General features: G+C 63.9%; 53 protein-coding genes and 1 tRNA gene (1 of these 54 only partly in view). 28 read left to right on the top strand and 26 right to left on the bottom strand.

All coding sequences use genetic code 11. The features are described 5' to 3' along the window. Positions 1-631 carry the final stretch of an AMP-binding protein gene (locus BKY27_RS01760; protein WP_233491758.1) on the top strand. The gene continues 983 nt to the left of window position 1, outside the view, so the window shows 631 of its 1,614 coding nt (coding positions 984-1,614); the start codon falls outside the window, past its left edge; its stop codon occupies positions 629-631. An 85-nt stretch (positions 632-716) separates the two neighbouring features. Here the strand turns inward: BKY27_RS01760 and BKY27_RS01755 are convergent, their stop codons facing one another. The 3 genes from BKY27_RS01755 to BKY27_RS01745 all read right to left on the bottom strand — a co-directional run bounded on the left by BKY27_RS01755 (position 717) and on the right by BKY27_RS01745 (position 3,075). After that, a complete protein-coding gene (locus BKY27_RS01755) occupies positions 717-1,928 on the bottom strand; it encodes a UbiH/UbiF family hydroxylase (protein ID WP_071672716.1) in 1,212 nt (403 codons plus the stop codon). A gap of 87 nt (positions 1,929-2,015) precedes the next feature. Next, complete coding sequence (locus BKY27_RS01750; RefSeq protein WP_071672715.1) at positions 2,016-2,255, bottom strand: hypothetical protein; 240 nt, start codon at positions 2,253-2,255, stop codon at positions 2,016-2,018. A 172-nt stretch (positions 2,256-2,427) separates the two neighbouring features. Then, the gene (locus BKY27_RS01745; protein WP_071672714.1) at positions 2,428-3,075 is read right to left on the bottom strand and encodes a pyrimidine 5'-nucleotidase; all 648 of its coding nucleotides are present in this window, start codon (positions 3,073-3,075) and stop codon (positions 2,428-2,430) included. A gap of 89 nt (positions 3,076-3,164) precedes the next feature. Here BKY27_RS01745 and BKY27_RS01740 point away from each other — a divergent pair, with 89 nt between their 5' ends. Then, positions 3,165-3,806: a GntR family transcriptional regulator gene (locus BKY27_RS01740; RefSeq protein ID WP_071672713.1), complete on the top strand. Its 642-nt coding sequence runs from the start codon at positions 3,165-3,167 to the stop codon at positions 3,804-3,806. Here the strand turns inward: BKY27_RS01740 and BKY27_RS01735 are convergent. Together BKY27_RS01735 and carA are read right to left on the bottom strand one after the other, a co-directional pair. Further along, entirely contained in the window at positions 3,752-5,680 is a 1,929-nt protein-coding gene (locus BKY27_RS01735; protein WP_071672712.1) for a glycosyltransferase family 2 protein, read from the bottom strand. The genes BKY27_RS01740 and BKY27_RS01735 overlap by 55 nt on opposite strands. A gap of 124 nt (positions 5,681-5,804) precedes the next feature. After that, positions 5,805-6,962: a glutamine-hydrolyzing carbamoyl-phosphate synthase small subunit gene (gene carA, locus BKY27_RS01730; RefSeq protein ID WP_071672711.1), complete on the bottom strand. Its 1,158-nt coding sequence runs from the start codon at positions 6,960-6,962 to the stop codon at positions 5,805-5,807. A 150-nt stretch (positions 6,963-7,112) separates the two neighbouring features. Between carA and BKY27_RS01725 the strand changes: the two genes are divergently transcribed. Then, positions 7,113-7,571: a GatB/YqeY domain-containing protein gene (locus BKY27_RS01725; RefSeq protein ID WP_071672710.1), complete on the top strand. Its 459-nt coding sequence runs from the start codon at positions 7,113-7,115 to the stop codon at positions 7,569-7,571. 447 nt (positions 7,572-8,018) lie between these two features. Here BKY27_RS01725 and BKY27_RS01720 read toward each other — a convergent pair whose 3' ends face one another. The 6 genes from BKY27_RS01720 to BKY27_RS20085 form a co-directional block, all read right to left on the bottom strand. Further along, a complete protein-coding gene (locus BKY27_RS01720; RefSeq protein ID WP_233491757.1) occupies positions 8,019-8,459 on the bottom strand; it encodes a DUF2244 domain-containing protein in 441 nt (146 codons plus the stop codon). A 94-nt stretch (positions 8,460-8,553) separates the two neighbouring features. After that, positions 8,554-10,227: a cytochrome c oxidase subunit I gene (locus BKY27_RS01715; RefSeq protein WP_071672708.1), complete on the bottom strand. Its 1,674-nt coding sequence runs from the start codon at positions 10,225-10,227 to the stop codon at positions 8,554-8,556. A 216-nt stretch (positions 10,228-10,443) separates the two neighbouring features. Next, positions 10,444-10,632 (bottom strand): hypothetical protein, encoded by a 189-nt coding sequence (locus tag BKY27_RS01710; protein ID WP_071672707.1) that lies wholly within the window; start codon positions 10,630-10,632, stop codon positions 10,444-10,446. Positions 10,633-10,778: 146 nt separating this feature from the next. Beyond that, positions 10,779-11,480: a carbohydrate binding domain-containing protein gene (locus BKY27_RS01705; RefSeq protein ID WP_146636144.1), complete on the bottom strand. Its 702-nt coding sequence runs from the start codon at positions 11,478-11,480 to the stop codon at positions 10,779-10,781. A gap of 76 nt (positions 11,481-11,556) precedes the next feature. Further along, positions 11,557-12,240, bottom strand: coding sequence for a lipoyl(octanoyl) transferase LipB (gene lipB / locus BKY27_RS01700; RefSeq protein ID WP_071672705.1), 684 nt, complete (start codon positions 12,238-12,240; stop codon positions 11,557-11,559). Between the two features lie 3 nt (positions 12,241-12,243). Continuing rightward, on the bottom strand, positions 12,244-13,032 hold the full coding sequence (locus BKY27_RS20085) for a LytTR family DNA-binding domain-containing protein (RefSeq protein ID WP_071672704.1): 789 nt from the start codon (positions 13,030-13,032) through the stop codon (positions 12,244-12,246). A gap of 105 nt (positions 13,033-13,137) precedes the next feature. On the opposite strand from BKY27_RS20085, the gene BKY27_RS20080 reads away from it, so the two are divergent. The 3 genes from BKY27_RS20080 (at position 13,138) to BKY27_RS01680 (ending at position 14,640) form a co-directional block, all read left to right on the top strand. Continuing rightward, the gene (locus BKY27_RS20080) at positions 13,138-13,632 is read left to right on the top strand and encodes a DUF2306 domain-containing protein (protein ID WP_071672703.1); all 495 of its coding nucleotides are present in this window, start codon (positions 13,138-13,140) and stop codon (positions 13,630-13,632) included. A gap of 150 nt (positions 13,633-13,782) precedes the next feature. Beyond that, on the top strand, positions 13,783-14,391 hold the full coding sequence (locus BKY27_RS01685) for a peptidoglycan-binding domain-containing protein (RefSeq protein WP_071672702.1): 609 nt from the start codon (positions 13,783-13,785) through the stop codon (positions 14,389-14,391). 162 nt (positions 14,392-14,553) lie between these two features. Next, positions 14,554-14,640, top strand: a tRNA-Leu gene (locus tag BKY27_RS01680). Between the two features lie 298 nt (positions 14,641-14,938). Here BKY27_RS01680 and BKY27_RS01675 read toward each other — a convergent pair. The 7 genes from BKY27_RS01675 to BKY27_RS01645 form a co-directional block, all read right to left on the bottom strand. Further along, positions 14,939-15,547 carry a hypothetical protein gene (locus tag BKY27_RS01675; protein WP_071672701.1) on the bottom strand — a complete coding sequence of 203 codons (609 nt, stop codon included), beginning with the start codon at positions 15,545-15,547 and terminating at the stop codon, positions 14,939-14,941. A gap of 145 nt (positions 15,548-15,692) precedes the next feature. Next, on the bottom strand, positions 15,693-16,532 hold the full coding sequence (locus BKY27_RS01670) for a hypothetical protein (protein WP_158514950.1): 840 nt from the start codon (positions 16,530-16,532) through the stop codon (positions 15,693-15,695). Between the two features lie 373 nt (positions 16,533-16,905). After that, positions 16,906-17,409, bottom strand: coding sequence for a hypothetical protein (locus tag BKY27_RS01665; RefSeq protein WP_071672699.1), 504 nt, complete (start codon positions 17,407-17,409; stop codon positions 16,906-16,908). 260 nt (positions 17,410-17,669) lie between these two features. Beyond that, positions 17,670-17,957 (bottom strand): hypothetical protein, encoded by a 288-nt coding sequence (locus BKY27_RS01660; protein WP_071672698.1) that lies wholly within the window; start codon positions 17,955-17,957, stop codon positions 17,670-17,672. 114 nt (positions 17,958-18,071) lie between these two features. Further along, positions 18,072-18,242, bottom strand: a complete 171-nt coding sequence (locus BKY27_RS01655; RefSeq protein WP_071672931.1) for a helix-turn-helix transcriptional regulator — start codon at positions 18,240-18,242, stop codon at positions 18,072-18,074. Between the two features lie 93 nt (positions 18,243-18,335). Continuing rightward, entirely contained in the window at positions 18,336-19,064 is a 729-nt protein-coding gene (locus BKY27_RS01650) for a hypothetical protein (protein ID WP_071672697.1), read from the bottom strand. After that, the gene (locus BKY27_RS01645; RefSeq protein WP_071672696.1) at positions 19,057-20,250 is read right to left on the bottom strand and encodes a tyrosine-type recombinase/integrase; all 1,194 of its coding nucleotides are present in this window, start codon (positions 20,248-20,250) and stop codon (positions 19,057-19,059) included. The genes BKY27_RS01650 and BKY27_RS01645 overlap by 8 nt, the downstream gene beginning before the upstream one ends. A 300-nt stretch (positions 20,251-20,550) precedes the next feature. Here BKY27_RS01645 and BKY27_RS01640 point away from each other — a divergent pair, with 300 nt between their 5' ends. After that, a complete protein-coding gene (locus tag BKY27_RS01640) occupies positions 20,551-21,021 on the top strand; it encodes a host attachment protein (protein WP_071672695.1) in 471 nt (156 codons plus the stop codon). A gap of 118 nt (positions 21,022-21,139) precedes the next feature. Further along, entirely contained in the window at positions 21,140-21,859 is a 720-nt protein-coding gene (locus BKY27_RS01635; protein WP_071672694.1) for a response regulator transcription factor, read from the top strand. On the opposite strand, the gene BKY27_RS01630 is transcribed toward BKY27_RS01635, so the two are convergent. Further along, on the bottom strand, positions 21,831-23,831 hold the full coding sequence (locus BKY27_RS01630; RefSeq protein ID WP_084667811.1) for a hybrid sensor histidine kinase/response regulator: 2,001 nt from the start codon (positions 23,829-23,831) through the stop codon (positions 21,831-21,833). The genes BKY27_RS01635 and BKY27_RS01630 overlap by 29 nt on opposite strands. Before the next feature lie 195 nt (positions 23,832-24,026). On the opposite strand from BKY27_RS01630, the gene BKY27_RS01625 reads away from it, so the two are divergent. From BKY27_RS01625 to hpaR, 3 genes are all read left to right on the top strand, one after another. Then, the gene (locus BKY27_RS01625; RefSeq protein ID WP_158514949.1) at positions 24,027-24,791 is read left to right on the top strand and encodes a Crp/Fnr family transcriptional regulator; all 765 of its coding nucleotides are present in this window, start codon (positions 24,027-24,029) and stop codon (positions 24,789-24,791) included. A gap of 95 nt (positions 24,792-24,886) precedes the next feature. After that, the gene (locus BKY27_RS01620; protein WP_071672691.1) at positions 24,887-25,822 is read left to right on the top strand and encodes an aminotransferase class IV; all 936 of its coding nucleotides are present in this window, start codon (positions 24,887-24,889) and stop codon (positions 25,820-25,822) included. Positions 25,823-25,868: 46 nt separating this feature from the next. After that, positions 25,869-26,324: a homoprotocatechuate degradation operon regulator HpaR gene (gene hpaR / locus BKY27_RS01615; protein WP_071672690.1), complete on the top strand. Its 456-nt coding sequence runs from the start codon at positions 25,869-25,871 to the stop codon at positions 26,322-26,324. Positions 26,325-26,489: 165 nt separating this feature from the next. Here the strand turns inward: hpaR and BKY27_RS01610 are convergent, their stop codons facing one another. Both BKY27_RS01610 and BKY27_RS01605 read right to left on the bottom strand, forming a co-directional pair. After that, the gene (locus tag BKY27_RS01610) at positions 26,490-27,839 is read right to left on the bottom strand and encodes an aspartate aminotransferase family protein (protein ID WP_071672689.1); all 1,350 of its coding nucleotides are present in this window, start codon (positions 27,837-27,839) and stop codon (positions 26,490-26,492) included. Next, complete coding sequence (locus BKY27_RS01605) at positions 27,836-28,660, bottom strand: IclR family transcriptional regulator (RefSeq protein ID WP_071672688.1); 825 nt, start codon at positions 28,658-28,660, stop codon at positions 27,836-27,838. The genes BKY27_RS01610 and BKY27_RS01605 overlap by 4 nt, the downstream gene beginning before the upstream one ends. Before the next feature lie 120 nt (positions 28,661-28,780). On the opposite strand from BKY27_RS01605, the gene BKY27_RS01600 reads away from it, so the two are divergent. The 11 genes from BKY27_RS01600 (at position 28,781) to hpaH (ending at position 40,273) form a co-directional block, all read left to right on the top strand. Next, positions 28,781-29,722, top strand: a complete 942-nt coding sequence (locus BKY27_RS01600; RefSeq protein ID WP_071672687.1) for a tripartite tricarboxylate transporter substrate-binding protein — start codon at positions 28,781-28,783, stop codon at positions 29,720-29,722. A gap of 63 nt (positions 29,723-29,785) precedes the next feature. Next, positions 29,786-30,325 (top strand): tripartite tricarboxylate transporter TctB family protein, encoded by a 540-nt coding sequence (locus BKY27_RS01595; RefSeq protein ID WP_071672686.1) that lies wholly within the window; start codon positions 29,786-29,788, stop codon positions 30,323-30,325. A 10-nt stretch (positions 30,326-30,335) separates the two neighbouring features. Beyond that, positions 30,336-31,853 (top strand): tripartite tricarboxylate transporter permease, encoded by a 1,518-nt coding sequence (locus BKY27_RS01590; protein WP_071672685.1) that lies wholly within the window; start codon positions 30,336-30,338, stop codon positions 31,851-31,853. 8 nt (positions 31,854-31,861) lie between these two features. Then, positions 31,862-33,349: an aldehyde dehydrogenase family protein gene (locus BKY27_RS01585; RefSeq protein ID WP_071672684.1), complete on the top strand. Its 1,488-nt coding sequence runs from the start codon at positions 31,862-31,864 to the stop codon at positions 33,347-33,349. 11 nt (positions 33,350-33,360) lie between these two features. Then, positions 33,361-34,596 carry a Tm-1-like ATP-binding domain-containing protein gene (locus BKY27_RS01580; RefSeq protein ID WP_071672930.1) on the top strand — a complete coding sequence of 412 codons (1,236 nt, stop codon included), beginning with the start codon at positions 33,361-33,363 and terminating at the stop codon, positions 34,594-34,596. A 106-nt stretch (positions 34,597-34,702) separates the two neighbouring features. Then, the gene (locus tag BKY27_RS01575) at positions 34,703-35,080 is read left to right on the top strand and encodes a 5-carboxymethyl-2-hydroxymuconate Delta-isomerase (RefSeq protein WP_071672929.1); all 378 of its coding nucleotides are present in this window, start codon (positions 34,703-34,705) and stop codon (positions 35,078-35,080) included. Positions 35,081-35,090: 10 nt separating this feature from the next. Then, complete coding sequence (gene hpaE / locus BKY27_RS01570; RefSeq protein ID WP_071672683.1) at positions 35,091-36,602, top strand: 5-carboxymethyl-2-hydroxymuconate semialdehyde dehydrogenase; 1,512 nt, start codon at positions 35,091-35,093, stop codon at positions 36,600-36,602. 37 nt (positions 36,603-36,639) lie between these two features. Next, the gene (gene hpaD, locus BKY27_RS01565) at positions 36,640-37,491 is read left to right on the top strand and encodes a 3,4-dihydroxyphenylacetate 2,3-dioxygenase (RefSeq protein ID WP_071672682.1); all 852 of its coding nucleotides are present in this window, start codon (positions 36,640-36,642) and stop codon (positions 37,489-37,491) included. 107 nt (positions 37,492-37,598) lie between these two features. Then, positions 37,599-38,579 carry a 3,4-dihydroxyphenylacetate 2,3-dioxygenase gene (hpaD, locus tag BKY27_RS01560; RefSeq protein ID WP_071672681.1) on the top strand — a complete coding sequence of 327 codons (981 nt, stop codon included), beginning with the start codon at positions 37,599-37,601 and terminating at the stop codon, positions 38,577-38,579. 45 nt (positions 38,580-38,624) lie between these two features. Further along, entirely contained in the window at positions 38,625-39,476 is an 852-nt protein-coding gene (locus tag BKY27_RS01555) for a fumarylacetoacetate hydrolase family protein (protein WP_071672680.1), read from the top strand. Continuing rightward, positions 39,473-40,273, top strand: coding sequence for a 2-oxo-hept-4-ene-1,7-dioate hydratase (gene hpaH / locus BKY27_RS01550; protein ID WP_071672679.1), 801 nt, complete (start codon positions 39,473-39,475; stop codon positions 40,271-40,273). Before BKY27_RS01555 ends, hpaH begins: the two co-directional genes overlap by 4 nt. A 3-nt stretch (positions 40,274-40,276) precedes the next feature. On the opposite strand, the gene BKY27_RS01545 is transcribed toward hpaH, so the two are convergent. The 3 genes from BKY27_RS01545 to BKY27_RS01535 all read right to left on the bottom strand — a co-directional run bounded on the left by BKY27_RS01545 (position 40,277) and on the right by BKY27_RS01535 (position 43,552). Beyond that, positions 40,277-41,287, bottom strand: a complete 1,011-nt coding sequence (locus BKY27_RS01545; RefSeq protein ID WP_071672678.1) for an Ldh family oxidoreductase — start codon at positions 41,285-41,287, stop codon at positions 40,277-40,279. A gap of 199 nt (positions 41,288-41,486) precedes the next feature. After that, positions 41,487-42,194 (bottom strand): GntR family transcriptional regulator, encoded by a 708-nt coding sequence (locus BKY27_RS01540; protein ID WP_071672677.1) that lies wholly within the window; start codon positions 42,192-42,194, stop codon positions 41,487-41,489. Next, entirely contained in the window at positions 42,191-43,552 is a 1,362-nt protein-coding gene (locus BKY27_RS01535) for a formimidoylglutamate deiminase (RefSeq protein ID WP_071672676.1), read from the bottom strand. Before BKY27_RS01535 ends, BKY27_RS01540 begins: the two co-directional genes overlap by 4 nt. Positions 43,553-43,633: 81 nt before the next feature. Here BKY27_RS01535 and hutI point away from each other — a divergent pair, with 81 nt between their 5' ends. The 4 genes from hutI to hutU are packed head-to-tail and all read left to right on the top strand — an operon-like array spanning position 43,634 to position 48,803. Continuing rightward, the gene (gene hutI / locus BKY27_RS01530) at positions 43,634-44,821 is read left to right on the top strand and encodes an imidazolonepropionase (protein ID WP_071672675.1); all 1,188 of its coding nucleotides are present in this window, start codon (positions 43,634-43,636) and stop codon (positions 44,819-44,821) included. Next, complete coding sequence (hutH, locus tag BKY27_RS01525; protein WP_071672674.1) at positions 44,818-46,344, top strand: histidine ammonia-lyase; 1,527 nt, start codon at positions 44,818-44,820, stop codon at positions 46,342-46,344. Before hutI ends, hutH begins: the two co-directional genes overlap by 4 nt. After that, a complete protein-coding gene (gene hutG, locus BKY27_RS01520; RefSeq protein WP_071672673.1) occupies positions 46,341-47,135 on the top strand; it encodes an N-formylglutamate deformylase in 795 nt (264 codons plus the stop codon). Before hutH ends, hutG begins: the two co-directional genes overlap by 4 nt. A 3-nt stretch (positions 47,136-47,138) precedes the next feature. After that, positions 47,139-48,803: a urocanate hydratase gene (hutU, locus tag BKY27_RS01515; protein ID WP_071672672.1), complete on the top strand. Its 1,665-nt coding sequence runs from the start codon at positions 47,139-47,141 to the stop codon at positions 48,801-48,803. A 52-nt stretch (positions 48,804-48,855) separates the two neighbouring features. Here hutU and BKY27_RS01510 read toward each other — a convergent pair whose 3' ends face one another. Together BKY27_RS01510 and BKY27_RS01505 are read right to left on the bottom strand one after the other, a co-directional pair. Next, positions 48,856-52,068, bottom strand: a complete 3,213-nt coding sequence (locus BKY27_RS01510) for an efflux RND transporter permease subunit (protein WP_071672671.1) — start codon at positions 52,066-52,068, stop codon at positions 48,856-48,858. After that, entirely contained in the window at positions 52,065-53,072 is a 1,008-nt protein-coding gene (locus BKY27_RS01505; RefSeq protein ID WP_071672670.1) for an efflux RND transporter periplasmic adaptor subunit, read from the bottom strand. Before BKY27_RS01505 ends, BKY27_RS01510 begins: the two co-directional genes overlap by 4 nt. Before the next feature lie 667 nt (positions 53,073-53,739). Here BKY27_RS01505 and BKY27_RS01500 point away from each other — a divergent pair. Together BKY27_RS01500 and BKY27_RS01495 are read left to right on the top strand one after the other, a co-directional pair. Next, complete coding sequence (locus BKY27_RS01500) at positions 53,740-55,071, top strand: hypothetical protein (RefSeq protein WP_146636142.1); 1,332 nt, start codon at positions 53,740-53,742, stop codon at positions 55,069-55,071. 124 nt (positions 55,072-55,195) lie between these two features. After that, complete coding sequence (locus BKY27_RS01495) at positions 55,196-56,320, top strand: DNA methyltransferase (RefSeq protein WP_071672668.1); 1,125 nt, start codon at positions 55,196-55,198, stop codon at positions 56,318-56,320. Positions 56,321-56,412 lie beyond the last annotated feature (92 nt).

Genomic DNA, 56,412 nt, shown 5'->3' with positions numbered 1-56,412 from the left:
GCTTGGGGCCGAGATCAACGAGCTTTACGGCCAGACCGAGGCCAACCTGATCGTCGGCGCCCGCTCGGCGATGATGGACAGGGTGCCGGGGGCCATGGGCTTGGCCGTCCCGGGCCACGAGGTGCGCCTGATGGACGAGGCGGGTCGCGAGGTGGCACCGGGCGATGTGGGCGAGGTCTGCCTGAAGCTGCCTGACCCAGTGGCCTTCCTGCGGTACTGGAACAAGCCCGAAGCGACGGAAAAGAAGATCCGCGACGGCTGGCTGCGCACCGGTGACCTCGCCACGCGGGCATCGGATGGGCAGATCACCTTCCACGCCCGCGACGACGACGTGATCACCTCGGCGGGCTACCGGATCGGGCCGAGCGAAATCGAGGCCGCGTTGCTGCGCCACCCCGATGTGGTGATGGCCGCCGTGGTGGGCGAGCCCGACCCGATCCGCACCGAGATTGTCGTGGCCCATGTCGTCCTGCGCGAGGGCGCGTCCTGGGAGGACATGGAAGAGGCGCTGAAAACGCTGGTGCGCGACCGGGTCTCGGCCCACCTGGTGCCGCGCAAGGTGATCCGGGCCGAACACCTGCCGATGACCGCGACCGGCAAGATCATGCGGCGGGCGTTGCGCGGGGGGTAGGAGTGTTTCGCCGCCTGACGGCGGCGATCCATGCGGGGGGCCAGCCCCCCGCACCCCCCGGAGTATTTTGACCAAGAAGAAGGGGTCAGCCGGACTTGCCGGTGCCCAGACCGGCGCGCATCAGCGTCGTGCGGACGGGTTTGACCGAGTAGAAGGTCTTGAGCGCGCGCATCCGCATGTCGCGCAGGCCCTGCAGCGAGACCATGGAGGCGCGATTGAGCGCGTCGATGCCGGTCACGCGGGCCTTCACCTCGCCATGGCGGGCCTTGTTGTAGGCGGCGAGCATTTTGGCGCTGCCCAGATTGGCCGGGTCGGCCTTGGCCAGATCGAGCAGAACGCGCATGTCGCCAAGGCTCATGTTCAGCCCTTGCGCGCCGATGGGGGGCACCACGTGGGCGGCCTCGGCCACCAGCGCGACGCGCTCGGCCTCCATCCGCTCGGCCACCTGGCTGATGATCGGCCAGACGGTGCGGCGGGTGAGCAGGGTGAGCGGGCCGAAGAGGTGGGCGGAGCGGGCGGTCATGTCCGCCTCGAAGGCCGGGACCGGCAAGGCGGCGAGGCGGGCCACTTCGGGGCCGCGTTCCATCCAGACAATGGCCGAGCAGGGCCGCCCCTCGTGATCGGGCAGCGGCACCAGCGTGAAGGGCCCGCCGGAGCGGTGAATCTCGGTCGAGACATTGTTGTGGGGCTCGTCATGGGTGACGGCGAAGGCCAGCGCCTTTTGCCCGTAGCGGGTGGTCTTGACCGGGATGTTCACGGCCTCTCGCACCGGTGAGTTGCGGCCATCGGCGGCAATGACCAGCCGCGCGCGGATGCGGGTGCCGTCGGAGAGGGTCACCAACGCTTCGCGCTCGCGCGTCAGCAGGCTGGCGGTGCCGGTGCCGGGACGAAAATCGACGTTGGGCAGCTCGGCCAGCCGCGCGACCATTTCCCGGCGCAAGAGCCAGTTGGGCAGGTTCCAGCCGAAGGGCAGGTCGGAGATATCGGCGGCGTTGAAATCGTGGCTGGTGCGCGGCTCCGGCTCTGCGCCGCCGGCATCGACGATGCGCATGATTTGCAGCGCGCTGGCGTAGGGCGCCAGCCGGTCCCAGAGCCCCGCGCGGATCAGGAAATCGCGCGAGGGTTGCAGGAAGGCTGTGGTGCGCAGGTCCGAGCCTTCGGCCTGCATCTCGGTCACCGGCGGGGTGGGATCGACGCAGATCACCGAGAAGCCCGCCGCGCCAAAGGCGGCGGCGGCGGTCAGGCCCGCGACGCCGCCACCGGAGACAAGGATATCGGTCTCGATCGGAGGGGTCATGGCGGAGCTCCTGTGGCTGGGACGGTCCGGCCCAGAGATAGGCCGGACCGGGGAGGATTTCCAAGCGGCACTTGGCCCCAGCCGGGATTACCCGCGCGTCAGGCGGATCAGCACGAGCAGCATGGTGACGGTCATGACAAGCGCCCCGGTGATCAGCCCGGCATAGCCGAACTTGAACACCGCGATGGCCCAGAGACTGACCACGGCGGCCAGCGCATAGAAGGGGGTGTCTTCATCGCCTTCCAGCGTTTCGCGGGCCATGCGGCCCAGCACGGGCAGGCGGTAGAGCAACGGGGGGCGGTCGCCGGAGCGGGGCAGAAAAGCCATATGCGGGAGTCTCCTTTTTGGTCCTGCAAGGCAGATAGGAGCGGGTCGGACCCTGTGCCATGGCACCGGGTGTCGCAGCGCGGCAGCCGGTCGCGGAGCGGTATTTCGCCGCCCTTGGCGGCGATCGCGGCGGGCGGGGCGAGTCCCCTCGCACGCCGCCCGCGAGGCAGTTTCAGCCCGTGACGGCGCCGAGGAAGGCGGTCAGGTCGTCGGTATGGTGGTGGATATGCTCGGCCGGGGCCGGTTCCGGGGCGACATGGACCGTGCGCAGGCCCATGGCGTGAGGCGCGGCGAGGTTGCGGGGATCATCCTCGAACATCGCGGCGCGGGCGGGATCGAGCCCGTCGCGGGCAAAGACCCGCTCGAACGCGACGCGTTCCGGTTTCGGGCGCAGGCCGGCATGTTCCACGCCATAGACCGCGTCGAACAGGCCGTCGAGGCCGCGGGCGGCGATCACCTGTTCGGCGTAGGGGGCGGTGCCATTGGTGTAGACGATGCGGCGGCCCGGCAGGGCGCGCAAGCGCGCGGCAAGCTCTGCATCCGGGGCCAGCACCGAGAAGTCGATCTGGTGCACCTCGTGCAGGTAGGGGCCGGGATCCACGCCGTGAAGGTCCATCAGCCCGGCCAGCGTGGTGCCGTGGTCGCGCCAGTAGCGGTGGCGCAGGTGGTCGGCCTCGTCCCGGCTGACGCCGAGGGCCTGCATCACATAGGCGGTCATCTTGACATTGATCTGGTCGAACAGGGCCATGTCTGGTGGATACAGCGTGTGATCGAGGTCGAAGACCCACGTGGTGACATGGTCGAAATCGGCGCGCGGCATGGTGGAATCCTTCCCTTTTGCCGCGCCGTGAGAGGCTTGCGCTTGGGCGGGCACGGACCTAGCCTTGCCAGAAATCGGGAGGAAAACCAATGGCCAGCCCCAAGGTGCCGCACAGAGACGCCTATGACCTGATCCTGCAAGCGATTGACGGCGGCACCTATCGCCCCGGCTCGCGGCTGGTGGAATCGGAGCTGGCCGAGCGTTTTGGCGTCAGCCGGACGCCGATCCGCGAGGCGTTGCAGCGGCTGGAAACCCAAGGCTTGCTGACGCGCGACGGGCGCAGCCTGATCGTGGCATCGCTGGATCATGACCAGATGGCGCAGCTCTATATCGTGCGCGCCGAGTTGGAGGGGCTGGCGGCGCGGTTGGCGGCGCAACATGCGGCGGCGGAAGAGATCAGGGTATTGCAGGATATGGTCGCCGCCGACCACGCGTTGCTGAACGATCCCGGCGCGCTGAGCCGGGAGAACCGGCGGTTTCACAAGCAGATTCACCTTGCCTCTCACAACAAGTATCTGGTGCAGCAGCTTGACCTTGTGCATCGGTCGATGGCGCTGATGGCGACCACCTCGTTGGCCGCCGAGGGGCGCGGGCCGAAGGCGCTGGATGAACATGCCGCGATCGTGCAGGCGATTGCCGACCGCGATGGCGAGCGGGCGGCGCGGGCGCTCAAGGATCACTTGTCGACGGCGTTCGAAGTGCGGCTCAAGGAAGAGGCCGGGGCGGATTGATCCGTCTGCGTTGGGGGGGCTGTTTCCGCGGCCCCGGAAAACTGTCCATGGGCGGTCTTGCGCCAGTGGAAGGGGGAGACCAGCAATTCCAGCAGGCCCAGAAGGGTCGCGGCCGAGGCCAGCAGGAAATAGACATCCAGAACCGGAATCCAGCGCCTGAGGCGCCGGTGACGGGCCTGCGCCGTGGCGCGCCAGGTGGCGAGGAAGGTCAGCATCTGGGTGGAGAGAAAGAACAGCGCCAGCCCGAGATAGCCACCGGGCGGCACCACCGCGTCCAGCGGATGCGGCCAGCCGAAAAGCTTGATCACCAGTGACCATAACACCGGCGCGAGCGCAAAGCCAAAGACCGTGCCCAGAAGCTGCACCTGCAACCCGATGAAGCGGCGCGGCCCCAGATCGCGCCACAGTTGCACCGGGTCGCGCATATGGGTGGCCCATGTCATCGCGTAGCCCTTGAGCCAGCGCGACCGCTGCTTGACCCATGGCAGGGGCGCGGCGTTGGCCTCTTCAAACGTGGTCGTCTCGACGATTTCGGTCTTGTAGCCGTTGCGCGCAAGCCGCAGGCCCAGATCGGCGTCTTCGGTGACGTTGTGGGCATCCCACGCGCCCATCTCTTCCAGTGCTGTGCGGCGAAAGAACAAGGTGGTGCCCCCGAGCGGCACGAACAGGCCGAGCCGCTGAACCCCCGGCAAGAGCAGCCGGAACCACGTTGCGTATTCCAGCGTGAAGCAGCGGCTCAGCCAGTTGTGGCCGGGATTGTAGTAATCGAGCTGACCTTGCAGGCAGACGACCTCGGGCGGCACCTCGCGGAAGCGTTCCACCACTTTGCGCAGTTGGTCTGGCTCTGGCGCGTCCTCGGCATCGTAGACGCCGACGACGCTGCCGCGGGCGAAGTTGAGGCCGTAATTCATCGCGCGGGGTTTGGTCTGCGGATGGCCGGGCGGAATGATGATCGCCCGCATCCAGAACGGCAGGTCGGCCCGCGCCAGAGCGTCGCGCGTGGTGCTGTCGCCCTCTTCGATCAGCAAGAGCACGTCGAGCAATTCGCGCGGATAGTCCAGTCGGGCGACCCGTTGCACCAGATGCCCGGCAATGTCGGGTTCCTTGAAGAGCGGAAGCATGACGGTTACCACCGGATCGCGTTGATCCTGCGCCAGATCTGGGCCGGGGGGCGGGGCAGGCGGGGCCTGTTTCGACATCTCGTGAACGGCCAGCCATTTCAACAGCGCGTTCGACCCCGCAATGCCAAGCGCCACGGCATAGATGCCAATGAGCAGCGCAACCGGCGACCACAGCGCCACGGCCAGCACCGCCGCGCCAGCCAGAGCGGCGCGTTGCATCGCCTTGCGAGCGCGCCATGTGCGGCAACTCATGGCGTCGGCGGGATAGGCCTCGGCCAGGCGAATAAGGTCATTGCCGTAGATCGTGGTCAGGGCCTGTTTCATCTGGTGCCGGGTGGCGATGGCAAACAGGACCGGGCCGTCATGCTCGAGACCATCGCGCAGGTCCACCCCGAGATCCGGGCGGTTGGTCAGCACCACGAGGGCGGGGCCAACCATGCGCAGGGGCACCGCGCTGAACCGGATGGCGAGGCTGGCAGGAAGCTTGTGGGCAAGGCCGGCGTCGGGCGCCTGTGCCTCTTCTGGCAGCAGGCGCGTGCCGAACTGGGTGGCGAGGGCGCGCAGCAACTGGTCTTCGGTGATGCGCCCTTGCAGCACGAGGATTTCGCCAATCGGCAGATCGAGATGGGCCTGTTGCGCCAAGGCGTCCGAGACGTCCTGCGCGGTGATCAGACCCTGCGCCCGCAAGATTTCGGCCAGCCGGGGCGGCGGGGGCGGCGCTTCCGAGACCGGGTGCAGGCGCGGGGCGTGCATGGGCTGGGCGGGGGGGCTTGTCCAGCGGAGAGGTCGTTGAGGGGGTGCCACGAAATGCTCCTGACCCGAAAGATCAGGAGCATTTGAGCGAATTTTCGGTTAATTTAACGTTAATGACAGGGGCTTAGCCCACAGGCTCTGGCTTGCGGGCCGTCATCGCCTCGACGAAACGTTCGAACAGGTAATAGCTGTCCTGCGGGCCGGGGCTGGCCTCGGGGTGGTATTGCACCGAGAACACGGGGCGGTCGGCCACGCGAATACCGCAGTTCGAGCCGTCGAACAGCGACACATGGGTTTCCACAACGCCCGCGGGCAGGGTCTGGCTGTCGACGGTGAAGCCGTGGTTCATCGAGGTGATCTCGACCTTGCCGGTTTCCAGATCCTTGACGGGATGGTTGGCACCGTGGTGGCCGTGGTTCATCTTGACCGTCTTGGCGCCAAGCGCCAGCGCCAGCATCTGGTGGCCAAGGCAGATGCCGAAAACGGGCAGGTCGGCCTTGAGCACCTCTTGAATCATCGGCACCGCGTAGACGCCGGTCGCGGCCGGATCGCCGGGGCCGTTGGACAGGAACACGCCGTCGGGCTGATGGGCCAGCACCTCTTCTGCCGTGGCGGTGGCGGGCAGCACGGTTACGTCGCAGCCGGCAGAGGCGAGGCAGCGCAGGATGTTACGCTTGGCGCCGTAATCGACGGCCACCACCTTGAAACCGGGTTCGGTCCGCTTGGTATAGCCCTCGGGCCAGGCCCACCGCTTTTCATCCCACTTGTAGCTTTGGGCGCAGGTTACGTCCCTGGCGAGGTCGCGCCCCTCCAGCCCGGCAAAGCCGCGCGCGGCGGCGACCAGCGCTTCGAGGTCGAAATTGCCTTCGGGGTCATGGGCCAGCGCCACATGCGGCGCGCCCTGTTGGCGGATGGCGCGGGTCAGGCGGCGGGTATCGACGCCGCCGATGCAGATGCGCCCGCGAGAGGCCAGCCACTCGACCAGGTCTTGCTGAGCGCGCCAGTTCGACGGGGCGGTCGGATCCCATTTCACGACCATGCCCTCGGCCACCGGATCGGCGGTTTCGTCGTCATCGGTGTTGACGCCGGTATTGCCGATATGGGGGAAGGTGAAGGTCACGATCTGGCCCGCATAGGATGGGTCGGTCATGATCTCTTGATAGCCGGTCATGGCGGTGTTGAAACACAGCTCGGCCACGGTCTGGCCGGTGGCGCCGAAGCCTCGGCCATAAAATACCGTTCCGTCAGCGAGAACAAGGCAGGCAGTGGGACGGGGGGGCATGGGCGACTCCGGGGCTGGCTCAAAATCTGCGGCAACCTAAGGGGGGCGGGCGGCCGGGTCAAGCGGATGCGATAGCCTTGTTGCTGCAGGTGCATTGTCGTATGGTCGGCCCCTGTTGAACGGCTTGCGTGAAAAAGGGGACCCCCGCCGATGTCACTGAGGGAACGGATCACTGCCGGGCTGAAGACAGCCATGCGCGAAAAGGACAGCACGCGGGTATCGACCCTGCGGCTGATCAATGCAGCCATCAAGGATCACGACATTGCCGCGCGCGGCAAGGGCGAGACCGAGGGCGTAGGCAATCCCGAGGTGCTGGCGATCCTTGGCAAGATGGTCAAGCAACGGCAGGAAAGCGCCCGCGCCTACGAGGAAGGCGGGCGGCTGGAATTGGCCGAGAAGGAGCGCGAGGAAATCGCGATCATCGAGGACTTCCTGCCGCGCCAGTTGACCGAGGCCGAGGTCGAAAAGGCCGTCTCTGCCGCGATCAAGGAAACCGGCGCCGAAAGCATCCGCGACATGGGCAAGGTCATGGGCGCGCTGAAGGCCAAATATACCGGCCAGATGGATTTCGGCACGGTTGGGCCGAAGGTGCGGGATATGCTGGCCTGACGGGTTGCCATCGAGATGCGGGAAACAGCGGTCCTTTCGGGGGCCGCTTTTTTCTTGGGGCAACTGCGGCGAAGGCGCGTTTTCGGCGGATGCGCGGCGGCGGCCATGGCTTGAGGCTGCGCTGACTCATCCGTGGTCGGGCAGGGGGGGCGTTCGTCTCTGTCGGGGAGTATGACCATGGGCGCTGGGCGCGAGAGGTCACGAAGCAAGAAAGCGGCGCCGCTTCAGGGCGCGTGGGCTTTGGGGTCGTCTGCGAAAGCTTTCGGCTGGGCCGTCGTCACCTGCACCCTCATCGGGTGGTCTTTGGCGGCGGGGCCGACCGGGCCACGCTGTCTTGGGGTGGTATACCGGCGATGAGACTTTCACGAATTGGCAAAGATTCGGTTAACGGCGTGCCAAGTTTGTCGGCTGACGGCGCGCGCTGGAGGCGCGCCGGGGCGGAAGCGCTCAGACCCCGCCCATTTCGCGGCTCAGAACGTCATAGATCTGGCGGCGTTCGGACGGGGCAAGGAAAGCCCCGATCTCGACCTCGCGGCCCGCGCCCTTGAGGGTGACGTAGTCGGTCACCTTGCCGCCCTCGGGGCGGATACGGACGCGCACCCAGTAGGGGTTTGCTTCCCATGTCTGCGGCGCGCGGCGCGGGGCGATATGGGTCAGGGTCACATGGTCGTCCCAGAGCAGAAGCTCTTCGTGCAGATCGCGGTCGCTCCACGAGCGTTTCAGCCCCCACCAGAGCGCCCAGATCGCCGCCAGCACGAAAGGCAGCAGCCCCCAGAGCACCGGCGTGCCGAAAACCGCAAGCACCGGCAGCGCCATCAGCGACGCGGTAAGGCCCACGACCCAGACGAAGCCTTCGGGCGTCAGCGACTTGTGGGGCCGCAATACCATGCGCAGCCGCGGGATGCCGCGGCTCTCGTGAAAAGGGGCCCCGGCGCTGTGCGGGGCCCCTTCATCGTATCGGGTTATGTCGACTGTCATGCCGTCAATGCTGCGGGTGCTTGTCCCACATGTCCGGGGTCGGAAGCTCTTCGAACGTGTGCTCCGGCGGCGGGTTCGGCAGGGTCCATTCCAGCGTATCCGCGTATTCGCCCCAGTAGCCGTTCTCTTCGACCCGTTTACCCGCGCGCAGCGTGTAGACCACGATGCCGATGAAAAACAGGAAGGAGGCGAAGGACAGGAAGGCCCCCATCGACGACACGAAGTTCCACTGCGCGAACGCATCGGGGTAGTCGATGTAGCGGCGCGGCATGCCCTGACGGCCGAGGAAGTGCTGCGGGAAGAAGGTGACGTTCGCACCGATGAAGAACATCCAGAAGTGCAGCTTGCCGGCCCATTCCGGGTATTGGCGGCCCGACATCTTGCCGATCCAGTAGTAGACACCGGCAAAGATACAGAACGCGGCCCCGAGGGACATGGTGTAGTGGAAGTGGGCGATCACGTAATAGGTGTTGTGATAGGCGCGGTCGATGCCAGCCTGCGACAGCACGATGCCGGTGACGCCACCGATGGTGAACAGGAAGATGAAGCCCATGGCGAACAGCATCGGGGTTTTGAACTCGACCGAGCCTTGCCACATGGTGGCGATCCACGAGAAGACCTTGATGCCCGTTGGCACCGCGATCACCATGGTGGCCACCATGAAATAGGCCTGCTGGTTCAGGGTCATGCCGACCGTGTACATGTGGTGCGCCCACACCACGAAGCCGAGCGCGCCAATGGCGACCATGGCGTAGACCATGGGCAGGTAGCCGAACACCGGTTTCTTCGAGAACGTGGCCACGACGTGGGACACGATGCCGAAGCCGGGGACGATCAGCATATACACCTCGGGGTGACCGAAGAACCATAGCAGGTGCATGTAGAGAACCGGGTCACCGCCACCGGCGGGGTCGAAGAAGCTGGTGCCGAAGTTGCGGTCGGTCAGCAGCATGGTGATGGCGCCCGCCAGAACCGGCAGCGACAGCAGGATCAGCCATGCGGTGATGAAGATCGACCACGGGAACAGCGGCGTCTTGTGCAGGGTCATGCCCGGCGCGCGCATGTTCAGGAAGGTGGTGATGATGTTGATCGCGCCAAGGATAGAAGAGGCACCGGAAACGTGCACCGCGAAGATGGCGAAATCCATCGACGAGCCGGGGGATTGCACCGATAGCGGTGCATAAAGCACCCAGCCGACGCCGGCCCCGCTGCCACCGTTGCCGCCGGGGGCGAGCAGGGAGGCCACGCCGAGCGACACACCGGCCACATACATCCAGTAGGACAGGTTGTTCAGGCGCGGAAACGCCATGTCCGGCGCGCCGATCATCAGCGGCATGAAGTAGTTGCCAAAGCCGCCGAACAGCGCGGGAATAACGACGAAGAACATCATAAGGATGCCGTGATAGGTGATCATCACGTTCCACAGGTGCCCGTTCGGGGTGCAATCCTCGCCGCTGAAGCCACCCAGGAAGCGGGCGCCTTCGTCACACATGAACTGAACGCCGGGCTGCATGAGCTCCATACGCATGTAGACAGTAAAGGACACCGACAGCAGGCCCACGAGCCCGGCGGTGAAGAGGTAGAGGATACCGATATCCTTGTGGTTTGTGGACATGAACCAGCGGGTGAAGAAGCCCGGCTGCTTGTGGTCATGTCCAGAAATGGCAGCATCAGCCATGGACGTCTCCTGTTCTGTGGCATGGCCGGGACAGGGACTGCCCTTTTCCCGCACACCTTATTCCCTGTCGGATGTTCTAGATTGGCGACCGGGACCGTGCAATCCGTTTGGCACGATACAAGTGGGAAAAAATGCCTCAGGAGTCGCCTTTAGAGCGCAGGAGACCGGCAATCTCACGATGGGTTCAACCCGGCGTTGTGCAGTTGTTTGGCGGGATCAACGGTTGTCGGGCAGGGTTTCTGCCACGGTCTCCTGATCGATTCCGGCCGGGCGCGCGCCCGAGACGGCGGAAACCGAGGTGGCGACGGCCAGCGAGATCAGCAGACCGAGCGAGGCCAGCGCAGCGATGATCACCGCCGCCTCGATCCGGTCGTTCTTCTCGTTCTGGTTCGGCACGCGGCTCACGAATCCTGTCCTTGCCTCTGGGGTGCCCCGTTGCACACGGCGCGGTCCCGAGGCGGGGCAAGCCGTGTCGGGGCCCATCGGGTCTGGCGCCCGGTTGCGGGAAGTCTGACCAAAAACTTGGGCGAAAGCATGACGATCACGCACCATCAGCTTTCGACGCTGACGTTGTCGATATAGGCGCCAACATTGTCCTCGGGGCCCGAGCCGCTGATCATCAGCAGGTTGGAGCCGTCGCCGGAGCCGCCGGTGACTTCGAATTCGTAGCGCTGCATGGTGCTGCCCTGCGGGTTTGCGGACCCGATCAGGGCGCCGCCGTAATAGACGTCGACACCGTTGTTCAGGCGCGGGTCTGCGGCGTCGAAAGACACGGTGTAGGTTTGGCCGTCCACCGCGTCGTCAAGCACCTGCCCGAGGCTGATATTGCCGGGGCTTGCATCGAGATCGAGCATGTAGTCGCCATCGGTCGCGGCCACGCCCTGATAGCCGCTCCAGGTGATTTCGGCGCGCAAGTCATCGAGGTTGAGCCACCCGGCCACCGAGCCGTCTGCGCTGTAAAAGCCCCAGCCTGCCGAGATCATGCCTTCGACATCCTCGAAAGAGCCGTTGGCCAACCGGTTGACGCCCCACAGGTGCAGGCCGGTGATGCTTTGGCCCATCAGGTCGGCAACCTCTTCGGACTGGTGTTGCATGCCAACCGAAATGGCGGCCGTGGCGGCAAGGCCAAGGCCGACCAGACCGGCGGTCAGAACCACCCAATCGACGGTAACGGCCCCGGACTCTTCTGTCAGGAAAGAGAGGGAAAAGGAGTCATTTGCACAGGACACGGGAACACCTCGGGGTCGGATCAATGGTTTCTCCCGTCTGATTTTCCAGAAAAATGTGTTAAAATCTTGGGAAACCCGTGCCTGAGGCAAGGCGTTTTCGTTAACGCGGGGCTGCGTCGCGCCGGGGCACACTTTGGCTGCCGAAAATATCCGCGAAGGTCTTTTCCAGCGCCACGTCAACGTCATCCATGGTGACGGGCAGGCCCAGATCGACGAGCGATGTCACCCCGTGGTCGCTGATGCCGCAGGGCACGATGCCGGTGAAATGCGACAGGTCGGGTTCGACGTTGATCGACAGGCCGTGATAGCTGACCCACTTGGTCAGCCGGACGCCAAGCGCAGCGATCTTGTCTTCGCGCGGGCTGCCGTCGGGCAAGGCCGGTTTGTCCGGGCGGGTGATCCAGACGCCGACCCGGCCGTCGCGCTTTTCGCCGGTCAGGTTGAACTCGGCCAGTGTGGCGATGACCCAGTCTTCCATCTGCTGCACGAAGCGGCGCACGTCATGGCCACGCGCGGCCACGTCCAGCAACACGTAGGCCACCCGCTGTCCGGGGCCGTGATAGGTATACTGCCCGCCGCGTTTGCTGTCGTAGACCGGAAAGCGGTCGGGGTCGGTCAGGTCTGCGGGCTTGGCCGAGGTGCCGGCAGTGTACAGCGGCGGATGTTCCAGCAGCCAGATCGCTTCGTCCGCTTCGCCACGGGCGATGGCGGCGGCGCGGCTCTCCATCCACGCGACAGCCTCTGGGTAGGGCACCAGCCCCTCGGAGCGAGTCCATTCGACCATATGCTATCCGGGCAGCAGCCCGGCCTCCTTCACGGCGGCCACATTCGACCGGCTTACGGGAATGTCGCGCCCGTCGCCCAAGGTCAAGACCGCGCGCGCGCCGTCGCGGCGGGCTGAGCGGACCTGATCGGTGGCGACCCAATGCGAACGATGCACCTGAAGCCCCGGTGTCGGGTCGGTTTCGCGGATCGCGTCGGTCAGGCGCATCAAGACAAGATCGCGGCCCTTGGTGGTGACGACCTCGACGTAATGGTCCTGCACCGTCAGCGACACGAGTGCGCCCCGCTTTTCAAGGGGCAGGCGAGTCAGCAAGGCCGGGGCCGGACGTGTCGCGCCGGACGGGGGCGGGTCGGCGGGGGCTTCATCGGCAAGGAACAGGGCCGCAAGGGTGATGACCGCCGAGATGATCACGCCATTGAGCGCGACATCGGCCAGGTAAGCGGGATCGGTCGGGGGCAGGGCGAAGACCACCCAATTGAGCAGCGCTACCTCTGCGGTGATCACAAGCCCGGCCAGCACGGCCGCGACGAGCGCCGCCCCCATCCGGGGCAGACCCCGCGCCATGAGCGCGCGAATGCCGGGGCCGATCAGCAGCGACCCTGTCAGGAACGTGCCGAAACACAGCACCAGCCAATAGGCCAGCCGCGCCAGCAGCCCCAGATAGTCGCCGGTGCCGAAGGGGCCCGCCAAACCGGCGATCACGCCCGCCGCGCCCACGCCGATCAGCACCCGACGGTTCGAAACGAGGACGTGCAATTCACGCTTCGTGGATTGCAGGGCCTGTCCGTTCACGAATGTCCTCCGCATTTCGACGTATCGGCGCTTCTACGGGTGGCCGCGCCCATGGCAGGGCGGCGTCGAGTTGATCTGACAACACGAAACCCCAGGAGCCTTCTGATGACAAGCCTTGACCCCCTTTTCAACGCCCCGCTCGCCATTCACCTGCACGTCGCCGGGGCCTTGCCCGCCCTGCTGCTGGCGCCGGTGGTCCTGTGGCGCCGCCGCCGCGACCGGCTGCACAAGGTGGCGGGCTATAGTTGGGTCCTGGCGATGGCGTTGGCCGCGATCAGCTCCTTCTGGATTTCGGGTTTTGGCGTCATCGGGCCGTTCAGCCCGATTCACCTTTTGTCGATCACCACGCTGGTCGGTCTTTTCACCGCGGTGCGGGCGGCGATCCGCGGGAATTACCGGCTGCATCGCCGGGTGATGCACAATATCTCTTGGGGGTTGCTGGCGGCGGGGACGCTGAATTTCCTGCCCGGTCGGATGACCAGCCGTATCCTTCTGGACGGGGCCGGGTGGCAGGGCTTCGCCATGGTCGCGTTGGCCGTCGGGCTGGCCGTTTTGATCGGGCGGTCGCTGTGGCGCGGTCAGGCGCGGGCGTTGGCCTAGTGGGCCCGCGAGAAAGGGGATTTCGGCCCCGTCGAAGGTGGCAATGCGCCGCCGAAATGCGAAAAGTTACTGGTATTCTCTCTAGGGATTGAACCATGGTGTGCTATTCTGCGTCTAACAGCTGAACGACCGAATTTGGAGGATGCCATAATGTTCAAGGTTCTCACTGCTGCCGCCTTTACCGTTTCTCTTGCCGCTTTTCCGGCCCCCGAAGCACGCGCCGATGCCGGCGATGTCGTGGGGGGGCTGATCGTCGGCGGGCTGATCGGCGCCGCAATCGCCAATGATCAAAACAGCCGCCGCAACAATGCCGCCGCAGCGGCGGCCAACCGACCGTCCGGCACCGTCTACCACGGAATCCCGGCCACCCAGATGGGCCGCGATACGCAGACCGCCCTTAACTACTTCGGCTTCAACGCCGGGTCGGTGGACGGTCAGATCGGCACGGGCACCCGCACCGCGATCGAGCGCTATCAGGGGACCATGGGCTATCCGGTGAATGGCCGCGACTACCCGTCTTACCAGTATAACACCCTGATGAATGCCTATTACTGGGCCGTGAACGGCGGTTCTGCGCAGACCGGGCTGGTGGGTCAGCCGCTGCTGATTCATTACCGCAACGCCCAGGTCGCGCCGCAACAGCAGCCGCAAGTGGTTGTCGTGCCGCAAGCCGGTGGCCAGCCTGCCCCGCAAGTCGTGGCGCAGCCCCCGGTGCAGACCACCATCGTTCCGGCCCCGGCCACGGCCAGCAGCAAGTAAACAAGGCCCCAACACATGGAAGAGCCGCCTCCATGGGGGCGGCTTTTTCATGTCCGGGGATGCCAGGTGGCGCGGCGTTGGAAAATGCTGATTCCCGGTGCGAATCCCTCTTGCGCATCCCTGCGACCCTCGGCTAAACAGCCGCGCACTACCTGATCACGTGCGGTCGTGGCGGAATTGGTAGACGCGCAGCGTTGAGGTCGCTGTGGGGTAACTCCCGTGGAAGTTCGAGTCTTCTCGACCGCACCAATTAAAATCAAAATAATCAGTTAAATCAGAGAGATAGAAGGTTTCATAGAGCTTTCATCCCCCTCTGCATCCCCCTTTGGTGCTGCGAAGAATCTACAGGTGCATTCCGGTTCTGCGTGACCGACAAGTTGTCGGACACGAGCGGTGCGACCCACTGTCCAAACTGTTCGTCGCCCGGAAACAAGCTGCGCCCCTCGTTCAGCGCGTGACCATATGCCAGCCACCCTGCCAGCGTGTCAGCTTTGCAATGTGCCATGTCCTACGCAGGCGACTTCCCCAATTTGTGCTTCGCAGGATGCTACATGCGCACGTCGAATCCGAACCTCTTCCGAATTGCAGCCAAGCATCTCGAAACATGGGCATCGTGTTGCAGGGTGAGCCGCTGAAACGTCGCATGGTGCATCCCTTGGGGTCTACATCCCTCGCCGTTCAATATGCCAGGTTCCCAGCCCAGTTTGCCACGAATGCGCTCAGCGCGCCTTGCCGCCCTGTCTGACGCATCCTCTCGTTGAGAGGGATAGGCAAGGTCATGGCATTGGCGACAGGCAAAGATTGCGCCGCCATAGAGTAGAGCGACCCGCCTGCCGCACCCTCGCGCTGGGCAGAGAAACCATTGCCGCGCGCCGCCAAGGTTGTATTCCGTGGTCACAATGGGGACCGGATATTCCCTGCTCTGCCAATCTTGGCCTTGGCTCTGGTGCCGATAACTCAGGATAACGCGGCCTTGCTCCGCCCGCACATTGATCTGGCCGGTCTGTCTGCCATCAACCGTCCATTGCCAGTTGAAGCATTTATCCGGTTCAAGGATTCCTTCGCGCGCCCAGCGCCGCACGTCGATAGCGCGGTAATCCCTTGTCGTCTGCTTTGCGCCGAACCGCCAACGGTTGCCGCTACCTATTCCGCCCATGTGGAGCCTCCGATTTTGCCGAAATCATTTGGAAAATCGCCTATTTCTTCGCTAGGCCATACAGAAGTCGCCGACCGATTTGCTCTGAACTATCCAAAGATGAGACTAGGAGACTCAGCAATGCTTGTATGCTGCGTAAGGAATTCTAGAAATCGACTCTGTCGCAGGGAAGATAGTGAATCCTATCCCGCCAATCGTAGACTAATTCCCGCTGATCTAACTGAGAGCAGTTTCCCACAAGGCCCCCTAGAATTTCTCCATCCGGGTTGAGCACACGCTTCTCGGAGATGAAACTGCAAAGCGAAGAGTGTTCATCGTCACAAATGAAGCGGTCCAGACGAACGACTGCACATTCGCCGTAAGGTTCGTCACGGGTAATCGCCCACAAGTTTTCAGAAACCCTCGAAAACTCCGCTTCCCAAGAATTGATAAACGGGCGGCAGGTTTGCGAGCGTTGTTGATGCTGCGCTCGTATCAGTGCCTCGACTCGACCTCTGGTTACTCCTGCACAAAGGTCAACCAAGGCGGTCATGACATTCGAAGAATCTTCAAACTCTCTGTGGTCCATTTCTAAGAAGTCAGTCCACATCGCTTCAATATCATTTTCATTTCCGGATTCGACACCGATTTGAGAGGCGAGAGCTTCAGCTTCTTCGCGGTTGCCCAATCTAAGCTGTTCGATTAGAGGCACGAGAGACATAAGCAAGTTGCAAGTGTCGCCCATTTCATCACCGGCAGCAAATTCTTCGCTAATCTGCTCCAGCATCGCATCTATGTTCGACAGTTCTTGTGCTAAGTCTGATTCATCGGCCATTGCAGACATAAGAATTTGCACAAATTCACATCGAACTCCCGCTTCTGAAGGAATACAGGAATATTGCAGCATATCGCCATCTGGGCCTATTGAAGTGCCGAATCCAGGTTCGGCAGCCAGTTGGGCTGTGCTCAACAGTGAAACGAAAAGAGCCAACGAAAAACGATACATCGGAATCCAAGAACCCATTGCCGATTACCTTCATTTGGGGCCGACGCAAGAGTAGGCTACGTCCTGCCACCTGTCTAGTTGCCGTTCGGTTTGGTGGATGCGAAGTCAACAATCCGAGATTTTCGCGGTGCTGGGTTCGAGACGCAAAGTCATTCGACCCGCTAGCTCATTTGGCCTTGAAGGCCTGCGCTTGGCTGTAGACGGCCAGGGGGTGGCTGAAACTCTGAAACCCACCGCAAACGGGACCGGCGGGGGCAACCTCTTGCGCGTTTCCACGAAATGGGGTTTTGCCCACGCCCAGCGCCGACCCACCCGTTGAATCGCCTGCCTATGGCTAGATGTATATGTGTCCCGCTTTCTGTGACGCGCATTTTCAGGTTTCCGCTTCCTGCGTCACAGTTTTCAGGACGCCTTGCTCTTGACCGGGACCGAAACCCGGCTGGCTGTCACAACCATTGTGACGGGCTGTCCTTTTTTTTGTGCGGGGCTTCTGCTTTTCGCTCCATCGCATGAACGCCTTTTGCGCGGGCTTGCCGTCGGTGGTCGGCATCTCGCCCAAAGCCCAGATTGACGCCTTTCCGATCCCTGCCGGGCCAAGGTAAGGCGCTTGTGTCATGAAGACAAAGCCGCGCGCCTGCAATTCATCGAACCAAGGCCCGACAGTGTTGCGATGGACATGCAGCGCCGCTGCCGCGTCCCTGTGGCTGAAAATGATGCGCCCGTTGTTCGATCCGTTGAAGCGTCGTTTCAATTCGATGTAGAGCGCCCTGGGGCCGGGTTTGAGTGTTGCCCATGCCTCGGACGCTTGGAGCCATTCGGGAAGCTGGACATGGCGTCCAGCCCCCCTCTTGTTGCGGTTGTAGGGCTTGCGTGCCATTAGCGCCCCCCCTGCGCTACCACGGCCAGCCAGACGCGTGTTGCGACCGCTTGGCTAAGGCAGCAGCCCATGGCGAGGATTACGCCTTCCGGTGCGCTGTCAGGACGCTTGAGAACCGAGACTTCCCAACCGCCTTTGGTGCGGCACAAAACTACGGGGTCAACTCTCACGGCAGTCTCCATAGATCAGGGATGCCATCAGTCTGGCCTGCGTCTCTGTCAGGCCGAATGCGCGGCGCAGGCGGGTGATGCGAAGGCGGGTCATGCGTCACCGCCATCAGCGGCAAGCGCCTTTGCGGATGGGGGAAGGCGCAAGGCCGCGCGGTCAGCGGTTTCAGCCAAGCAATAATGCGCGATGTTCTGCGGCCCTCGATACTCGGCATGGATGGGCCAGCCATACTCGTGCTTGAGTCGATGGACGATTGCGCCCAAGCGCCAGCCGCGCACCTCTCGGATTTCGGTTTTGTGAGAAATTGTGCGCCCGTCGAGAAGCGCCTTGCAGGTCCAGAACACTTGGGTTTGTCCTGAGAACCATCGATTGCTGCTCATAGCGTTTTTCCTTGTTGCTTGAGCAAGCAACGCGCTGGGCGTATGGTGCAGAAGTTCCGACCAAAGAACATTCCCGCCCCGTCGCCCAAGCGCCTTGCTTGGGTGGGGTGGGTCTTATTCCGCGTGCTCTGCAAGAGCCGCGTCGATTTCAGCTTCGTTCCAATAAAGGCGCGCGCCGATCTTCATCGGCTTGGGCAAGCGGCCCAGTTCCACGTCGCGGTAAATGGTCGTGCGGCCACGCCCGCCCAGTTTGGATTGAAGGTCTGCGAAAGAGAGATAGCGCATTTCAAGCATTCCGTTGCTTGGGTGCGCTTCCCTTAATAAGCCACATGCGCACCGATGGGTTGTGGTGCGCCGATGAATGTCAGAAATGCAGAATCAAGTAATACGCCCTATTGGAAGCATTTGTCCGAACGGGCTAAGAACCCAATCACGTCTTTTCGGCAGAACCCCTACGGAAAACAAAATCTCGTCTTTGAGGAATGCTGACAGAAGCTTGGCCCTGCCGCGCACTTTCTTGTGCTTGCTATGAGTTAACCAGTCACGAATTCGCTCATATGGCACATCGATGCCGCGCCGTGCCAGCGCCTCAGAAACAATGTCGCAAGCGCTGTCCGGGTTCATGCCATCCCCTCGTGATATCGGAATTTTATAGGCCTGGGCGAGGTAGTCCGCGATTTCGATGCAAGCCCATTTGAATGCAAAATCTGACGCTGGCGCTCTGCCACGAGCGGACACGAAGCTGCGCTTCCCTCGCACGAGCAACGAGCACATTGGCCGAAACTCTTTTGGTATCTCTGCGCCAACTGCGATGTTTCGCGCGCAGATTTCTCGGACCATCAGAAAAGCTTCGTGCAGGCCCGTGGCTTGGATCGACAAGTGCTGTGAGATGCTTTGTTCGACGGAATGATATACCCAGCCATATTCTGTGAAATGAGTCTCGATTCCAGGGTGAACAGACAAAAGAATGTCCACGTAAGAAAGGTGTTCAAGTTGTGAGAGTGTTGCCCCAAGGGTTTTCTCCGCCTCGCGCAAGCACTCGTCAGCGCACTCGCTGGAAGTCATAATCGGGTCGCAGTTGTCCTCAATAGAGTCTTGGTCATCCATTGAACGATAGCACCTTTCCAACTTTCAATTCTGCGATACATGCCGCCCACCGCTCCATCAGCGCCCGCCGCTGCTCCAAGAAATCCGTCCTGCGATACGCCCGCTCGACCTTGCCGCCGACGGTATGCGCCAGACAGGTTTCGGACACGTCAAACGGGGTGTTGGTCGTCTCCGCGACCCAATCCCGAAAGGATGAGCGAAAGCCGTGCGGCCTCTCAGCCATGCCGCGCCGTTCCATGTATCGGGCCATTGTGGCGTCGGAAATCACGCCCTTGCGGATGCTGGGAAACAGATAGCCATCGCGGGCAAACGGTTTGGCTTGCTCAATGACGCTGAGCGCCTCTTTTGAAAGGGGCACCCGGAAATCCGTGGCGACGCCCTGCCGCGCTTTCATGTTCTCTGCGGGCACCGTCCATGTGTTCCCGTCGATCTGGTCCAGTCGCAAAAAGCGAATGGGCTTTGATCGGAGCGCCGTTAGGATTAGCAGCCGCAATGCCAGTTCGGTCACTGTGCCTTCGGAAAGGCTCTGATAAAAGGCTGGCACATCCTGCCAATGCACCGCCGGGATATTGGTCACCGTATGGCGTTGCCGCCCCAAGAGCGCCTGCGCCTTCGTCGTGGCCTGCACATCAACGTCCAGGCCCAGCGCCGCCGCGTGTTTCATGCAGACGCCCAGCCGGTTGATAGCCTTGCGCGCGGTTGCGGCCTTGTCGTGCCAGATCGGGGCCAGCGTGTCGCGTATGTCCCTTTGGTCGATCTGCGAGACGGGAATACCACCCAGCTTGGGCAGGACGTGCAATTCAAGCGGTGAGAACCATCGCCCCGCCTTGCCGTCGCCCTTCAAATCCGCTTTGCGGCTTTCAAAGGCATCAATGGCAACGTCCTTGAGCAAGTGCATTTGCCGCTCTGCATCGCGCCGTTGTCTCTCGCGTTCCTTGATCGGGTCTTTGCCCTCGCGTGTCACGTCGCGCCACATATTCGCTGCGTCCCGTGCTTGGGCAAGCGACCTGTCAGGATAAGCGCCAAGCCCCATCTCACGCCGCCGCCCGTGAACCGTCACCCGCAAAACCCATTGCGCGCCACCATCCGGGCGAACGTAAAGCCAAAGCCCGCCCCCATCGGAATACTTACCCGGTTGGGCCGCCTTGACTTGTGATGCGGTCAGCTTGTTCAATGCGCGGGCCATCCGGTCCCCCTCTCAATCCCCCTCTAGATATAGTATGCCACGCTGCCCGATGGAACACCAATGGACAAGAATTGTCATGAATAATTGGGTATAGAGGAAAATGGACCAACCCATGGTGCTCCAAGATATAGGGATTGGATGCGTCTCGACCGCACCAATCACCCCCCTTTGTCCAATCGAGTTGGTCTGGGCGCCCGTCGCGTGCCGGGTGTCTCTCTGGCTTTGGTCATTGCCCGCCGTCAATGGTCTTCGCGGGCGAGGCGGCTAGAGTCGGGGGTGTGTCACCGACAGGGGAAGATCATGAAACCCGAGCGGATCTGGTATGTGGTCCTGAATTCTCATCGCTTGCGCATTCTGCGGGAATTGCCCCGTCCGGGCGACGCGGCGGGGCCGGAAATCACGTGGCACTCCCCACAGCGTCACCTGCGCGAGGCCCTGCATGACCGGCCAACGCGCAGCTTTTCCTCGGCCGGGGACGGGCGGCGCTCGGGTGTCGAGCCGGGCAGCGACCCGGTGCGCGAGGATGAGCGGATGTTTCTGCGGCAGGTGTTCGGCCTGCTGGGGGAAGAGCGTGACCGGGAGTCTTATGACTCGCTGGTTCTGTTCGCCTCGCCGGAAATCATGGGCCTTTGGCGCGAAATGGTGCCCGACCGGCTGAACCGCCTGGTCACGCGCGACCTGGTCCGCAATTTCGTGCGCCTGACGACCCCCGATCTGGTGACGGCCATCCGGCGTGCGCTGGAAGCGGAAGACGAGGATCGGAGCGTCTGATCCCGGCCCGCCCGGCGGTGCTCCCCCAAGATTTCCGCACTCGCAGGTTGTGCGGTTCGGCACAATTTGCGTATCCTTGTCAAAAGTTTGCATGGCACAGCGACTGGAAGGCGGGGACATGGCAACCAAGACAACGATTTTGGTCGTCGAGGACGAGGCCGAGGTGCGCGCGGTGCTGCGGACCGGGCTGGAAGCCGAAGGCTGTCAGGTTGTCGAGGCCGTGGACCGCAACACCATGATGGCCGCCGTCGAGGCTCAGCCGATTGATCTGGTGACGCTGGATCTGCGGTTGGGGCAAGAGGACGGGCTGAACCTTGCCACCGAACTGCGGGCGCGCAAGAACATCCCGATACTGGTCATCACCGGTCTTGGCGACCCGTTCGACCGTGTGCGGGGGCTGGAGCGGGGGGCGGATGACTATATCGTCAAACCATTCCACATACGCGAGGTGGTGCTGCGCATCCGCCATGTCCTGAGCCGGTATCAGACGGAAGTGAGCGACGATCGCACTGTGACCTTCGATCACAGCGCCTTCGACCTGAAACGCAAGACGGTTCAGCATCTCGACGGCAGCGAGATCAAGCTGACCGGGATCGAGCAACGCATTCTGGAGCTGTTCGTGCGCCATCCGGGCCGGGTGCTGAGCAGGGACGACATTTGCCAAGCGCTGCACGGGCGGGACTGGACGCCGTATGACCGCACCATCGACGGCCATGTCGCCCGCTTGCGCCGCAAGATCGAGCCGCCCGGCGAAGCGCCGGCGCTGATCCGTTCGGTGCGCGGGGTGGGCTACGTGTTTACCGCCGACGTTACGTCCGGGTCTGCCGGGCCAGCGTGAACGCCCGCGCCACGGCCTGAGCCAGACGGGCGAGCGAATAAGGTTTGGACAGAAGCTCGGGGTCGCTGGCATCCGGCGCGCGGGGCATTTGCGTTTTCGAGACATGGCCCGAGGTCAGCAGGACGGCGACGTCGGGATAGGTGCGGCGCACCGCATCGACCAGATCGTACCCCGAGTCCCTGCCGGGCAGCACCACGTCGCTGAAGACCAGATCCACCGGTTCGCCCGCCGCCAGCAAATCCAGCGCGGCCTCGATCGTGGCCGCTTCCAGAACCGCATACCCGATCGCCTCCAGCCGTTGCAGGACGGTTTCACGCACGAGCGGATCGTCTTCGACCACCAGCACAAGCTCGCCATCGCCGAAGGGCAGGTCGTCCTTGGCCTCGGATGAGGCAGGGGTCGCCTCGGCGGCCACGCGCGGCAAATATATCGAGATCGACGAGCCATTGCCCTCGGTCGAGTCGATCCGCACGAAGCCCCCGGCGCGGGCGGCGGTGGTGGCGACGCTGGTCAGGCCAAGCCCGGTGCCGCGCCCGGGTGCCTTGGTCGAGAAAAAGGGTTCCTGCGCGCGCCGTGCGACGTCGGGGGGCATCCCGGTGCCCTCGTCGGTTACGGTCAGCCGCAGGTAGTCGCCCGGCTCCCCGCCCGCGATCCGGGCCGCTTCGGTCCGGTCGAGCGTGATCGCGGATGTCGTTACCGTGACCTTTCCGCCCTGTGGCTGCGCGTCACGCGCGTTGGTCAGGATGTTGAGCAGGGCCCCGTCCAACTCGCTGGCATCGACCTGTGCGCAGGCGCCGTCGGTGCCGGGATGAAACCGCAGGTCGATCGCCTCGCCCAGAACCTGTTGGGCCAGGGCCCATGTTCTGGCGATATGTGCGTCGAGGTTCAGCACCACCTGTTGCGATTGCCGCCCGCTGGCCAGCGCCAGAAGCCGCTTGTTGAAGTTCGCCCCCATCTCGGCCGCCTCGATGGCGCGCTGAAGATGCTTGCGCAGGTTGTCGTCAACGCTGCGTAGTTCGGCCAGTTCGAGGTTCGACAGAATTACCGTCAGCAGGTTGTTGAAGTCGTGGGCGATGGTGCCTGCCAGCCGCCCCACCGTTTCCAGCCGCTGCGCGCGGGACAGGGCCTCTTGCAATTTCCGGCTCTCGGTCTGGTCGATGAGAAGGCCCACGACGCGATGCGCGTGACGGTCATCGCCCGTGCCCGAAAAATGCACCTGCGCGATGAACTGCATATAGCGCTGTTCCCCGGCCACATTCAGCCGCAGGTCGCGGGCGACGCGCCCGTCGCCTTCCTGCGCGATCACCCGCTCGAATTCAGCGCGCAATCCGGCAAGGTCGCCGGGGTCGACCATCTCTTCCCACCGCTGCAACATCTGTGCCAGATCCAGCCCCTCGAAGCCCACCAGAGCCCGAAAACTGTCCGAGACCTGGTAGGTCGTGTCGGTGAAGTCCTTTTCGAATTGCCCGATCCCGGCCACTTCCGTGGTCAGCCGCATCCGGTCTTCGCTGGCGCGCAGCCGGTCTTCGGTGGATTTGCGGCGGGTGATGTCTTCGTTGAACAGGGCAAGCCCCGTGACCTCGCCGGTCTGGTCGAACACCGGTGTGATGCGCCAGCGTACCCATGTGACGGGGCCGTCCGGGCCCGCTTGACGGCTTTCCTCGCAGGTCAGGGATTCCCCGGCCAAGGCGCGCGTCTTGGCATCGGCCCAACACTCGGGCATCGAGGGGAAGACATCGTCATGACAGCGCCCGACCAGATCGCCACCGATCAGTCCGTTGATCGCGAGCCAGCGGTTGGACCACGCGACATAGCGCAGGTCGCGGTCGAGCATGGCCAGCGCAACGGGCGCGTCGGCGACGAATCGGGCCAGATCCTCGGGTATGGTTCTGACGCCGACAGGGCGCGGGTCCGGTCTTGCTGTGCCCCGATCGTGGTCTTGCGGCATGGTTCCCCCACATGATGTCGCCATGTCCGCATCTTCTTGCCAGTGGCAAGAAGCGCCGCCAAGCGGGCCGGTCCTTATCTGCACAATTTTACACAAAACTGAAGCTGCCGTCTCGGGTGCAATTTGGCACTCTCTGGAATGTCTGCGGCGCCGGGTGCGAGGGGACTTTTCCCGACCATCCTGCCGCGACGGAAATTTGGGGGAGGAAACACCATGCCGATGACTGCGTCTTCACCATCCCGCAGTGCCGGACAATGCGCCCGGTGTCCGGCCCGTCAAAAGGGAATTTGCGGCGCGGTCACGCCCGCCACGGTCGAGGCGGTCGCGCTACGCGGCCACCGGGTGACCTATGCCCAGAACAAGCCGTTCCTCGATCAGGGCACCCATAGCGACCGGATCGGAATTGTCGTGTCGGGGCTGGCCAAGGCCGTGCATATCAACGAGGACGGTGACGAATTCGTGCTGGGCATCCAGCGCGCGGGCGATCTGGTCGGCGATCCCTTCGGCGTCGAAAACGCCGTCTCGTGGGAGGCGGCCACCGATGTGACCGTGTGCTGGCTGTCAACGGCGAGCCTCGACCAGTTGCTGACGGAATATCCCGACCTTCAACGGGCCTATCTACAGGCCCTGTCGCAGCAGATGGGGGAGCAACAGCGCTGGTTCGCCAGCCTGCGCGGGCGCAACACCACCGAACGGCTGGCGCTGTGGCTGGTGGACCAGGCGCTTTTCGGCGACCGTTCGGCCGAGGGCGTGGTGCCGCTGGACCTGAGCCGCCGCGATCTGGCCTCGCTGCTCGATATGAGCACGGAAACGCTGTGCCGCAGCCTCTATCACCTTGTCGACAAGGGGGCGATCGAGATGCTGGCGCCCGATTGCGTGGGCCTTGCCGACCCCGACCAGTTGCGCCGCCTTGCCAAATGCGAGCCGGACCAGAAGCTGGAACCGTTGACCCCCGACCGCAAGCGCGCGACCTGCGCCGCCTGAGAGGCCGCACTGCCCGCGGCGGGCTTTTCGGCTTGCGCCCGCCCCGCCGGATATGCCCCTACTAGGCCAGTCACCGGCCTTGCAGGGATGCGTTCATGACCGACAGCCACACCACCCACGACGCCGAGGAAGACGCGCGCAACCGTAATATCAAGATCTATGTGAACGGCGAGATCGTGCATCGCGACGAGGCCAAGGTCTCGGTCTACGATTCCGGCTTCATGCTGGGCGACGGCATGTGGGAGGGGATGCGGCTCTATGATGGGGTTTGGGCCTATTTCGACGAGCACATGGACCGGTTCTTCGACAGCTGCAAGGCGGTGAGCCTCGATCCCGGCATGGATCGGGCCGGGATTGCGGCGGCGCTGCGCCGCACCGCCAAAGCCAACGGGATGACCACGGATGTGCATTGCCGCCTGATGCTGACGCGCGGGGTGAAGGCCAAGCCGTTCCAGCACCCCTCGCTCAGCCGATGGGGGCCGACGATGGTCATCATCATGGAACATTCGCGCCCGGCCGATCGCCTGCAAGGACAGGGCATCCGGCTGGCCACGGTGCCACAGGTGCGCGGGCTGCCGCACAGCCAAGATCCGAAATTCAACAGCCATTCCAAGCTGAACTGCGTCATCGCCTGCCTTCAGGCGGAAGCGGCGGGGGCCGACGAGGGGCTGATGCTGGACCCGCATGGCTTTGTGAACACCACCAACGCCTGCAATTTCTTCATCGTGCGCAAGGGCGAGGTTTGGACCGCGACCGGCGACTACTGCATGAACGGCGTGACGCGGCAGAAAGTGATCGACTTGTGCCGGGCGAATGGCATCCCGGTTCACGAAAAAAACTTCTCTCTTTATGAAGCCTATGGCGCGGAAGAGGCGTTTCTGACCGGCACTTTCGGGGCGCAGACCCCGGTGGCGTCGATCGACGGCAAGCCTATCGGACGCGGCGACAGGCCGGTCACGACGCAGATCCGGGCGCTTTACAAGGCGGCCATCGCGGCCCATGTGGCCGAGCGGCGCGGGGCATGGGCGTGACGCCGGGACGCTTGATAGATGACCCAGAAACAGGACATAAAGGCCTATGAACCAGCCTTCGCACCCCGATAGCCCCGGATTTCGCCGCACCAGCCGGTCGCTGCCCATTGCCTTGTTGCGCGCGCGCGAAACAGTGATGGGACCGATCCGCGACATGCTTTCGCAAAGCGGGATCAACGAGCAGAAATGGCGGGTGCTGCGGGTTCTGGACGAAGAGGGCCCGATGGAGCAGACGGCTCTGGCGGCCCGCGCCTGCCTGCTGCTGTCCAGCCTGACGCGCATTCTCAAGACGATGGAGGCCGAAGACCTGCTGTCACGCCGGGTCGATAGCGCCGACCGACGCAAGTCCATCGTCAGCGTCACAGACCGGGGCCGCGACCTGATCCATCGCCATTCGCCGGAATCGGCGGCGATCATGCAGCGGCTGGAAGGCCGTTTCGGCGCCGACCGGATGGAACAGCTGCTCGACCTGCTGGAAGAGCTGCACGAGTTGGAGCCCTGACCGCGACCGTCGCCCGCCCGAGCTGACAGCGGATCGCCGCCTGGGGCGGCGACCGGCGAGCGGTCCGCCTCACCCTGCCACGGCAGGGATCGCCGGACCGCCTGGGGCCAGCCCCTGACACAGGGGTCGTTTCGCAAAGAAGAAGGCCGGAGCCGAAGCGGGCCTTCAGAGCGACGCGAAGCCTGCGTCGAGCGCGGCGAGGACCGTGGTCACATCGGCCTCGGTCAGAACCAGCGGCGGCGACATGATGATGTTGTTGCCCGAAACCCGCACCATCGCGCCGTTCCGATAGGCCACCTGATGCACCTTGGCGGGCATCGCCTTGTCCGGGGTCTTGGCGGCGCGGTCCGAGACGACCTCGATTGCTGTCATCAGCCCGTGGCCACCGCGCACGTCGCCGATCATGTCGTATTTCTGCTTCAGCGCCAGCACGCCGTCGAACAGCTGGGTGCCGCGGGCGGCGGCGTTGGCGGGGACGTCGAGCCGGATGGTTTCCTCAAGGCAGGCAATGGCCGCCGCCGCGCCGACGGGGTGGCCGGAATAAGTGTAGCCGTGGCCGATGGCCGCCGCACCGGTCTTGTCGCCCTCGAAGACCTCGACCACCTTGTCCGCCAGCATCACCGCGCCGAAGGGGAAATAGCCGTTGGTGATCGCCTTGGCGGTGCACATCATGTCGGGCTGCACGCCCCAATGGCGGCTGCCAGACCAGTCGCCGGTGCGACCGAAGGCGGTGATAACCTCGTCCGCGATCATCAGGATGCCGTGGCGGTCGCAGATCTCGCGCATCATCGGCATGAAGCTTTCATGCGGCACGATCACGCCACCGGCGCCAAGGATCGGTTCCATGATGAAGGCGGCGATGGTGCCCGCGCCCTGGAAGGCGATTTCATCCTCGAAGGCGGCGGCGCAGAGTTGGGCCAGACGCTTTGGGTCGGACTCGTCGAACGGGTTGCGATAGGGGTAGGGCGCGGGGATATGGTGGCAGCCGGGCAAGAGCGGCTCATACGCGGTGCGGAAATTGGCGTTGCCGTTCACCGAGGCGCCGCCGAAATGGGTGCCGTGATAGCCCTTTTTCAGGCTGAAGAACTTGGTGCGCCCGTGATCGCCCCGGATCTTGTGATATTGCCGCGAAAGCCGCAGGGCGGTTTCGACGCTGTCCGACCCGCCCGAGGTGTAGAAGGCGCGGGTCAGCCCGTCGGGGGCGAAAAACTCGGCCAGCATCACGGACAGCTCGATGGCCGCATCGTTCGACGTGCCGCGGAAGGTTGAATAATAGGGCAACACATCCAGTTGCCGCGCGATGGCGTCCTTTACCGGCTGGCAGGAAAAACCGAGGTTCACGTTCCACAGGCCGCCTACGGCGTCGATGGACTCGTGCCCGTCCACGTCGCGGATCTTGACGCCCTCGGCGCTGGTGATGATCGTGGGGGGGTTGGCGATGCTGTCGGCGGGATGCGCCATCGGGTGCCACATGCGCCGCGCGTTGTGTTCCTTGAGGAAGTTGGAATCCTTCATGATGCTTTCTCCGTTTGGTCGGCGGGGGCGCAGGCGTTGTCAGGCCCCAGATGAGTGGTCCAGGCATTCTCCAGCGCGGGCGGTATGCTTCCGCCCCAATGCTGGCTGATGATCCGCGCGGCGCGGCGCAGTTCCTGCTTGATGGTGTGTTGAAGCTCGGGGGTCAGGCGCGAGGACACCGCTGCAACTGCCACCGATCCGGCAATGCCGTTGCTGTCGAAGAGCGGGGTGCCGATGCCTGTTACGCCCGCCTCGTAGCTTTGGTTGGCGATGGAGAAGCCGATCTTGCGGGCGGTGTCGGCGGCGGCGGTCACCTCGTCCCGGCTGCGCATGGTGCTGTCGGTATAGACCTGCATCTGGTCCAGCGCGTGATCCATCAGGGCCGCGCCGCCATAGGCGAGGACCGCGATCCCCGAGGCGGTGGCGTGCAGGGGCAGGCTGCTTTCATGCAGGACCACGCGGGCGGAATGGGACTTGTTTTCATGGTGGGCCAGCGTGGTCAGCCCGGTCGCGTCGAGGATCGAGGCATGCGCCGTTTCGCCGGTGATTTCGGCCAGCCGGGGCAACACCATGCGCACCCCGGCCCGGCGCGGCAGCGTGACCTCGCGCAGGTGGGCGAGGCGCAACACGGCGGGGCCGATGCGATAGGCGCGGGTGGCGGGGTTCTGTTCCAGCAATCCCACCGATTCGAGGGCGGTCAGGTGGCGAAAGGTCGTCGCCTTGTCGCGCCCGGCGAGTCGGTGAAAGTCGCTCAGGCCGATCTCCGGGCGGTCGAGCGAGAAAAAATTAAGCAATTCCATTGCCTTTGCGATCGTGGACATGGCGCCCCTCGAAGTTTGCTGCCTGGGCTGTTGAAAAAAGATTGACGGATGATGCTTCACAATGCAAGCTGTTTTTGAACCATCGGTTTAAATAATGAACCAGCAAGCAGGGAGTGCAACATGAAAACGATCCTGAAAACAGTCGCCGCTGCGGCCATGGCGACGGTGTCCGTGGTGGGCATGGCGGCGGCTGACTATCCCGAGCGGCCCGTCGAATTCGTGGTGCCGTGGCCTCCGGGCGATCTGGAAGACGTGCTGACCCGGATGATCGCCGACGATTTCCAGGCGGCGTATGACGTGCCCGCGGCGGTGGTGAACCGCCCCGGCGGCGGCGGTGGGCCGTTCCCCGGTGCGATCTCGGTGGCGACGGCGCCCGCGGATGGCTACACCATCGGGTCGTTCATCATCGCGATCCCGACGGTTGGCCCAAACCTCGGCATCCCGGAGCTGAACCCCGACCCGTTCGAGCCCATCGGGATTTTCCTGACCTATCCTTTCGTCATCGCGGCCTCGGCCGATGCGCCCTATTCCTCGATCGAGGAGCTTTCTGCCTACGCGCAGGATCATGACGTGACGCTTGGCCATTTCGGCGCGCCGCTTGTGCCGACGCGGGTGACCATGGCGCTTGCGGAGTCGCAGGGTTTTTCCTTTGCCTCGGACGCGGCGTTTGATGCGCTGGACTGCAACACCCTGGCGTCCGGCGACGCCGACGTGATCAACACCACGTTGCAATTGATCCTGCCGTGCCTGGACGAGGTGAACGTGCTGGCCTCGATCGGGTCCGAGCGCATCAGCCTGACCCCGGATGCGCCGACGGTTGCCGAGATCGACCCGTCGCTGAACGTGGCACTGTGGAACGGCCTGTTCGTGCGCAGCGACACCCCGCAAGAGGTGCGTGACCGGATCGCGGAAGTGGCCCGCGAGACGGTGATGAGCGACCGCGCGCAGGCGCTGGCGGCCGAAACCGGCGCGCTGATCTACTGGCAGGACGCGGGCGCGTCCGCAGCGCAGATCCAGCAGGATATCGAGACGCTCGGCACCATTTCGGGCATGCTCGACTGATCGACCTGAAGGGGCCGGCCCGCGTGGGCCGGCCCTTTCCCTATTGCGAAAGGGGCATCCTCCATGGAGCGGTTTCAGACACTTCAGCAACTGTTCAAGCGCTACCGTCGGCCCGGCGACCTGGTCTTTGCCACGGTCTTTTTGCTTGTCGCGCTTTTCTTGCTGAGCCAGCTTGGCAAACAAACCGTCTGGGCGAGCGGGACGCAGCTCTTTGCGCAGCCACGGTTCTGGCCAGCCGTCGGTGTTTTCGGAATGGTGGGCTTCGGCACATTGCATTTTCTGAGTTCGGTGGCCTCGGACCGTATCGCCGGACGCTGGCAGGAAGTCGGCTTTTGGCTGCGCGGGTTTGAATTCGTGGCGTGGTTCCTCGGTTATGTCTGGCTGGTGCCCTATGCGGGTTATCTGCTGGCGACGATGGGCTTCATGGCGGTGTTGACGCTGCGCCTTGGCTATCGCGCGCCGAAGACCATCGGCATGGCGGTATTGACCGGCGTCGGGATCGTGCTGCTGTTTCGAACCTTCTTGCAGGTGCGGCTGCCGGGCGGGCAGCTCTACCACATGCTGCCCGAGGGCTGGTCCTCGTTCATGTTGACCTATTTCTGAGGGCCCTGAGATGGAGCTTTTCCTTTCCAGTTTTCACATGCTGGCGCGGCTCGACGTGGCGCTGGCGCTGCTGGTCGGGTCGATCGGCGGCGTCATCATCGGTGCGATCCCCGGCGTCGGCGCGGCGGTGGCCATTGCGATCCTGTTGCCTGCGACCTTCAGCTTCGAGCCCATCGTTGGCCTGACAGCGCTGCTGGGGATCTATGGATCGTCCATGTATGGCGGGGCGATCCCGGCCATCCTGATCAACACGCCGGGCACGGCGGTGAACGCGCTGACCACCTATGACGGCTATCCGATGACCAAGCGGGGGCAGGCGCGGCGCGCCTTGTCGCTGGCGTATTCCGCCTCGTTCTACGGCGGCGTTCTGGCGATCATCTGCCTGATCGTGTTGTCGCCGGTTCTGGCATGGATTGCGCCGATGTTCGGCAGTCGTGAAATCTTCCTTGCCGCGCTTCTTGGCATCATCCTGGTGGTGCTGGCGCATCGCGGGCAGGTGTTTGCGGCCGGGATGCTGGCGAGCCTTGGCATTTTCCTTAATTCCGTGGGGCTGGAGCCGGTGCGCTATTCTCGCCGCTTCACCTTCGATCAAAGTTGGCTGGCCTCGGGCGTTGACCTGATCGTGGTGGTGCTTGGCCTCTTCGCCATTTCGCAGGCTTTCCTGCTGCTGGTGGACAAGGACGACGCGCCCCATGCGCAACCGGTGGACGGCAGCCTGTTTTCCGGCCTGAAGGAGTTATTCCAGTTCAAGCGGGTAGCGACGGTTTCGTCCGGCTTTGGCGTGCTGATGGGGATGATCCCCGGTGTGGGCGAGTTCACGGCCCAGTTCATGAGCTACACCTACGCGCGGCGCACCTCGAAAACGCCCGAGGCTTTCGGCGATGGCAGCCCCGAGGGGCTGATCGCCTCGGAGGCCTCGAACAACGCGGTGCCCGGCGCGGCGATGATCCCGCTTCTTGCGCTTGGCATTCCGGGCGAGGCGTTGACGGCGATGATGCTGTCGGTCTTCTACGTTCACAACGTGGTGCCGGGGCCGGGATTGTTTCAGGACCACATGGATTTCGTGGTGGCGCTTTACATCGTCATGCTGCTGCTGAACGTGATCGTTCTGGTCTTCCTGATGTTCTCGACCAACTGGCTGACCAAGATCATCCAGATCCCGACGCGGTTCCTCGGTGTCATCATCCTGACGCTCAGCTTTGTCGGGGTCTACTCGCTGCGCAATTCCTTTACCGACTGCGCGGTGGCGTCCGGCTTCGGCATTCTCGGGCTGATCCTCAAGCGGCTGAACCTGCCGATCGTGCCGATCGTTCTGGGCATGGTTCTGGGCGGGATCATGGAGGTGAAACTGCGCAGCGCCATGGCGCGGGTGCACACACCGCTCGACATGGTGGACCGGCCGATTGCCGCCATTCTGTTTGCCGCCATCCTTTTGGTGCTCGGTCTGCATATCCGCACGCTGGTCAGGGAACACAAGGCGCGGCAAGACGAGCCGGATCACGATATTCACGACACTCAGACGCGGTAGGAGAGACGATGCTGGACCAAGGCAGGATCGACGCGCTGCGGGCAGAGCCCGTGGCCGCGCAGGGTCATCTGATCGACGGGGCGGTTGTGGCCGCCTCGGACGGGCAGGTGATGGACACCACCAGCCCTATCGACGGGCAGGGACTGACCACGCTGGCGCGTGGCACGACCGAGGATATGGACCGGGCCGTTGCCGCCGCCCGCGCAGCTTTTGCGGATGGACGCTGGTCGCGGCAGCCGCCCGCCGCGCGCAAGGCCGTGCTGCTGAAATGGGCCGAGCTGATCGAAGCCGAGGCGCTGGCGCTGGCGGTTCTGGGCGTGCGCGAGAACGGGACCGAGATCGGCATGGCCTTCAAGGCCGAGGCCGGATCCGCCGCGGGCACGATCCGCTACTATGCCGAGGCCATCGACAAGCGCTATGGCGAGATCGCCCCGACCGCCGACAACGTGCTGGGGCTGGTGCATCACGAACCCGTCGGCGTGGTTGGTGCCATCGTGCCGTGGAACTTCCCGCTGATGATCGGAGCGTGGAAGCTGGCCCCGGCGCTGGCCGCTGGCAATTCGGTGGTGCTGAAACCGGCCGAGACCGCGTCCCTCACGCTGTTGCGCGTCGCCGGGCTGGCGTTGGAGGCTGGGCTGCCGCCGGGTGTTCTGAATGTCGTCACCGGCGAAGGGCCTGTGGTCGGCGAGGCCATGGGCCTGTCGATGGGGGTGGACGTGCTGGCCTTTACAGGGTCGGGCGGCACCGGGCGGCGGCTGCTGGGCTATGCCGCGCGGTCGAACCTCAAGCGCTGTTATCTGGAACTTGGCGGCAAGTCGCCCAACGTGGTCTTTGCCGATGCACCGGATTTGGGGCTGGCGGCCAAGGTCTCGGCGGCGGGGATATTTCGCAACTCGGGGCAGGTCTGCGTGGCCGCGTCGCGCCTGTTGGTCGAGGACAGCATCCATGACGCGTTCGTCGAGGCGCTGTGCAAGGCGGCAGACGGTTTCACCGTCGGCGACCCGTTGTCGTTGGATACCCAGATCGGTGCGGTGCATTCCGAACGGCAACTGGCCCAGAACCTGCGCTTTGTCCAGCAGGCGGAGGAAGAGGGCGCACAGCGGCTGTGTGGCGGCGCGCGCATCCTGACCGAAACCGGCGGCACCTATATGGCGCCGACGGTGATTGCGGGGGTGAAGCCCGAGGCCAATCTGGCGCAGAACGAGGTGTTCGGCCCGGTGCTGGCGGTGACGTCCTTCAAGTCCGAGGAAGAGGCCGTGGCGCTGGCCAATGGCACCGATTACGGCCTGTCCTCGGGCGTCTGGACCGGCGATCTGTCCCGAGCGCACCGCATGATCCGCGCGATCCGCGCGGGCGTGGTGCATGTGAACACCTATGGCGGGTCCGACCTGACCGTGCCTTTGGGCGGTGTCGGCCAATCGGGCAATGGCAGCGACAAGTCGCTTCACGCGATGGCGAAATATGAGAACCTGAAAACCGCGTGGATTCAGCTATGAGCGGGGGGAAGATGGCGGACAAGACCATTCTGGTGGTGGGCACCTACGACACCAAGGATGACGAACTGACCTACATGGCCGACCGCATCCGGTCGCAGGGCGGCGGCGTTCTGACCATGGATGTGTCGGTTCTGGGCGATCCGTCCGAGCCGACCGATTACTCCAAGCATGACGTGGCCGAGGCCGGTGGTTCGTCGATCAAGGTGGCGATTGCCTCGGGCGATGAAAACACCGCCATGCAAATCATGGCGCGCGGGTCGGCCATGCTGACGGCCAGGCTGTGGGCAGAGGGCGCGTTTGACGGGGTCGTGGTTCTGGGTGGCTCGATGGGGACCGATCTGGCGCTGGATCTCTGTTCCGCCTTGCCGCTTGGCGTGCCGAAATACATCGTTTCAACGGTGGCGTTCTCGACCCTGATCCCGGCCGAGCGTCTGCCTGCGGATATCCAGATGATCCTGTGGGCCGGGGGGCTTTATGGCCTGAACTCTGTTTGCAAATCGTCGCTCAGTCAGGCCGCCGGCGCCGTGCTGGGTGCCGCACGGGCGGTCGAGGCGCCGGACGGGACCAAGCCCCTGATCGGCATGACCAGCCTTGGCAAGTCGGCGCTGAAATACATGGTGTATCTCAAGCCGGAACTGGAAAAGCGTGGGTACGAGGTCGCGGTGTTCCACGCTACGGGCATGGGTGGACGGGCCTTTGAATCGCTGGCCTCGCAGGGGGCGTTTGCCGCCGTGTTCGATTTTTGCACGCAGGAACTGGGCAATCACACCCACGGGTCCGACGTGACGGCGGGGGCAGACCGGCTGACCAATGCGGGGCGCGCTGGCATTGCGCAGTTGGTGTCCACCGGGTGCTACGATCTGGTGGATCTTGCTGGTTGGCGTGGCCTGCCAGAGAAATGGATGCATCACCCCAATCATGCGCATAATCGCCTGATTACCTCGGTCGTTCTGAACGCCGACGAGGTGCGCACGGTGGCCCGCGCCCATGGCCGGGCGCTGGCCGAGGCCAAGGGCGAGACCGTGCTGCTGTTGCCTCTGGGCGGCTGCGGCGAATGGGACCGGCCCGGCGCGGAGTTGCACAACCCCGCGGGGCTGGCCGCGTTTTGCGCGGAGATGCGGGCGAGTTGCCCGGCCAATGCCCGGCTGGAAGAGCTGGACCTTAATATCAATGATGAGGGGTTTGCGGCGCGGGCGTTGGAAATCTTCGACGACTGGTGCGAACGCGGGATCGTGGCCGCCGGGTAAGGGGCCGCCGCACGTCGAGGGAGCTTGCTCGCAGCTTGATCAAACCACCGGTTGACTCGACTCACTTAAATGCTTAACAAAGCAAGTAATGGAGGAGGAGGCCCCGGTGCCGCATATTGTCGTCGATTATTCGCCCAACATGGAGACGCGCGTGGATATCGCCGCGCTTTGCGATGCTCTGCGCATCGCAGCGATCGAGACCGGTATCCTGCCCATGGCCGGCATCCGTGTGCGCGCCTTTTGTGCGACCCATGTCAGCATCGCCGACGGCAACCCGACGCATGGCTTTATCGACATCAGCCTGCGGTTGCGCGGCGGCAGGCCCGACGATGCCAAGCAGGCGGCGACCGCGCATATTTTTGCCGCGGCCGAAGCTTTCCTTGCCGAGCCCATGAAAACCCAGTCCATCGCGCTGTCTTTCGAGATGCGCGACATCAATCCGGATTTGAGCCCGAAAACGGGCACTATCCGCGACCACCTGTAAAGGAGCGCCCATGTCCGACCTTGCTACGCATCAGGCGAAACTCGATGGCTACCTTGCCCGGTTCCGCGAAACCGGTGTTCTGAACCAGATTGGCGGCGCAGCGCGAGCGGCGGCCTCGGGCGCCACCTTTGACAATCACACACCGGTGGACGAGAGCTATATCTGCAAGGTCGCCAAGTCCGGCGCGGAGGATGTCGATGCCGCCGCCGCCGCGGCCAAGGCGGCGTTTCCGGCGTGGCGCGATTTGCCCGCGACCGAGCGCAAGGCCATTCTGCACAAGATCGCCGACGGGATCGTCGCGCGCGCCGAGGAAATCGCGCTTTGCGAGTGCTGGGATACGGGCCAGGCCTATCGCTTCATGTCCAAGGCGGCGCTGCGCGGGGCCGAGAACTTTCGCTTCTTTGCGGACCGCGCGCCGTCTGCCCGCGATGGAAAGTCGATGCCGTCCCCCACGCTGATCAACATCTCGACCCGCACGCCGATCGGCCCGGTGGGGGTGATCACGCCGTGGAACACGCCCTTCATGCTGTCGACGTGGAAGATCGCGCCAGCGCTGGCCGCTGGCTGCACCGTGGTCCACAAACCGGCCGAGTTCAGCCCGGTAACGGCGCGTATCCTGATGGAGATCGCGGAACAGGCCGGTTTGCCGCCGGGGGTCTGGAACCTTGTCAACGGCTTTGGCGAGGATGCGGGCCGCGCGCTGACCGAGCACCCCGATATCAAGGCGATTGCCTTCGTGGGCGAGTCCAGGACCGGCAGCATGATCATGAAACAGGGCGCCGACACGCTAAAGCGGGTGCATTTCGAACTGGGTGGCAAGAACCCCGTCGTGGTGTTCGATGACGCCGATCTGGACCGGGCGCTCGATGCCGCAATCTTCATGATTTATTCGCTGAATGGTGAGCGTTGCACCTCGTCCTCGCGCCTGCTGATACAGGACAGCGTGGCAGATGCGTTCCTGTCGAAGCTGACGGCAAGGGTGAAAAACCTGCGCGTCGGCAACCCGCTGGACCCGGCAACCGAGATCGGGCCACTGATCCACAAGACCCATTTCGACAAGGTCTGTTCCTACTTCGCCGCCGCGCGGGAAGACGGGGCCGAGATCGCGGCTGGGGGCGACCGGGCAGGCGACACCGGCTGGTTCGTGAAGCCGACGCTGTTTACCGGCGCCAAGAACGGCATGCGCATCGCGCAGGAGGAAATTTTCGGTCCCGTGCTGACGGCCATCCGGTTCAAGGACGAAGACGAAGCGTTGCGGATCGCCAATGACATCCCCTACGGCCTGACCGGCTATGTCTGGACCAACGACATCACCCGCGCCCTGCGGTTCACGGGCAAGCTGGAAGCGGGCATGATCTGGGTAAATTCGGAAAACGTGCGCCACCTGCCCACGCCCTTCGGCGGCGTGAAGGCCAGCGGCATCGGCCGCGACGGCGGCGACTGGTCCTTCGAGTTCTACATGGAACAAAAGCATATCGGGCTGGCCACCGGCCAGCACCACATCCCGCGCCTCGGCGCGTAACGAACAGGACACGCGCCCCAGTTTCGAGGAGGAGACAATGGGAGAAATCGTACTCGCCGCCAAGATGACCCATGTGCCAACCATGCTCATGTCCGAGCAGGAAGGCCCGGTCAAAGGCAAGCGCCAAGCCGCCATCGACGGCCACCGCGAGATCGCCCGCCGAGCCAAGGCGCTTGGTGCCGACACGGTGGTGATCTGCGACACCCACTGGGTGATCAACGCAGGCTTTCACATCAACGCCAACAACCGCTTCGAGGGGCTGTTCACCTCGAACGAGTTTCCGCAGTTCATCCAGAACCTGGCCTACGGCTATGACGGCAACCCCGCCCTCGGAGAGGCCATCGCCAAGACCGCGTCGGAGATGGGCGCCTATACGCTGGCCCATCAGCTTGACAGCCTTGAGCTGGAATATGGAACGCTGGTCCCGATGCGGTTCATGAGCCGGGAACACGACATGAAGGTGGTCTCGGTCGCCGCCTGGTGCACGGTGCATGGCCATGACGAAAGCCGCATCGTGGGGCAAGCGATCCGCGCGGCGATCGAGGCGTCGGACAGCAAGGTGTTGCTGGTCGCCTCGGGCTCACTTTCGCACAAGATCTGGGCCAACAAGGACTATGCCGCCAATAACGGCACCTTTACCATCAGTTCCGAGTTCAACCGCCAGATGGATCTGCATGTGCTCGACATGTGGCAGCGCGGTGATCACGCCACCTTCCTGAAGATGCTGTCGGATTATGCCGAGTTCTGCTGTGGCGAAGGCTCGATGCATGACACCGCCATGCTCTATGGCGCGCTTGGCTGGGACAATTATGACAAGCCGTGCGAGGTGGTGACCGAGTATTTCCCAAGCTCCGGAACCGGCCAGACCAACGTGATTTTCCCGGTGTGACGTAGGCTGCAGGGTTTTCGGGAAAATCCTGCCACATGCCCCCCCCCTGACTCAGGGAAGAATTTTCAGGAAAATTCTTTCCGGCCCGACGCGAGGAGACAAACCCAATGCCCATTCCCGCCCCAGTGCTCTACCCGCCCTTCAACATCGTTCGGCTCAGCCATGTTGAATACCGGGTCACCGACCTTGCCCGGTCCCGTGCTTTCTATGTCGATACGCTCGGCCTTCAGGTCACTGACGAAGCACCGGGGGTGCTCTACCTGCGGGCGATGGAAGAACGCGGCCACCACTGCATCATCCTGCGCGAGGCGGCCGAGGCCAAGGTTGGCGTTCTTGGATTCAAGCTGTTCGACGAGGCCGATCTGGATCGGGCCGAGGCGTTCTTTGCCGCCAAGGGCCTGCCGGTGGAATGGGTCGAACGCCCCTTTCAGGGCCGGACGCTGATGACCCGTGACCCGTGGGGCATTCCGCTGGAGTTCTACGTCAAGATGGACCGGTTGGCGCCGATCCACCAGCAATACAGGCTCTATAACGGCGTGAAGCCGCTGAGGATCGACCATTTCAACATGTTCAGCGCCGATGTGGATGCCTCGGTGGCCTTCTATGGCGAGATGGGGTTCCGGGTGACCGAATATACCGAAGATGCCGAAACGGGCCGTATCTGGGCCGCCTGGATGCACCGCAAGGGCGGTGTGCATGACGTTGCCTTCACCAATGGCCGGGGGCCTCGCCTGCACCACTGTGCCTTCTGGGTGCCGACGCCGCTCAACATCATCGACCTGTTGGACTTGATGGCGACCACGGGATGGGTGAGCAACATCGAGCGCGGCCCCGGGCGGCACGGGATTTCCAACGCGTTCTTTCTTTACATCCGTGACCCGGACGGGCACCGGATCGAAATCTATTGCTCGGACTACCAGACCGTCGACCCGGATCTGGAGCCCATTCGTTGGGACCTGAAAGATCCGCAGCGGCAAACGCTTTGGGGGGCGCCCGCGCCGAAGAGCTGGTTCGAAGAGGGCAGCCTGTTTGATGGGACAGACTTGGCGGAGCCTGTGCTGAAAGCACAACCGATCGTTGCACCGTGACGGGGCGGTGTTTGAGTATTTGGGCCAAGAAGAAGGGATAATTTTATGAAATTCGTAACCGTAGACGCCGGTGGGGAGCCGCTTTGGGGGGTGCTGGTGGAAGACGGGTTTATTGCCCTTTCGCCGGACTTCGCCCAGTGGCCCACGCTGAAGGACGTGGTCGCGGCGGGGGGCCTTCCCGAACTCATGAGCGCCACGGTCGGCCGTGCGGTGACGCATACGGATTTCACGTTTGAAATCCCCGTCCCCAATCCGGGAAAGATCATCTGCGTTGGCGTGAACTTTCCCGACCGGAACGCGGAATACAAGGACGGGCAAGAGGCGCCGCCGAACATGTCGCTGTTCCCGCGGTTTCCGTCGAGCTTTACCGGCCATGAGCAGCCGCTGATCCGGCCGCCAGAGTCGCACAAGCTGGATTACGAGGGTGAGATCGCCATTGTCATCGGCAAGGGGGGGCGGCGCATCCCGAAGGCCGAGGCGTATGACCATATCGCGGCGCTCACGCTGTGCAACGAGGGCACGATCCGCGATTGGGTGCGGCACGCCAAGTTCAACGTCACGCAGGGCAAGAACTGGGACCGGTCGGGTGCGATCGGGCCGTGGCTGGTGCCCTTTGCCGACGCGGCACAGTTGGACGATGTGCGGATCACCACCAAGGTGAATGGCGAGACAAGGCAGGATGACCGCACCAGCCGGATGCTGTTTCCGATCCGGCGGCAGATCGAATACATCTCGACCTTTACCACGCTGGAGCCGGGCGACATCATCGTTACCGGCACGCCCACGGGGGCGGGTGCGCGGTTCGATCCGCCCCGCTTCCTTGTGCCCGGTGACGTGATCGAAGTGTCGGCCGAAGGGATCGGCACGCTGGTCAACACCGTGGAGGACGAGGCATGAGCCGGGGGCTGGACCCAAGGGCCGCTGCTGCGGCGCTGCTGAAGGCCGAGGCGGAGGGGCGACAGATCGGATTGCTGTCGCGCGCGCATCCCGGCATGGACATGGACGACGCCTATCGCGTGCAAAAGGCATTGGTGGACCTGAAGCTGGCGCAGGGGCGGCGGCAGATCGGTTGGAAGATCGGGCTGACCTCGCGGGCGATGCAGGATGCGCTTGGCATCGACATTCCGGATTCCGGCGTGTTGCTGGACGACATGATGTTCGAAAATGGCGCGGCAGTTCCCGCCGGCCGGTTCATCCAGCCCCGCATTGAAGCCGAGATTGCTTTTGTCATGAAGGCGGATCTGGTGGGCGAGGTGAGCCGCGACGATGTGCTGGCGGCGACGGACTATGTTGCGCCGAGCCTCGAAATCCTCGACACGCGCATTCTGCGCAAGGACCCGGAGAGCGGACAGATGCGGTCGATCGTCGACACGATCTCGGACAATGCCGCCAACGCCGGGATCGTGCTTGGCGGCGCCAAACATGCGCCCGACGCGATGGACCTGCGCTGGATCGGGGCGATTGTCACCCGCAACGGCATGGTCGAGGAAACCGGCCTCGGGGCCGGAGTCCTGAACGACCCGGTGGAAGGGATCGTCTGGCTGGCTCGGCGGTTGGCCGGGTATGGCGACGCGATCAAGGCGGGCCAGATTGTTCTGTCCGGCAGTTTCATCCGTCCCGTGGAAGCGCCTTCTGGCAGCCGCTTCCACGCCGATTTCGGTCCGTTCGGAGATGTCTCGGTCAGCTTCGACTGATCCTTAGGTTAGCAGCGCCTCGATCTTTGCCAAGGTTGCAGTGCTGACGGCGACGCCATCGGTCAGGGCCTTGGCGCGTTTCGCCGCACGGCCATCGCCGGGCAGGTGGGCGCCCTCTTGCGCGTGGATCGCCTCGGCCAAGGCCGCGATGCGGTCTGCGAAGGCGCCGCCCGAGGTCGCGCCGGGGTCGATGGCGATGAAGAACTGCCCGGTCTTGGGCGGCCCGCCTGCGGTGCCGGAAAAGGGCGAGGCATCCTTGCCAAGGGTCGCCCCGGCAAGCGCGGCGGCGAACGTTTCCACCAGCAGGGCCACGCCCACCCCCTTGTAGCCACCCGAGGGCGCCATGGAGCCTTTGAGCCCGACCTCCGGGTCTGTGGTCGGGTTGCCATCGGGATCGAGCGCCCAGCCTTGCGGGATCGGTTTGCCTTCGCGGGCGTGTTTCATCACCTCGCTCTTGGCGATGGTGCTGGCGCTTTGGTCGATCAGGAACACCGGTTGCCCGTCGGTGCCCGGAACCGCCAGCGAGAACGGGTTGGTGCCGACAACCGGTTTGGAGCCGCCCGAGGGCGCGATGGAGGCCGGGGCATTGGTGAACCCCATGCCGACCAACCCGGCCGCGGCCAACCGGCGTGTGTGGCAGCCAAGCACGCCGCAGTTGTAGCTGTTGCGGATGGCCAGCGCCGCGATGCCCTGCTCTCTGGCCAGCGGAATGAGCCGTTTAAACCCCATGTCGATGGCCGCGTGGGCAAAGCCCGTGGCGGCGTCTGCGGTCAGCACAGCGGGACGGGTCTGGTCCAGCACTGGCGTGGCCTGACCGTCGACCTTTCCGCACTGCACATGCTCGGCATAGATCGGGATATAGGCCAGCCCGTGGCTGGCGACGCCATCGGCCTCGGTTTCAGCGGTGGCGCGGGCCAGCGGTCGAGCGTTGGCCTTGGACGTGCCGGCGGCGACGAGCGCGCGGAAGGATATATCCTCGATTTCGGCAAGGCTGAGCGTGCGGGTATCTGTCATGGCGGCTCCTTCAGCGAATGTTTTTGCGGGGCTTGTCCCCAGATGCGTGCGGCGTTTCCTCAGGGTCGGCGTGGGAGTGGTTTCCATTTTGCAACATCCATGCCGTGGAACGGGTCTTGGCAGCAGGTGACGCGATGGCGCCTCGTTCCCTCGGTGGTCACCGGCAGAATGGACGCGACGGGGCCGATGCGGCAAGCCCCTATCCGGCGATTTGTGTCAGCAGGCGGTGGCCCGGCATGTGCCACAGACGCACATGGGTGATGGGGGCGTCTGGCCCCCATGTGCTGCGGTCGAGCGCCAGCAGCGGCGTGCCCTCTGTCAATTCCAGAACGCGGGCGGCGTCGGGCGGGCACGGCAGGGCCGAGATGGCGAGATCGCCGCGTACGACGGGAACGGTTTCCAAGAGCCACTCATTGGCGCTTTTGACTGAGAAATCCGCCTCGTCTGCCTGCGGCACGGCGGCGAGGTTGATCCAGCGATCTTCCAGCACGAAGGGCACCCCGTCGGCGAGGTGCACCGCCAAGAGGTGCAGCACCCGCGTGGCATCCGGCAGCCCGAGCGTATAGGTGACGCGGCCCGGCGGTGGCGTCACCTCTCGCAGCAAGAGCCGGTAATCGTAGCGTTGGCCCGCGGCCTCGATCTCGGTCCGGATCACCGGGATCTCGATCACCGCCCGGCCCACGGGGTGCAGGGCGACGCGGGTGCCGGACTTGCGGCGGCGTTCCACAAGCCCCTGTTCGGCCAACTCACGCAGTGCCCGGTTGACGGTGGCGCGCGCACAGCCGAATTCGGCGGCAAGATCGGCTTCGTTCGGGATCAGGTCGCCCGGTTTCCAGACCCGTTCGCGGATGCGGCGCAGAACCTCGTCCTGCACGCCCTGCCACGTGTTGGGCGAGGCGATGGTCACAGTTCGGCCCTCAGGTCGCGGACGGCGGCGCTGTAGGCTGCGGTGATGGCGTCACGCTGCATGTGGCGGCCCACGGTTACCATGTGGCGGCCTGCGGACCAGACCTCGCGGACCATGCGGTCGTCGCCCGCGAAAATGTAGCTGTCGAGGATCATGTCGCCGGAGAGCCCTTGCAGATCGGGATGGGTCGTGTCGAGCGCCAGAATATCGGCCCACATCCCCGGCGCAACCGCGCCCGTTTGCCGCCCGGCGGACCGCGCGCCGCCAGCGGTGATCGCCTGCCACAGGCGGCGTCCGGTGGATTGTTCCGACGTGGCGAGAGCCGCGCGGGAATGGTCGCGCAGGCGTTGGCTGGTGTCGAGCTGGCGCAGTTCTTCGGCCAAGGCGATGCGGATATTGGAATCCGACCCGATCGAGAGAGACCCGCCTGCGTTCACCCATCGGACCCCGTCGAAAATCCCGTCGCCAAGGCTGGCTTCGGTCAGCGGGCAAAGCACGGCGGTGGCCCCGGTCTTGGCCAGAGCCTCGGTTTCCTGAGGGGTCATCTGCGTGCAGTGGATGAAATGCCAGCGGGCGTCAGGGGACAGGTGCTGCAAGACCCAGTCGACGGGGCGCGCGCCATAGGCGGCCAGAACGTCCTCGACCTCGGGGATCTGTTCGGCCAGATGCATATGCAACGGGCCATCGGGGGCGAGGCCGATCACCTCTCGGATCGCCTCGGGCGTGGCGGCGCGCAGGGAATGGGGGGCGATGCCGAAAGCCCAGTCCTCGGGGCCACCGTCGATGCGCCTTCGGGCGGCCTCGGCCAGTTGGGCGAAACGGCCGGGGGTGTTGCCAAAGCGTTGCTGGCCAGAGGTCAGTGGGCGCCGGTCGCAGCCGCCATACTGATAAAAGACGGGCAGCAGGGTCAGGCCGATGCCCGAGATATCCGCCGCCGCCGCGATCCGGTCGGACAATTCGGAAAGATGCGCGTAGGGAACGCCGCCCGGCTGGTGGTGCAGGTAGTGAAATTCCACGGAGGTCGCATAGCCCGCCTCCAGCATTTCCATCTGCACATAGGCCGCGATGGCCTGCACTTGCTCGGGTGTGATCCGGTCGAGGAAGCGGAACATCAGCTGCCGCCACGTCCAGAACGTATCCTTGGGGTCGGGGCCGCGCCGTTCGGTCAGCCCGGCCATGGCCCGTTGGAAGGCGTGGGAGTGGGCGTTCGTGGGCGCGGGCAGGAGGCATCCGACGCGGTTGCCTGTTGCCGCCGCCCCCTGCGTGACCCGCGTGATCCGACCGCCGTCGATCTCTACCAAGACGTCGCGCTGCCAACCCTGCGGTGTCAGTGCCTGCTCTGCCCAGATCCTCTGCATCGTCAATTCCCTGCTTGACTCATCAATATGTGCATACATAAAAACGTAATGAGCGAATTAATCAACCCCAATGAGTCGGACATGCTGATAAGAAACCTGACCGTGGCCACGATGGCGGACGATGCGCCCTATGGCTTGATCCCAAATGCCGCGATCCTGCTGGACGGTGACACGATTGTGTGGGTCGGGGCCGAGGCCGACGCCCCCAAAGTCGACGCGGTGGACCTGGGCGGGCGGCTGGTGACGCCGGGGTTGATCGACTGTCACACCCATCTGGTCCATGGCGGCGACCGGGCGCGCGAATTCGAGATGCGGCTGAAGGGCGCCAGCTATGAAGAGGTGGCGCGGGCAGGGGGCGGTATCCTGTCGACCGTCACGGCGACCCGCGCCGCCTCGGTCGAGGAGCTTGTGGCGCTGGCGCTGCCAAGGCTGGACTCTTTGCTGGCCGAGGGCGTCAGCGTGGTCGAGGTGAAGTCCGGCTACGGGCTGACGATCGAGTCCGAGCTGGACATGCTGCGCGCGGCCCGCGCGTTGGAAACATTGCGCCCGGTGCGGATCAAGACCAGCTTCCTTGCCGCCCACGCAGTGCCACCCGAATACACCGATCGCGCCGACGCCTATATCGACCATGTCTGCCTGCCCGCCCTGCATAGGGCCCATGCCGAGGGGCTGGTGGATGCGGTCGATGGCTTTTGCGAGGGGATCGCCTTTTCACCCGCGCAGATCGACCGGGTGTTTGCAGCGGCCAAGGCGCTTGGACTGCCGGTCAAGCTGCATGCCGAACAGTTGTCGCATCTGGGCGGCACAGAATTGGTCGCGCGCTATGGCGGTCTGTCGTCGGATCACGTGGAATACGCGACCGAAGCCGACGCGCGGGCGATGGCGCAGGCCGGAACGGTGGCGGTTCTACTGCCAGGCGCGTTCTACACGCTGCACGAAACGCAGCGTCCACCGGTTGATGCCTTCCGTCGTCACGGCGTTCCGATGGCGTTGGCGACCGACGCGAATCCCGGCTCGTCGCCGATGTTCTCTCTGCTGCTGGCCATGAACATGGGCTGCACCCTGTTCCGCCTGACCCCGGAAGAGGCGCTGCGGGGTGTCACCGTGAACGCCGCCCGCGCTCTTGGCCTGTCCGACACGGGCCGGATCGCGTCGGGGCAGCGGGCCGACCTTGCGGTCTGGAACGTGACTCACCCGGCAGAGCTGGCGTATCGGTTCGGCTTCAATCCCCTTCATCAACGCTGGTTCAAAGGCGAGGTTCAACAATGAAACTGGTTCCCGGTGCGGCCACCCTGGCCGATTTGGAAGCAATCTGGAACGGTGCGGCGGCTACGCTCGACCCGGCGGCCTTTCCGGCCATCGAAATCTCGCATCGCATGGTGGCCGAGGCCGCAGCGGGCGACGATCCGGTTTACGGAATCAACACCGGTTTTGGCAAACTGGCCTCGATGAAGATTGCCCCAACGGACACCACCGCCCTGCAACGCAACCTGATCCGCAGCCATGCCTGCGGGGTGGGCACCCCGTTGGAAAGGGACACCGCGCGGTTGATGCTGGCGCTGAAATTACTGTCGCTCGGGCGTGGTGCGTCGGGGGTGGCCCCGGCGACGGTGCGGCTGATCGAAGGGATGCTGGCGGCGGGCGTGACCCCGGTGATCCCCGAACAGGGATCGGTCGGGGCCTCCGGCGACCTCGCCCCGCTGGCCCATATGGCGCTGGTCATGATGGGCGAGGGCGAGGCCACGTTTGACAGTGAAACCCTGCCTGGTGGCGCCGCCCTGTCGCGTGCCGGATTGGCACCGGTCACCTTCGGCCCCAAAGAGGGGCTTGCGCTGATCAACGGCACGCAGTTTTCCACAGCGTGCGCCCTGGTCGGGCTGTTCAAGGGATGGGCCAACCTGCGCGCCGCGATCACGGTCTCGTCACTGTCTACGGATGCCATCATGGGCTCGACCGCGCCGCTTCTGGCCGAAATCCACGCATTGCGCGGCCAACCTGGACAGATCGAAGTGGCCGCCGCAATGCGCGCCCTGATGGACGGCTCCGAGATCCGCGAAAGCCATCGCCACGGCGACGCCCGTGTGCAAGACCCTTATTGCATCCGTTGCCAGCCGCAGGTGACGGGTGCGGCGCTGGACATGTTGCGCTGCGCTGCGAACACGCTTCGGATCGAGGCCAACGCCGTAACGGATAACCCGCTGGTTCTGGTGGGCGAGGGGCAGATCGTGTCCGGCGGGAATTTCCACGCGGAACCGGTCGGCTTTGCCGCCGACATGATTGCGATTGCGCTGTCCGAGATTGGCGCGATTGCGCAGCGTCGGGTGGCGCTGACGGTGGACCCGACGTTGTCCTTCGACCTGCCGCCCTTCCTGACGCCTGCGCCGGGTCTGAACTCGGGCCTGATGATCGCCGAAGTGACGACGGCGGCCCTGATGAGCGAGAACAAGCATTTGGCGAACCCGTGTTCGACGGACTCCACCCCGACAAGCGCCAATCAGGAGGACCACGTCAGCATGGCCGCCCACGGGGCACGGCGCTTGGCCCGGATGAACGCCAACCTGTCCCGTATTCTGGGGGTGGAGGCGATGTGCGCGGCCCAGGGCGTAGAGTTCCGGGCCCCCCTGATGACCAGTGCGACCCTGCAAGGGGTGCTGGCGCGCCTGCGGGCGCGGGTCGCCACGATCCGCGAGGACCGCTACCTCGCCCCCGATCTGGAAGCGGCGGCCGATCTGGTCGCCTCGGGCGCTTTGTGCGAGGGGCTGGACCTGCCGGAACTGGAAGGCGCGGCATGACCCCGGTCGAGGTGGTTCGGGGCGATGGCCCTGTTGTTCTGGGCCTGCCGCATACCGGCACATGGCTGCCCGACGAGGTATTCGCGCGGCTGAATGCGCGGGGGCGGGCGCTGTCCGATACGGACTGGCATATTCACAGACTCTATGACGGGTTGCTGCCCGGTGTCACGACGGTGCGCGCGGCTTTTCATCGTTACGTGGTGGACGCAAACCGCGACCCCTCGGGGGCAAGCCTCTATCCCGGTCAGAATACCACCGGGCTGGTGCCGCTGACCGATTTCGACGGCGCGCCGATCTGGGTCGAGCCGCCGACCCAGGCCGAGATGGCCGACCGCCGCGACCGGTTTCACGCCCCCTATCACGCAGCCTTGCGGGCGGAATTGGACCGGGTGCGCGCCCGGCATGGCATGGCGATCCTCTACGATTGCCACTCGATCCGGTCGCGCATTCCGCATCTCTTCGACGGGCGGCTGCCCGATTTCAACATCGGAACCAACGAGGGCACCACCTGCGCGCCGATGCTGGAGGCCGCTGTGCTGGATATCTGTGCCGGCGCGGCAGACTACGCCACTGTTCTGAATGGACGTTTCAAGGGCGGCTGGACCACGCGCCACTACGGGCGGCCCGCTGACGGGTTTCACGCGATCCAGATGGAACTGGCGCAGCGCACCCACCTGACCGATGAAAACGCCGGTTGGGATTATGACGCCGACAAGGCCGCCCGCCTGCGCCCTTACCTCACCCAAATCCTCGAAACGCTGGCCGATCTGGCCCCCCAACTGAAGGGCTGACCCATGACCAATCCACGCCACAACATCCGCGATGTGTTCCCCGCCACTGGCACTGAGCTGACCGCGAAAAGCTGGCTCACTGAGGCGCCCTTGCGGATGCTGATGAACAACCTGCACCCGGACGTGGCCGAGAACCCGCATGAGCTGGTGGTCTACGGCGGCATCGGGCGCGCCGCGCGGACGTGGGACGATTTCGACCGGATCGTGGCCAGCCTGCGCGGGCTGGACGACGACCAGACGCTGCTGGTCCAGTCGGGCAAGCCCGTGGGTGTCTTTCGCACCCACAAGGACGCGCCGCGGGTTCTGATCGCCAATTCAAACCTGGTGCCGCATTGGGCGACATGGGACCATTTCAACGACCTCGATAAGCGCGGGCTGGCGATGTATGGCCAGATGACCGCCGGGTCGTGGATCTATATCGGCAGCCAGGGCATCGTGCAGGGCACCTATGAGACCTTCATGGAGGCGGGTCGCCAGCATTACGGCGGCGACCTGAAAGGCCGCTGGATCCTGACCGGGGGGCTAGGCGGTATGGGCGGCGCACAGCCCTTGGCCGCCGTCATGGCCGGGGCCTGCTGTCTTGCCGTGGAATGCGACGAGACGCGCGCCGAGTTTCGCAAGCGCACCCGCTATGTGGACGAGATTACCCCCTCGCTGGATGATGCTTTGGCCATGATCGACCGCTGGACCAAGGCGGGTGACGCGAAATCAGTGGCGCTGATCGGCAATGCTGCCGATGTCTTCCCAGAGCTGGTGAAACGCGGGGTGCATCCCGATATCGTAACGGACCAGACCTCTGCCCACGATCCGATCCACGGATACCTGCCGCAGGGCTGGAGCGTGGGGGAATGGCGCGACAAGCAGGAGAGCGATCCCAAGGCGGTGGAAAAGGCGGCGCGCGCCAGCATGAAGGTGCATGTGGCCGCCATGGTCGATTTCTGGAACGCCGGCGTGCCGACACTGGATTACGGCAACAACATCCGGCAGGTGGCGTTGGAAGAGGGCCTGGAAAACGCCTTCGCCTTCCCCGGTTTCGTGCCCGCCTATATCCGGCCGCTGTTTTGCCGGGGGATCGGGCCGTTCCGGTGGGCCGCGCTGTCTGGCGACCCGGAGGATATCTACAAGACCGACGCCAAGGTGAAAGAGCTGGTCGACGACCCGCATCTGCACAACTGGCTGGACATGGCGCGGGAAAGGATCGCCTTTCAGGGCCTGCCCGCGCGGATTTGCTGGGTGGGTCTGGGGGTGCGGCACAAGCTTGGCCTCGCCTTCAACGAGATGGTGCGCAATGGCGAGCTGAAAGCCCCGGTGGTCATCGGCCGAGACCATCTCGACAGCGGATCAGTCGCGTCGCCCAACCGGGAAACCGAGGCGATGAAAGACGGCTCGGATGCCGTGTCCGACTGGCCGTTGCTCAACGCGTTGCTAAACACCGCCAGCGGCGCCACATGGGTCAGCCTGCACCACGGTGGCGGGGTCGGCATGGGGTTCAGCCAGCATTCCGGCATGGTGATCTGCTGTGATGGCAGCGAAGACGCCGACCGGCGGCTGGAGCGGGTGCTGTGGAACGACCCGGCCACGGGCGTGATGCGCCACGCCGATGCAGGATACGACATCGCGCTGGACTGCGCGCGGGAGCATGGGTTGGATCTGCCGGGGATCTTGTGATGCAAAAAGGGGCGGCCCGACAGCCGCCCCTTTTCATTCGTATCCCGAAGGATCAGCTTTTCAGCACGCGGTAGATTGCCGGGATCACCAGCACTGTCAGCAGCGTCGAGGTCAGCAGGCCGAATAGCAGCGACAGCGCCAGACCCTGAAAGATCGGGTCGCTCAAGATGATCGTCGCGCCGAACATGGCGGCCAGCGCCGTGAGCAGGATCGGCTTGAAGCGGATCGCCCCGGCCTCCAGCAGGATATCGAGCTGGGTCTTGCCCTCGGTATCGGCGTTGCGGATGAAATCGACCAACAGGATCGAGTTGCGCACGATAATGCCTGCAAGCGCGATGAAGCCGATCATCGAGGTGGCGGTGAACGGCGCGCCCCACAGCCAGTGCCCGGCCATGATGCCGAGGAAGGTCAGCGGCACCGGCGTCAGCACCACCAGCGGCAGGCGGAAAGACCCGAACTGCGCCACCACCAGAACATAGATGCCCAACAGCGCCACGCCAAAGGCTGCGCCCATGTCGCGGAAGGTGACCCACGTGACCTCCCACTCGCCGTCCCACAAAACGGTGGGGTGGCTTTCATCCTCGGGCTGGCCGTGCAGGCTGATCTCGGGTTGGGGCGTGTCGCCCCAATCCATCGCTTGCAGCGCCGCGTTCACGTCGATGATACCGTAAAGCGGTGCCTCGAACCGGCCTGCAAGCTCTGCCATCACCATTTCTGCTGGGCGGCCATTGCGGCGGAAGATCATCGGCGAGGCGCTTTCCTCGACCACCTGCACCACGTCGCCAAGCTCGACCACGCCGCGCGCGCCCGGCAGCAGGTTGGCGGGCACGGGGGTGGAGAGGAAGCTCTCATTCAGCACCCGGTCGCCCCGGTCCGGCCCGATCACGATGGGCAGGGGATCACGGTCGTCGCCGCGGTGCGAATAGCCCACCACCCGTTCGCCGTTCAGGGTGGCGATGGTATCCAGCACATCGGCCTCGGTCACGCCGTAGAATTCCAGATCGTCGGGCGAGAGCAGCAAGCGCATCCGCCGGGCGGGCGTGGCGAAGGTGTCGTCCACATCGACCACGAAATCCACGCTTTCAAAGGCTGCCCGCACCTGCCGGGCCACGTTGCGGCGGGTTTCGGCATCGGGGCCATAGACCTCGGCCAGCAGGGTCGCCATCACGGGCGGGCCGGGGGGCGGTTCGACCGTGCGCAGGCGGGTGCCTTCCGGAAGCTCCAGGTCGGCCAACCGCTCGCGCAGGTCGAGCGCGATTTCGTGGCTCGTGCGCTCGCGCTCGCCAAGGTTGATCTGCACATCGCCGAGGTGTGGTGCCTGGCGCAGGAAGTAGTGGCGCACCAGCCCGTTGAAATTGAACGGCGCGGCGGTGCCGGCATAGGTTTCGACCGAGTCCACCTCGGGCATCGACAGGGCAATTTCGGCCACGGCCTGCGCCAGCGCGTCGGTGTCTTCCAGCGCGCTGCCCTCGGGCAGGTCAAAGACCACGGCAAGCTCGTCCTTGTTGTCGTAAGGCAGCAGCTTGACCGTCACGTCCTGCGTGTAGAGCAGGGCGAGCGAGCCGAAGGACAGCACCGTTGCGACGATCAGAAAGCCCCCGGCGCGCGGGCGTGTTTTCAGGATCGGCCGCGCGACCTTGGTGAACAGCCGTCCAAGGAAGCCGCCGCTTGCGCCGTCGTGGCCGTGATGTGACATGTCCATCTTGCCCGAGACTTTCATCATCAGCCACGGCGTCACGATGACCGCGATGAAGAACGACAGGATCATTGCCGCCGAGGCCACCGCCGGAATTGGGCTCATATAGGGGCCCATCAGGCCGGACACGAACAGCATCGGCAGCAGGGCGGCGACAACGGTCAGGGTCGCCACAATGGTGGGGTTGCCCACTTCGGCCACGCCGTCGATGGCGCGTTGAACGCGGGTGCGGGTTCCGGGCATGGCCCAGTGGCGGGCGATGTTCTCGATCACCACGATGGCGTCATCGACGAGAATCCCGATCGAGAAGATCAAAGCGAAGAGTGACACCCTGTTCAGCGTGTAGCCCATGGCCCAAGCCGCGAAAAGCGTCAGCAGGATTGTCACTGGGATGACGATGGCCACGACGACGCTTTCGCGCCAGCCGATGGTCAGCAAGGTCAGCACGACGATGGACAGGGTGGCGAGGAACAGTTTCAGCAACAGCTTGTCGGCCTTGTGCTGTGCCGTTTCGCCATAGTCGCGGGTGATGTCCACCTGCACGCTGTCGGGGATCAGGCTGCCTTCCAGCGCCTCGACCCGGTGCAGCAGGTCTTCTGCCACTGTTACCGCATTGGCGCCCGCACGCTTGGCAAAGGCCAGTGTCACCGCCGGGCGCCGGTCAAGGGTGCCGTCCGCGTCGCGGGTGGTCTGGAACACACGATGGTCGGACATGTCCTCGACAAAGGAAATATCGGCCACATCGGCGACGTAGACCGGGCGTTCATCACGGGTGGTCAGCAACAATCCTGCGATTTCGGTGGGCGAGACGAGGCTTTGCCCGGCGAGCAGAGTAATTTCTTCGCCGTCGTCATAGAGCGTGCCCGCGTTCAGGGTGCGGTTCGCGCCAGCCACTTTCTGCGCCAGTTGTTGCAAGGTGACACCATAAAGCGCCAGTCGCTCGGGGTCGGGGGTGATCCGAATGGATTCTGACGCTTCGCCAACGACATAGCTAAGGCCCACATCCTCGACCCGCTCCAACTCGCCGCGCAATTCGCGGGCGATATCGGACAGGGCATTGGCCCCGACCTCGCTGCCCGGCGCGCCGCTGAGCGTCAGGGTGACGATGGCCACATCGTCGATGCCGCGCCCGATGATCAGCGGTTCGGGGATGCCCACCGGGATGCGATCCATGTTGGCGCGAATCCGTTCGTGGACGCGCAGGATAGCCGCGTCGGACGAGGTGCCGACCTCGAACCGGGCGGTGATCATGGTCTGATAATCGTTGGTCTGAGAGTAGACGTGCTCTACATCCGGGATGGCGCGCAAGATGCCTTCCATGGGTTGCGTGACCAGATTGACCACATCCTCGGCCACCAGCCCGGGTGCCTGGATCAGGATATTGACCATCGGCACGGAAATTTGCGGCTCTTCTTCGCGCGGGACGGCCATCAGCGCGATCAGGCCCATGGCCAGGGCCGCCAGCATCAAGAGCGGTGTCAGGGGCGAGCGAATGAAGGCGCGTGTCAGGTTCCCGGCCAAGCCGAGGCCGCCGGATTTGCCTTGGGTGTCATGAGAGGGGGTGGTCATGGCAGCACCACCGTGTCGCCATCGCCGATCCCTGCGAGGATTTCGACCATGGGCGTGCCGTCGATCATGTGAATGTCGCCGATCTGCACCACCCGCTCGCGGGGGGAGTCTTGGCCGACGGTGATGTAATCAAGGCCGAAGCGGTGGTCGAGTGCCGCTTGCGGCACAAGGATCGCCGGACGCTCGCCAATGGGCAGGCGCACCAGCACGCGGGCATCGACGAACCGGTCGTCCAGCCCCTCGACCTCGACATCGGCCAGCACGCGGCCGTTCTCGATCTGTGGGTAGATTCGGGCGAGTCGGCCTTCGATCGCGGTATCGCCCGCGCTGATTTCGATCCGGTCGCCTTCCGCCATCAGGGGGGCATGTCGTTCCGGCACCGCAAGGCGCAGGAACAGCCCGCCGCCGCCCACCGTTGCCACGGATTCCCCCGGCATTACCACGGCACCGGCGGCCACCGGCACCGTCAGGACACGGCCCGAGATCGGGGCCAGCACCGCGCCTTCTGACAGTTGCTGGGAAATGACGCGCCCCTCGGCCTCGGTCGCGGCGATCTGGTTTTGCAACACATCCACTTGCGTGCGCAGGGCATCCAGACGCTGCGCCGTCGTCACCCCGCGCGCAAGCAGTTCCTCACCGCGGGTCAGCTCTGCCTCGGCGTTGTCCAGTTGCGACCGCAGCGCTTCCAGTTGCGCCTCGGAAGCGGCGAGCTGGTATTGCAGCGAGATCGAGATCACGCGGCCCAGAACGTCACCGGCCTCGACCAGATCGCCCTCGCTGACCTCCAATGTCTCAAGCGTCCCGCCGAGCCGCGCCCGGGCCGGAATCTGCCGTCGAGGTTCAATCCGGCCATAGACCGACTTCCAGTCAGTGATTTGCCGGGTTTCAACGGGATAGGCGGTTTGCGCAAAGCTGGCCTGTCCGGTCAGGGCAAGGGCAAGGGTCAGGGCAACCGCCCGGACAACCGGGCGAAGGGGGGGCAGGGGGCTGCGGTGGCGTGTCATGCGGTGTTCCTTGCGGGCCGAAGCGTGTGAAGTCTGCGTACGATATTATTGACAGTGTTAATTAATTGTGGAGCTAATGCACCATCACGACGCTGTCAACCCTCGGGCCATTGTCGCGTGGATTGGATGCGCCAGCCTTGTCGGACATTCCGGGCGCTGTCCTTGATCTTGCTCAAAAGACGCAAGACCCGGCAGCGGGACACCCCTGCCATGGCCCGAAAAAGGCCGGTCGAGCGGGGTATTCATGTCGGGGAAGGGGTGGAGGCGAGTACCGGACCCGCTACCATTTTTCTAAGCCACTGGAAGGCTTGAATAATCGAGTGCAAGGTTGAGTTGTGTGTCGCACTTCGTGTCACACTTATGCTGTCCAAGTTGTGTTTCTGTCAACCGCCGGGTGTCGCTCAGGTGGCCTTCCTATCGCCCTATAGGTGGCGCGAATGCCGCCTTGGCTGTCCCTTTGTCCTATAGTGAGGGGGGGTGGCACGTCTTGGCGCTCCTTTCCCTCTACAGGTGGTGCGGGTGCTGGCTCTATCGCGCTTCCTGTGTCCTATGGTGCGGGCGAGGCGCGAACCGGGGCGTGTCCCTCACCGGGCGGGTGGGGTATGGGGGAAGTTGGCGCGTGGCAATGTATAGATGGGGCCACGAAAAAATGTGTCGAGATTTTATGATGACCGATGAACCCAAGTCCGCACTTGTTTTGAAAGTACAGGCATTGGCCGCGAAGTTGCCCAATCAACTCGGGGGTCAGTCGTGGGCGTTTGAACCCTATCTCGTTTCATCCAACCCAGATGCTCAAAACCTCATCGACTTGCTTATGGATGACGTGTGCGCGAAATGGGCTGCTTCTTTCCCGCACCGCAAACCAAGCCGAGATACTGAACAGAAGTTTATCGACTGCGGCAGTGCAATCCTTGCAAACCTCATGCGTGCGCAGTGCAACAAGTGGCCGACCACAATCGGCATGTATCGGAGCAAAGACGCTTTGGACCGCGAAAAGCGATACAGACCCGAATACATGACAGCGGATCGGGTCAGACTGGTGCAGGACTGTTTGTGCAAACATGGCTATGTCGAGATGGTCAAGCGCGGCTTCAATCTTCCCGGCCATAGTCAAACCAGCCGCTTTGCATTGACCGAAAAAGGCGAAGCGGAACTGCAAGCGGATGATTGGACCTTTGCCGACTTTCGAGTGGACAAAGGCAAAGAAACCATACGTTTGAAGGACGCCAAAGATCAGCTTTGCGGATATAATGACACGCCTGAGGTTGATGATATGCGGGCACGTCTGGACGAGATCAATGCAAAGCTGGACGCGACCGACATAGACACCACGCGCACGCTTACGATCCATGACCGAAAACCCGAATACCAAGGTCGCAAGGTGCGCCTGCACCGTGTGTTCAACCGGGGCGACTTCGACCACGGGGGCCGGTTTTATGGCGGGTGGTGGCAGAACGTCAAAAGCCATGTTCGCCCCGCGATTACCATAGACGGGCAGCACACCATCGAAGCAGACTTCCGGGGCTTCAACCCGGCGGTGCTGTTGGCAGAGGCAGGCCAGCCCATACCGGATGATCCTTATTCTCCAATAGTGGGGGCGAATGCGCCCGATGACTTGCGGGACCACGCAAAGGCCACGCTTGCCGCCCTTCTCAACTCCAAGACAGGCATGACAGAAGAACCCCGCAACTTCGACAGCGCCCGGTGGGGCATGACGGCAGAGGACTTTCGCGCCAAGGTGCTGGACGCCTTCCCGATGGTTCCCGCCATGCTGGGCACCGACAAGGGCCTGACCTTGCAACGGCTGGAAAGCGATCTGGCGGAAGCGATCATGCTGCACTTTGTCAGGCCGGGCCATGCGATCCTGCCCATCCATGACGCCTTCATCGTGCAGGCCCATCTGGAACGGGAACTGGTGCAGGTGATGAAGGACACCTTCAAGGCAAGGCTGGGGCAGGTTCCCCCTGTCAAAGTCACCCGGTCCTACGCCCTACGTTGAACTGCCCCTATAAAATCAAAATCCCCATTACCGGGGCAAATAAGGCCCGTGGCCCATCGCGTCTGGATTTTCCCTGTCCCGTCAGGCACAAAGGGCGAAAAGACCGACACAGGGGCGACCATCCATGCAGAACCTTCTCGATGACCTGACCGCGCTTCTCCAAGCCGAACAGGCGTACATCTCGGATGGGGCGATCCTCAAGAATGCGGTGATCGAGGCGGCGTTGAACATGGACGCGCGTCTGTTGGAGCTGTTGATGCAGTCCGATACGATCAAGGACCATTTCTTCACGCCGGTGGCCGGGGCGCTGGTGTTCGACAAGGTGAAGTTTCAGGACTTCGTGTCCAACAAAGCCTTCCTGCCCGACAGCTACACGGCCTTCAAGAACCGGATCGGGCTGACCGATGGGCGCGGCGATTACCTGAGCCAGTCGCGCGACGTGGTGCTGGCGTGGCCCTACAAGGACTGCGTGCTGGAAGGCGGCATGACGAAGGAGGACCGCAAGCGCGACGAGGTGTTCTGGAACACGACGCTGGCCCCGGACGACATCACGCGGCTGTTTGAACCCAAGGTGCTGACCGGCTGGGAACGCTGGGATGGCGAGGCAGTGGCAGCGGGGAAGGCCAAGCCCGTGGGCGAGGTGTCGGACGATGACAACCTGCTGATCAAGGGCAACAACCTGCTGGCGCTGCATTCGCTGAAAGCGCGCTATGCGGGCGAGGTGAAGCTGATCTATATCGACCCGCCCTATAACACTGGCAATGATGGGTTCCGGTACAATGACCGCTTCAACCATTCGGCTTGGCTGACCTTCTTCAAGGGGCGACTTGAAATAGCAAAGTCGCTACTCACTCGCGATGGTGCAATCTTCGTTACACTGGATGATACGGAAGTACACTATGCGAAAGTGATGATGGATGAGGTCTTCGGACGTGAAAAGTTTGTAGCGCATATTGCGTGGCAGAAGCGAACTTCACCCGACGACCGCGTTATTCTTGGCAACTCACATGACAACATTCTTGTCTTTGCCCGTGAGCAAGGCACAACCAAGCGGTCCAATGGCACCTTCAAGACCATCTTTGAGGAAAGCGCCAATCGCTTGCCCATGACGGACAAGCAGCGCGCAGAGTATAAGAACCCAGACAATGACCCTAAAGGGCCGTGGGTTCATAGAGACTTCACCGCCCAGAACCAAAAGAAGAATGGCAAGTGGGGTGAGCTACCCCCCGAATTTCGGACACTGACATAAGCTACGAATTGCAGTTTGCTGATCTTCGACGAGAAGGAGATCAGAGATGTCGAAACGCAAGCAGCACGCGCCCGAGTTCAAGGCGAAGGTCG

The sequence above is a fragment of the Nioella nitratireducens genome (assembly GCF_001879715.1).
Lineage (GTDB): Bacteria > Pseudomonadota > Alphaproteobacteria > Rhodobacterales > Rhodobacteraceae > Nioella > Nioella nitratireducens.
Note: the sequence above shows the minus strand (reverse complement) of the source record. Positions and strands in the feature narration are given on the sequence as shown.

Bases quoted from the DNA above. Each gene is read 5' to 3' on its own strand.
- BKY27_RS20080 (WP_071672703.1), top strand. From the start codon at position 13,138: ATGACAAGCCTTGACCCCCTTTTCAACGCCCCGCTCGCCATTCACCTG.
- BKY27_RS01735 (WP_071672712.1), bottom strand. From the start codon at position 5,680: ATGCACGCCCCGCGCCTGCACCCGGTCTCGGAAGCGCCGCCCCCGCCG.
- BKY27_RS01505 (WP_071672670.1), bottom strand. From the start codon at position 53,072: ATGACACGCCACCGCAGCCCCCTGCCCCCCCTTCGCCCGGTTGTCCGG.
- BKY27_RS01745 (WP_071672714.1), bottom strand. From the start codon at position 3,075: ATGCCGCGCGCCGATTTCGACCATGTCACCACGTGGGTCTTCGACCTC.
- BKY27_RS01650 (WP_071672697.1), bottom strand. From the start codon at position 19,064: ATGGATGACCAAGACTCTATTGAGGACAACTGCGACCCGATTATGACT.
- BKY27_RS01675 (WP_071672701.1), bottom strand. From the start codon at position 15,547: ATGGGCGGAATAGGTAGCGGCAACCGTTGGCGGTTCGGCGCAAAGCAG.
- BKY27_RS01625 (WP_158514949.1), top strand. From the start codon at position 24,027: ATGACTGCGTCTTCACCATCCCGCAGTGCCGGACAATGCGCCCGGTGT.
- hpaR (WP_071672690.1), top strand. From the start codon at position 25,869: ATGAACCAGCCTTCGCACCCCGATAGCCCCGGATTTCGCCGCACCAGC.
- BKY27_RS01725 (WP_071672710.1), top strand. From the start codon at position 7,113: ATGTCACTGAGGGAACGGATCACTGCCGGGCTGAAGACAGCCATGCGC.
- BKY27_RS01590 (WP_071672685.1), top strand. From the start codon at position 30,336: ATGGAGCTTTTCCTTTCCAGTTTTCACATGCTGGCGCGGCTCGACGTG.
- BKY27_RS01630 (WP_084667811.1), bottom strand. From the start codon at position 23,831: ATGGCGACATCATGTGGGGGAACCATGCCGCAAGACCACGATCGGGGC.
- hutU (WP_071672672.1), top strand. From the start codon at position 47,139: ATGACCAATCCACGCCACAACATCCGCGATGTGTTCCCCGCCACTGGC.
- BKY27_RS01600 (WP_071672687.1), top strand. From the start codon at position 28,781: ATGAAAACGATCCTGAAAACAGTCGCCGCTGCGGCCATGGCGACGGTG.
- BKY27_RS01580 (WP_071672930.1), top strand. From the start codon at position 33,361: ATGGCGGACAAGACCATTCTGGTGGTGGGCACCTACGACACCAAGGAT.
- BKY27_RS01500 (WP_146636142.1), top strand. From the start codon at position 53,740: ATGACCGATGAACCCAAGTCCGCACTTGTTTTGAAAGTACAGGCATTG.
- BKY27_RS01495 (WP_071672668.1), top strand. From the start codon at position 55,196: ATGCAGAACCTTCTCGATGACCTGACCGCGCTTCTCCAAGCCGAACAG.
- hpaD (WP_071672682.1), top strand. From the start codon at position 36,640: ATGGGAGAAATCGTACTCGCCGCCAAGATGACCCATGTGCCAACCATG.
- BKY27_RS01635 (WP_071672694.1), top strand. From the start codon at position 21,140: ATGGCAACCAAGACAACGATTTTGGTCGTCGAGGACGAGGCCGAGGTG.
- BKY27_RS01640 (WP_071672695.1), top strand. From the start codon at position 20,551: ATGAAACCCGAGCGGATCTGGTATGTGGTCCTGAATTCTCATCGCTTG.
- lipB (WP_071672705.1), bottom strand. From the start codon at position 12,240: ATGGTCGAATGGACTCGCTCCGAGGGGCTGGTGCCCTACCCAGAGGCT.
- hutG (WP_071672673.1), top strand. From the start codon at position 46,341: ATGACCCCGGTCGAGGTGGTTCGGGGCGATGGCCCTGTTGTTCTGGGC.
- BKY27_RS01715 (WP_071672708.1), bottom strand. From the start codon at position 10,227: ATGGCTGATGCTGCCATTTCTGGACATGACCACAAGCAGCCGGGCTTC.
- BKY27_RS01610 (WP_071672689.1), bottom strand. From the start codon at position 27,839: ATGAAGGATTCCAACTTCCTCAAGGAACACAACGCGCGGCGCATGTGG.
- BKY27_RS01670 (WP_158514950.1), bottom strand. From the start codon at position 16,532: ATGTATCGTTTTTCGTTGGCTCTTTTCGTTTCACTGTTGAGCACAGCC.
- BKY27_RS01750 (WP_071672715.1), bottom strand. From the start codon at position 2,255: ATGGCTTTTCTGCCCCGCTCCGGCGACCGCCCCCCGTTGCTCTACCGC.
- BKY27_RS01555 (WP_071672680.1), top strand. From the start codon at position 38,625: ATGAAATTCGTAACCGTAGACGCCGGTGGGGAGCCGCTTTGGGGGGTG.
- BKY27_RS01605 (WP_071672688.1), bottom strand. From the start codon at position 28,660: ATGTCCACGATCGCAAAGGCAATGGAATTGCTTAATTTTTTCTCGCTC.
- BKY27_RS01545 (WP_071672678.1), bottom strand. From the start codon at position 41,287: ATGACAGATACCCGCACGCTCAGCCTTGCCGAAATCGAGGATATATCC.
- BKY27_RS01660 (WP_071672698.1), bottom strand. From the start codon at position 17,957: ATGAGCAGCAATCGATGGTTCTCAGGACAAACCCAAGTGTTCTGGACC.
- BKY27_RS01620 (WP_071672691.1), top strand. From the start codon at position 24,887: ATGACCGACAGCCACACCACCCACGACGCCGAGGAAGACGCGCGCAAC.
- hpaD (WP_071672681.1), top strand. From the start codon at position 37,599: ATGCCCATTCCCGCCCCAGTGCTCTACCCGCCCTTCAACATCGTTCGG.
- BKY27_RS01665 (WP_071672699.1), bottom strand. From the start codon at position 17,409: ATGGCACGCAAGCCCTACAACCGCAACAAGAGGGGGGCTGGACGCCAT.
- carA (WP_071672711.1), bottom strand. From the start codon at position 6,962: ATGCCCCCCCGTCCCACTGCCTGCCTTGTTCTCGCTGACGGAACGGTA.
- BKY27_RS01755 (WP_071672716.1), bottom strand. From the start codon at position 1,928: ATGACCCCTCCGATCGAGACCGATATCCTTGTCTCCGGTGGCGGCGTC.
- hutI (WP_071672675.1), top strand. From the start codon at position 43,634: ATGCTGATAAGAAACCTGACCGTGGCCACGATGGCGGACGATGCGCCC.
- BKY27_RS01645 (WP_071672696.1), bottom strand. From the start codon at position 20,250: ATGGCCCGCGCATTGAACAAGCTGACCGCATCACAAGTCAAGGCGGCC.
- hutH (WP_071672674.1), top strand. From the start codon at position 44,818: ATGAAACTGGTTCCCGGTGCGGCCACCCTGGCCGATTTGGAAGCAATC.
- BKY27_RS01510 (WP_071672671.1), bottom strand. From the start codon at position 52,068: ATGACCACCCCCTCTCATGACACCCAAGGCAAATCCGGCGGCCTCGGC.
- hpaE (WP_071672683.1), top strand. From the start codon at position 35,091: ATGTCCGACCTTGCTACGCATCAGGCGAAACTCGATGGCTACCTTGCC.
- BKY27_RS01720 (WP_233491757.1), bottom strand. From the start codon at position 8,459: ATGGTATTGCGGCCCCACAAGTCGCTGACGCCCGAAGGCTTCGTCTGG.
- BKY27_RS01655 (WP_071672931.1), bottom strand. From the start codon at position 18,242: ATGCGCTATCTCTCTTTCGCAGACCTTCAATCCAAACTGGGCGGGCGT.
- BKY27_RS01595 (WP_071672686.1), top strand. From the start codon at position 29,786: ATGGAGCGGTTTCAGACACTTCAGCAACTGTTCAAGCGCTACCGTCGG.
- BKY27_RS01740 (WP_071672713.1), top strand. From the start codon at position 3,165: ATGGCCAGCCCCAAGGTGCCGCACAGAGACGCCTATGACCTGATCCTG.
- hpaH (WP_071672679.1), top strand. From the start codon at position 39,473: ATGAGCCGGGGGCTGGACCCAAGGGCCGCTGCTGCGGCGCTGCTGAAG.
- BKY27_RS01685 (WP_071672702.1), top strand. From the start codon at position 13,783: ATGTTCAAGGTTCTCACTGCTGCCGCCTTTACCGTTTCTCTTGCCGCT.
- BKY27_RS01585 (WP_071672684.1), top strand. From the start codon at position 31,862: ATGCTGGACCAAGGCAGGATCGACGCGCTGCGGGCAGAGCCCGTGGCC.
- BKY27_RS01535 (WP_071672676.1), bottom strand. From the start codon at position 43,552: ATGCAGAGGATCTGGGCAGAGCAGGCACTGACACCGCAGGGTTGGCAG.